Source organism: bacterium, from assembly GCA_016703265.1.
Classification (GTDB): domain Bacteria; phylum Krumholzibacteriota; class Krumholzibacteriia; order LZORAL124-64-63; family LZORAL124-64-63; genus CAINDZ01.
The window spans coordinates 57672-115342 of sequence record JADJCK010000012.1 but is presented as its reverse complement, the minus strand read 5'-3'; the positions used below and the strand labels follow the sequence as shown (position 1 = coordinate 115342).

Below are 57671 nucleotides of genomic sequence, written 5' to 3'. Positions count from 1 at the left end.
CAAGGCCAGTTCCGCCGCCTGGTCGGGCAATCCGACTGCCAGGAGGCTGTCCACCCGCGCCAGGGCCTCACGTGCCGCCGGCGGCGGCGCCGAACCCATTGCGGAACCGGCACATAGGATCACCACGGCCACGCCCAACAGGAGTGGCATTGACCGCGATCGGCCGTGATGGTAAAATAGAGCCGACATCTGCAAATCCAGGGGCGTCAGGCGCCCAGGCCATATGTTGCCACCACCCGTGCGCGGAGCGGAACTTGTCGCCCTTGTCGCCCCCACCGGGATTGCTTCCCGTCTGTCCGCCGCGCCGGCAGCGCCTGCTGTCTGCTGTCGCGTGCCGCCCGCTCGGGCTTGCCCTGCTCCTGCTGCTGGCGGTGGCGGGACCGGCCACCGCCCTCGTGCGTTTCGACTTCGAGCAGAAGTACTTCCGGCATCCGGGCCGGCAGGTCTGGGATTTCAGTATCATTCGACCCGACTCGGTCTACCACATTTTTTACCATACGATCCACGAGACCACGCCTTCGGCCACGGCTGCAGACACCATCTGGCATGCGACGAGCCCCGATCTCCGGCACTGGGAACTGAAGGGTCCGGTGCTCGTCACCGCCGGCGCCGCCGGCTGGGAACAGGGCGCGCTCTGGGCACCCTCGGTGACGCGCGATGAAGCGCAGGATCGCTGGGTCATGCTCTACACCGGCAGCGACGCTGCCATGAACCAGCAGATCGGGCTGGCCGTCTCGACGGACCTCGACAACTGGACGCGCCTGGGCAGCGGCCCGGTGATCTCGCCGGACACGACGGCCTACATCTGGAGCGCGAGCTCAACCTGGAGTGATTTCCGCGACCCGTTCCTCTACCGCGAGAACGACCGGTGGCATGTGCTGGTCACCGCCAAGCAGCTGCTCGCGGGCGTGCCGACCGGCGTGCTCTACCACGGCACGTCGGACGACCTGCTCACCTGGACGGATGAGAGTCCCCTGTTCATCAACGACGGGACGCAGCCGGGCCGCGTGCTCGAGAGCCCGCAGTACCGCGTCTTCGGCGATTGGCACCACCTGCTGTTCGGCGAGTTCAACGCGACGGGCGTGACCATCGTCTCGGCGCAGGACCCGGCCGACTGGACGATGGTCGGCAAGCGCCTGCTCGACCAGGGGTACGCGCCCCAGTTGGACACCTTCGATGCGGGCATCCACGTCTATTCGCGCCTGGCTGCCTATCAACTGCCGCTGGGCGCCGGGCTGGGCTACGTCGTGCGGCTCGACACGCTGCGAACGGCTGCGGACGGCTCGCTGCCGACGGTCTGGTTCCCCCATCCCCTAGATGCCGACTGGCCCGTGCGGTCGGGTGCAGCCACGCTCGGGAACCCGACATTCGGCGACAACTCGCTCTATCGCGGCGAGGCCAGCAGCGGCCTGGTCGGCACGGGCTTCTTCGGCAGTCGCGAATACTACCCGGGGCCGTTGTCGGGCCGCGGAGCGCCCGGTGCGATGCTCGGCGATTCCATCACCGGCAGCCTGCAGACCCGTCCATTCGTGGTGACCGGTCATCGCATGACACTGCTGGTGGGTGGAGGCGTCTTCCCGGCCACCTGTTACGTCGCCCTCGTCGACGCGAACGACGGCACGATCCTGCACTGTGAAACCGGCCACGGCTCCGTCACGATGAGCCCCCGCGAGTGGGACCTCTCCGCTGATCGCGGGCGCCTGTGCCGCATCGTCATCGTCGACTCCGAAACCTCGGTCGGCGGGTACATCAACGTGGACGAGATCATCGAACTCGATGCCGGCGTGGCTGCGGCGCCGACGCCCGCGCGCGCGCACCTCGGGTCGCTGGCCATCGCCCCCAATCCGGCCAACCCCTCGGCGCGCGTCTCCTTCCGCCTGGAGCGTCCCGGCAGCGTGACCGTCGCCGTCTACGATGTGCGCGGCCGGCGCCTCTGGCAGCACGGTCCGGTGGCCCTGCCGGCCGGCGAAACGGCTGTGACCTGGCCCGGCGTGGACGACGCGGGGCAGCCCGCACCTTCGGGCACCTACCTGGTCAGGGTGAGCGACGGCGCCGGGACCGTGGCCGGGGGCCGCCTCACGCTGGTGAAGTAGGCGCGGGACGTCGGCGGCGGAAAACGCTCAACGCCAGCCGCCGGCGGCCGATCAGCCCTACATGGAAACCGCACCCTCACGAACCTTCGTCGCCGACCTCGTCAGCCGGGTCGGCAGCCTGCCGTCGGTTGCCGCCCAGGTGGTCAGCCTGGCTTCGGACCCGAAGTGCGACATCGGGTCGCTGGCACGTGTCATCATGAGCGACAACGCCATGTCGCTGCGCTTCCTGGCCCTCGCCAACAGCGCCGCGGTCTCGCACGGTCGCGAGACGCGCGACCTGCGCGCGGCGTTGGTGAAACTGGGCCTGCGGCGCGTGCGCAACGTGGCACTCTTGATGGGCATGCACGACATGGTGCCCAGCGGCGACTCGCGCCAGTGGCTCGACACCAGCAACTTCTGGCGATTCAACCTGGCCACTGCCAGCTGCGCCCAGGGACTGGCCTGGCTGCGCGGCTCACGACAGCACGAGGACGCCTGGCTGGCCGGCATCCTGCACGCCATCGGACTCGCGGCCATGGCCCAGCGCGCCAGTCCCGAGATGGCCCGCGCCGCCGAACTCGCGCAAGAGTCGGGCATGACCCTGGCCGACGCCGAGATGCGCGTCTTCGACTTCCACCACGGCGAGGTCGGCGGCCGCCTCCTGCGTGAGTGGCACCTGCCGACACTGTTCGCCGATTCGGTGGAGTTCCTGCCCGAGGACTTCTCGCCCGGCGAGTTGCCGGTCGAGACGGCCGAGATGATCGCCTTGCTGCGCGAGGCGGTCCTGACCGTGCGCGCGATCGGATTTGGCGACAACGGCGACGGCGACGAGCCCTGCCGCCCCGAGGACCTGGCCGAGCGACTGGGCCTGCCGGAACCGGCGATGCAGGCCCTGGCCGACAAGGTCGATCGCGAAGTGCAGGAGATCTCGAAGCTGATCGGGCTCGATGTCCCGGCCGACCTGTTCGCGGCGACACTGGCCAAGTCGCAGGAAGAGGTCGCGCGCGTCGGCCTGGAAGGCCTGGACGAGACGCTGGCCCGCGAGGACCTGGAGCAGCAGCTCAATGCGGCGCGCGAGATCCAGCAGCGACTGCTGCCGCGCAGCCTGCCTGAAGTGCCCGGCTACCGCCTGGCGGCGACGAACGTGCCTTCCCTGCATGTCAGCGGCGACACCTACGACTGCCTGCACCTGAGCGACGGATCGCTTGCCGTGACCATCGCCGACGTCTCGGGCAAGGGCATGCCCGCCGCGCTGCTGACCGGCACGTTGCAGGCGAGCCTTCGGGCACTGGCACGCGTCACCAACGATCCCGGGCAACTGCTCGAGGCCGCCAACGACGCCCTCTTCGAGAGCACCGACCCCGAGCGGTTCGCCACCCTGTTCATGGCGGTCCTGAATCCGGACGGGTCCGGACTGCGCTATGCCAGCGCCGGGCACAACCCGCCCCTGCTGCTGCGGGCCGACGGCACCGTGCAATGGCTCAAGCCCGCCGGCACCCCGTTGGGGATGATTCCCGAGATGACCTACCCGGTGTTCCCCGTGCGCCTGGACGCCGGAGACCTGCTGGTGGCCTACACCGACGGCGTCACCGAGGCGATGGCCCCGGACGGCACCGAATTCACCGAAGCTGGCCTCGAGACCGCGGTGCGGGACGCGGCCGCCGGCGGCCCGCAAGCGGTGATCGACGGCCTGCTGGCAGCCATCGCCGTCCACATCAACCAACCGGGCGATGAATCGGCGGCCGGCCGCCTGCTGGGCGCCGCAGCGGCGCAGACCGGCCTGGCCGCCGCCAGCGACGACATCACGCTCTTCGTCCTGGCGCGGGATGCCTGACCCGGGACGGTTTGACCGCCATCCCTGTCGCGCCTACTTTGGGGGGACGGTTGAGCCCTGCCACCCTCGTCCCGGGATACCCCATGAGTACGACCCGCATGGCGCATACAACCCACATGGCCCCCGACGGTCGACGCACGGACTACCCGCTCGGCCAGGAGATCGCCCATGCCGTCACGCACGGGGCCGGGGCCCTGCTCGGCGTGGTGGCCCTGGTGCTGCTGGTCTGGCGCGGTGCGCAGGCCCATGATCCCTGGCGCATCGTGGCGGGAGCCGTCTACGGAACCAGCCTGATCCTGCTGTTCAGCGCCTCCTCGATGTACCACGCGCTGCGGCCCGGCCGCGCCAAGCAGGTGTTCCAGGCCCTGGACCACGCCGCGATCTACTTCCTGATCGCCGGGACCTATACCCCCTTTGCGCTCGTGACGCTGCGCGGCCCCTGGGGCTGGTCGTTGCTGGGTATCGTCTGGGCCCTTGCTGCCGGCGGAATCGTCTTCGAGGTCCTTGTGCGGCGACGCTTTCTCCGGCGCCTGTCGCTGGTCCTGTACCTGGCGCTCGGCTGGCTAGCGTTGATCGTCGCCGTGCCCCTGGTGCGTCACCTGCCGGCGCCGGGGCCGCTCCTGCTGCTGATCGGCGGGGTCTTCTACAGCGGCGGCGCCGGGTTCTACGCCGCCCGCGGGCTGGCCTGGAACCACGCCATCTGGCACCTTTTCGTGCTGGCGGCGGCAGCCTTCCACTTCTTCTGCGTCTACATCTGCGTCATGGGCTGACCGGCCGTCCCGGCGGCCTCCCCGGTCCCGAAAAAGCCTGCCATTGTGGGCGTCGAACACAGGTTGTGCTATACTTTTGGGAGCCCCGGCCCCGCGGCCGGCGGGGCGGCGGGCGTGTCCATGCCCGGAACCGGCCAGTCACCGACCCGGCGAACAGGATCCGACATGACCAGCGAACCCAACGATTTCCAGGAATCCACCTCCCAGCCCGACCCGCAGCTCGCCTCAGAGACGCCGACGCCGGAAGTGCCCGGCAGCCCGGTCGTACTACCGGCAGATGACGAACCTTCCACCGAGTTCGCGGCCCTGCTGGCCAGCGAGGGCGCCGCCGCCCCGTCCGAGCCCAGGGCTGGCGACAAGGTGTCCGGCACCATCGTCATGATCACAGATGCGGAGGCGATGATCGATTGCGGCGGCCGCAGCGAGGTGCCGATGTCGATCGAGGAACTGCGTGACGACAAGGGCGAACTGGTCCACAAGGTCGGCGACCACATCGACGGGCACCTGGCCAAGGGCAAGGACGGCGACCTGAAGTTCACGCTCGCGATCAACCTGCGCGAAGCCGGGAAGCGGGCGCTGGCTGATGCCTTCGCCAGCGGCACGCCGGTCGAGGGCAAGGTCGGCGAGACGAACAAGGGCGGCTTCTCGATCAGCCTGTCGGGTGTGCGCGCGTTCTGCCCGTTCAGCCAGATCGACCTGCGGCGCGCCGACGACCCGAGCATTTTCGTGGGCAAGTCCTACAAGTTCAAGATCGTCGAACTGTCGGAGGACGGGCGCAACGTCGTCGTCTCGCGCCGCGCCTTCCTGCAGGAACACCGCGACACCGAGGCCACGCGCACCCGCCAGGCGCTGTCGCTGGGCGATGTGCGCGACGGCACGGTGACACGGCTGGTCCCGTTCGGCGCCTTCATCGATATCGGCGGCATCGAGGGCCTGGTGCACATCTCGCAGATCTCGCACCAGCGCGTGGCCAATCCGGCCGATGTGCTGCGCGAAGGCGAGACCGTGAAGGTGAAGGTGCTCGAGATCCAGAACCTGGGCGGCGGGCGCAACGAGCGCATCAGCCTGTCGATCAAGGCCCTGGCCAGCGACCCCTGGCCGTCGACGGCCGGTTCGCTCGCCGCCGGCAGCGACGTGACCGGCAAGGTCACGCGCCTGGTCGACTTCGGCGTGTTCGTGGAACTGCAGCCGGGCATCGAGGGACTGATCCACATCTCCGAGCTGGCGAACCGGCGTATCGTCCACCCGCGCGAGGTCGTGAACGAGGACGAGGAGATCACGGTGCGCGTGCTGGATATCGACCTGAGCCGGCGGCGCATTTCGCTGTCGCGCAAGCAGGCCAGCGACTACGACGGCGAGTAGCCCGGACCCGGCCGTCCCCGCAATCATGAAGGCCGCTGCCCTCGCAGGCAGCGGCCTTTTCCTTGCCCGGTGCCATCCCTGCCTGCAGCTTCCGGCAGTCGGCTCAGTCAGGCGACGGGGCTGGCACGCAGCCTGATCACCGCGTCGGCGACAACGGTGGCGGCGAACACGGCGTCCTCTTCGGCATGGTCGCGCGCAAAGCACAGCCGCATGCTGGCAGCAGCCAGGTCCGGCGGCACGCCCAGGGCAGCCAACACGGTCGATGGCGCCGCGCTGCCTGCCGCACAGGCCGAACCCGCCGAGACGGCCAGTTGCGGCATCGCCATCAGCAGCTTGCCCGGCGGCACGCCCGCGAACCCGAGGTTCAGGCTGCCCGGGAGGCGCTGCACGGGATCGCCGTGCAGGTGGACACCGTCGAGGCGCTCCCGAAGCGAGGCGAGAAACTGCGCTGCCAGGGCACGGAGCCGGACGGCATCATCATCCAGGCGCTGCGCCGCCAGGCGGCAGGCCTCACCGAATCCGGCGATGCCGGCCACGTCCGGCGTACCGGGGCGCAGGCCCCGCTCCTGGCCGCCCCCCAGTTGCACGGGCTCGATCGCGACGCGCGGGCCGCGACGGCGCAGGTACAGCGCACCCACGCCCTTCGGCCCGTGCAGCTTGTGCGCCGAGACCGCCAGCATGCCGATGCCGTCTCGCGTCACGTCGACCGGGATGCGCCCCACGGCCTGGGCGCCGTCGCACAGGAACGGCACTCCCCGCTCGCGACAGGCTTCACCGATCCGCGCCACCGGCTGCACCGTGCCGATCTCGTTCTGCGCCGCCAGGCAGCAGACCAGCCGCGTGTCGTTCGCCATCGCTGCGGCCACATCATCGGGATCGATGACGCCCGAGGCATCCACCGGCACGCGTGAGATGCGCCAGCCCGCAGCCTCGAGCCTGGCCAGCGGCGCGGACACCGCCGCGTGCTCGAAAGGGCTGGTCACGATGTGCCCTGGACCGGGCCACGCTGCCGCGAGCCCGAGCACGGCCAGGTTGTCGGCTTCGGTGGCGTTGGCCGTGAAGATGATCTCGCCGGGCGCAGCCTGGATGAGGGCCGCGACCTGCTCGCGTGCCAGCTCGACTACCTTGGCTGCAGCCCAGCCGTAGGCATGCGACGCGGCCGGGTTGCCGAAATGGTCGCGGGCCACGCGCTGCATGACTTCGAGCACCGCCGGATCGGGCGCCGTCGACGCGTGGTTGTCCAGGTAAAGCAGCTTGCGCACGGGCATGGTTTCCCTACCTGGCACGGCCCGCACGGGCTGCGCTCCGCTCAGCGGCTGAGTTCGAGCATGCGCTCGATCGGCGTGCGCGCCCGATCGGCCAGCGCTGCGTCCAGCGTGATCTCCGGCGTGCCGTCGCGCAGGCAACGATACAGTTTCTCCAGGGTGTTCTTCTTCATGTACGGGCACTCGTTGCAACTGCACGATTCGTCGGCGCCGGGCACGGGGATCAGTTCCTTGCCGGGATTCTCGCGCTGCATCCGGTGCAGGATGCCGGGCTCGGTGACGACGATGACCTGCCGGGCCGGCGTCCGCCGTGCGAATTCGAGGATGCCCGTCGTGCTGCCGATGTAGTCGGCGTGCTGGAGCACCGCCGGCGGGCACTCGGGGTGCGCCGCGACCACCGCGTCCGGGTGCGCCACCTTGAGTTCGACCAGGCGTCGCTCGCTGAAGGTCTCGTGGACCTCGCACGAGCCCGGCCAGAGCACCAGGTCGCGGCCCAACTGCCTGGCCACCCAATCCCCGAGGAAGCGGTCCGGCGCAAACACCAGCGGCTGGTCGGGCGGGAACGAGGCGACGATCTTCAGCGCATTGCTGCTCGTGCAGATCACGTCGCTGAGGGCCTTCGTGGCGGCGGAGCAGTTGATGTAGCTGATCACCTTGTGGCCCGGGTGGCGCCCGATGAACGCCGCAAAGGCATCGGCAGGGCACCCGTCCGCCAGGCTGCAGCCGGCGTCGAGGTCGGGCAGCAGCACGGTCTTCTGCGGGCAGAGCAGCTTGGCCGTCTCGGCCATGAAGTGCACGCCGGCGAAGACGATCACCTCGGCGTCGGTGGCGGCCGCGGCCTGGCTCAGGCCGAGGCTGTCGCCCACGTAGTCGGCGACATCCTGGATCTCGGGCTCCTGGTAGTAGTGGGCCAGGATGACCGCCCGGCGTTCCTGCCGCAGGCGATCGATTTCCCTGTGGAGGTCGGTCCCCGCCGGACCGCCGCCGGGACTGGGCTGCATCACGCGGGCTCCTTGCCGGCCCGGGCCGGTTGGACCCGGGACACCCCGCCAATCTTGCCCCGACAGGGCCTTTCGGCAAGGCCGTGGTCCAGCCCGGTCCGGCCGCAAGAGGGGTTGGGTGTGGACTTTCCGGGGCCGGACACGTAATATTCACCAGTTGGCATGACGGCCACGGCCACGTGGCGGGCATGGCGATCCCCACGCCGCAAGGGCACTGCCGAGACGGCACCGGGGACGCGGCGGCCGGCCGTTCCGTTCTCCCCACCAGTTGAACGTGAGGAAGACCAAGGAATGAACAGTTTCGGTTCCCCCCTCGCGGGCGCCAGGGGTCCGGTCCGTACATCGGCCCGGGTCGCTCGCCTTGCCTTGTGCCTGCTGGCCGCCATGTTCCTGCTCAACGCCTGTTCCGACGACGCCTCCGATCCGCCGTTCACGCCCGCACCCACGCCCGAAGCGCAGGATTGGCTCTTCGATGTGCAGGGCACGGCCGCCAACAACGTCTACGAGTGCGGCGCCAAGGGCGCGATGTTCCACTGGAACGGGACCGCCTGGTCCGCCGTCGACATGAGTACCCGCGATCCCGTGGTGCGCATCTGGAAAGAGGATGGCGGCAGCACGCTCTACGCCGTCGGGCACAAGGGCCACATCTGGCGCAACACCGGCGGCACCTGGTCGGGCATGACCAGCGGGACCAGCAAGAACCTCTACGGCATCGGCGCCCTCAACGGTGTCGTGCACGCCGTCGGTCAGGACGGCACCATCTGCCGCCTGTCGGGCTCGACCTGGTCCACCGTGGCGGGAAGCATGTTCCAGCTGAACGAAGTGGGCGTGCCCGTGGACACGCTCCTCGTGGCTGAGGACCTCGCTTCCCTGGTGACGGTCAACCACTACTTCCTGGGCGGCGCCTACATCGACCCCAACTACGTCGGTCCGCGCACGGGCATCCTCGGTACGCGGGGCATGGTCCTGGCCACCAACACCGACGCCGCGCTGAACGGCGAGTGGGTTTTGCGCCCGCTCAGCGGCGAGCAGATCGTGCCCCACGAATGGGTGCTCGCCACGACTTCGGATCCGGCCATCCTGAGCCGCAACTACCTCGGCACTTCCGAGGGCTGGCTGTTCCGCCTGACCCGCGACGACGACGGCAAGAATGTCTGGTCGAAGTTCTATCCCGAACTCACGGACAATCCCGGCGCCGGCATCAACGACCTGTGGGTCGATGCGACCGACAACGTGTACCTCGTCACCGACGAGGGACAACTGGTTTTCCAGACCGCGGACTACGACTTCAGCACCGAGACCGGTCGTCGCGTTGTCCTGTACGATGGCATCGACCGGCTGACCGGCATCTGGGGTTCGGGCCCCGGCGACCTCTGGTTCGTCGGTTACCGTGAAGAGACCATCTTCCATGCCGTCCACGACCAGGGCACGGACGACTGCACCGTGACCACGACGACCGTTGACTTCCCCGCCAAGTCCGGCGGGTCGCTGGGCATGACCGACCACCTCGGTCGCCCGCTGAACTGAGGCTCCCCGCGGCGGGGCGGCCACTGCCGCCCCGCCGTTCTTCTCCCCGACCCCGCCGGCCCCTGCGGCGCTGCAATGGTCCCTCGCTGACGATCCTGGAGGTTTTCCCATGTCGCATCCGTCAAGCCGCCGGTTGGCCGGCGCTGCCCTCGTCCTCGTCCTGGCCGCCTGCCTGGCCGCCACCGGGGCCCTGGCCCAGTACAAGCCCGACCCCTCGGCGCCGCGCGCCGACATCCCCAAGTCCTCGCAGTGGAACGCCGCGCACATTTTCGCGGACGAGGCCGCCTGGGAGGCCGAGATGGCCGCCATCGGCGCCGACATCCCCAAGCTCGAGGCGTTCAAGGGCCGGTTGGGCGAATCGGCAGCGACGATGCTCGACGCCCAGAACGCCACCTTCGAGACGATGAAGCGCCTGTACAAGCTGTATGTGTACGCCCAGGTGCTGTACGACGTGAACCAGGGCGATGCCCACAGCCGCCAGATGCAGGGCCGGGTCGCAGCGATCATGCCGGCGTTCGGCGAGGCCACGTCGTGGATGCAGCCGGAACTGCTCGAGATCGACCCTGCGGTCATCCGCAACTTCATGGCCGAGGACAAGGAACTGGCCGTCTACGACTACTACTTCGAGGAACTGTGGAGGCAGAAGGCCAACACGTTGAGCAGCCCCGAGGAGCGCCTCATGGCGCTGACCGGCAACATGCGCTCCACGCCGGGCGATGCGCACGAGTCGCTGCTGGGCGTCGACATGAAGTTCCCGGACATCACCAATGCCAAGGGCGAGAAGATCCCGGTGACGGTCAGCGGATGGTCGGCCCTGCGCTCGAGCGAGGACGAGACGGTGCGCGGCCAGGCGCGCGACGCCTTCTTCGGCACGCTGCGCGGTTACGAGAACACGTTCTCCGTGCTGCTGGACGGGGCCGTGAAGTCGCACATCATGACCAAGGACGCGCGGAACTACGAGACCTGCCTCGACGCCGCGCTGTCACCCGACAACATCAGCCCCAATGCGTACCGCATGCTCATCTCCACGGTCCGCGAGAGCCTGCCGCGCACCATGCACAAGTACGTGGACCTGCGCCGCAAGGTGCTGGGCACGCCGGGGCCGCTCACCTTCCCCAACCTGTACAATGCGATGATCGAGGGCGTCGAGCCCGAGTACACCTACGATGAGGCGCGCAAGATCATCGTCGAGGGCCTCAAGCCGCTGGGCAAGGAGTACACCACCCTGCTGGCCGAGGGCATGGATCCGAAGAACGGCTGGATCGACGTCTACCCGAACGAGGACAAGCGCAGCGGCGCCTACAGCAACGGCGTCCTTGCGAAGGACATCCATCCGTACGTGCTGCACAACTTCGACAACTCGCTGGACGCCGTCAGCACGACGGCGCACGAGATGGGCCACGCCCTGCACTCGGTCTTCTCGAGCCGTCACCAGCCGCCCGTGTACGCCGGCTACACCACGTTCCTGGCCGAGGTTGCCTCGACCTGCAACGAGGCGCTGCTGACCAACCACCTGTTGGCCGAAGCAGACGATGTCGACGTCAAGCTGATGCTGCTCAACCAGCGCCTGGAGTCGATCCGGCAGACGATCTTCCGCCAGACGCTGTTCGCCGACTTCGAACTGCGCTTCCACGAGCACGCCGAGAAGGGCAACCCGCTGACCGCCGAGTATCTCAATACGACCTACGGCGACATGATCAAGGAGTACTACGGCCCCAACTACGAGTTGGGCAAGGACGACCAGTGCGAGTGGATGTTCATCCCCCACTTCTACTACAACTTCTACGTCTTCACCTATGCCACGGGCCTGACCAGCGGCCTGGCCCTGGCTGACGAGATCAGCGCCCGCGGCGACAAGCCGGCGCAGCGCTACATCGACAACATGCTGAAGGCCGGTTCGAGCGCGCCGCCGATCGATATCCTGCGGAACGCGGGCGTCGACCTCGAGACCCCGGCGCCGATCGTCGCGGCAATGGACATGTTCGAACGGACGGTGGACGAGTTCGATCGTCTCTGGACGCAGAAGTACGGCAAGAAGTAGTCGCGATCCCGCGATGTGAAATGCCAGCGCCGGGCCCGGAAGGGCCCGGCGCTTTTTCAACTGCACACGACGGCAGGCCTACGCCAGGAGGTTGAGGACCGTGCCAGGGACCAGGCTGGCGTGGACCCGCGCCGCCTGGGGCGGCGACGCCAGGGCGTCCTGGCGCACCCGCTCGGCGGCGACCTTCGCAAGGTCCGCCGGGCCGGCGCCCGTCGGTGCGCCCTGGGGCAGCATCGGAGAGGCCGCGAGGTTGTTGGGCTGGACCGCCGTCGGGTCCGCATAGGTCGGCGACTCGGGCGCTGCCGCCTGCGGCAGCCACTGGTCGGTCGACGAGTCACCGACCGGTGCACGGGGCGCCGGCACCGCCGGGGCCGCCGTCGGCTCCAGGTCGGGTCGCGGGTGTGGGGCTTCCTGCCGGATGGGTGCCGGCGCGGCAGTGGGCAGTGCGCCCGGGATGTGCAGGCTCATGGTGGCCGTCCCTGTGGGCTGTGCGGGGGCCGCCGGCCGTGGTCGCGGCACGGGCGGATTCCGCCGGATACCACGCTATCGGCATGTCCCAATCGGAACTTGAGCCCCGGGAGCGAAATAAATGCTCTCCCAAGTATGTAATGACAAAAAAAACGCCGGAACCGGGTTCCGGCGTGATTGTGGTGGGCCGCCCGGGACTCGAACCCGGTACAACCTCCTTAAAAGGGAGGTGCTCTACCTGATGAGCTAGCGGCCCACGCTGAGGTGGCCGGTCAATATGGGAGTCCTGCCGCCCGGAGTCAAAACAGCCCCGCGAAGCGCCCGGGCTCAGCCGGAGACGCCTTCCGGGGTCCAGATCATCTGCGTGCGGTCGCGGCCGACGCTGACCCCGACGATGGGAACGCCGAGCACCTGCTGCAGGAAATCGAGGTAGCGCCTGGCGGCCTCGGGCAACTCCCCGATCGAACGGCATCCGTTCAGGGGCTGGCGCCAGCCGGGGAATTCCCGGTACACGGGCCGGCAGCGCGGCAGGGCTTCACCCAGCGTCGGGTAGAGATCGACCGTGGCGCCGTCGAGTTCGTAGGCCACGGCGACGGGCACCACCTCGGCAGTATCCAGGACGTCGAGCTTCGTGATGATGACACCGTTCATGCCGTTGATCTCCACGGAGAAACGCGCCGCCACCGCATCGAACCAGCCGCAACGCCGGGCACGCCCGGTCGTGGCGCCGAACTCGCCGCCGGCCTCGCGCAGGCGGTCGCCGGGCTCGCCAAGAAGCTCGGTCGGGAACGGTCCGTTGCCCACCCGCGTGCAATAGGCCTTGAAGATGCCCTGGATGTCCCCAGCGCCCCCGGCGGCAGGCCTGTACCCGTGAGCGCACCGCCAACCGTCGTGTTGCTGCTGGTCACGTAGGGGAACGTACCGTGGTCCACGTCGAGCATGGTGCCCTGGGCGCCTTCGAACAGGGCCGACTCGCGCCCCGCGCGCACGCCCGCAAGCAGGTGGTGGGCGTCCACGATCATCGGCGCCAGCAACTGGGCCAGGACCACCAGCTCCTCGGCCAGGACCCGCGCCGGCATGGGCTCGGCCTGGTAGGTGTTGCTGAGCACCTCGTTGGCCGAGAGGATCTTCTCGATGACCTTGCGCTCGAGCCGTTCGGCCGGCAGCAGCAGGTCACCCATGCGCAGCCCGGTGCGCTGGACCTTGTCGAGATAGGCCGGGCCGATGCCGCGGCCCGTGGTGCCGATGCCGTGGCGCCCCAGCTTGGCCTCGCGAAGCTCGTCCATCCGCATGTGGTACGGCATGAGCAGCGCCGCGCCGGCCGCGACGAAGAGCCGGTCGCGGATGTGGAACCCGCGCTCCTCCAGCCCGATCATCTCGTCGCGAAGGGCCCAGGGATCGACGACCATGCCGCCGCCCAGGAGGCAGCGCACGCCGTCATGCAGGATCCCCGACGGGATCAGGTGCAGCACATGCTTGTCCGGGCCGATGTGGATGGTGTGGCCGGCGTTGGCGCCGCCCTGGTATCGCAGCACCCAGTCGACGTCGCGGCTCAGGGCATCAACGATCTTGCCCTTGCCCTCGTCGCCCCACTGCCCGCCGATAATCACGCGATTGCGCACGGCCGACTCCCCGTTGCGGGCCCCCGGGGCCCAAAAAAACGCCCGATCATCACACCGGATGTCGAGCGGTACCTGACCGCATCATCGCCGATCGGTCAATTGCCGTCAAACATCGCCTTCAAGGTACCCCAGAGTCGCTCGTCGACCAGGGGACCGGAGCCGCACTCGTCGGCTACGCCGGGGTTGCCGGCCTGTGAGGTGACATTCCCGTCCGCAGACCCGTCACCGTCACTGTCGCCGACCTCGACGCCGTTGAGGCAGCCGTCGCCGTCGGAATCAAGCATCGCCAGGTTCGAATCCCAGACGCGTCCGTTGGCCCGAAAGTCGCTCCCGAACACGTTCAGGGCGGCACTGCCGGCCGTCGGGGCCCCGGTGGTGTGGCAGGCGAGGCACAGGTTGGGCGTGATCACGGGCAGGCGCGACATGTCGAGGTTGGTGGCCCGGGCGCCACCGGCGCACGCCGCGACCAGGACAACCGCCAGGGCGGTCGCCGCCAGTCCTCCGGACTGTGTCCTCGGTCGCATGCACCTCACCATCCGCGATGATGGTTCCACCCGGAAAGCGGGCCGCCGCACGGCGCCCCGCCGCACCCATTATACCGCCCGCGAAATGCCATCGTCAAATTCAGGGCTCGACGTTTGCCGCCAGGAGGGCCTCGACCCAGGCCAGCATTTCGTCGCGCCCCTTCCCCTTTTCGGCCGAAGTGGGGATGAACGGCGTGTCCGGGGCCGATCCCAGGACCTCGATCAGCTCCCGGTAGCGGCCCGCCAGCTTCGTGGCCCCCAGCTTGTCGATCTTGGTGGCGGCAATGGCGCAGGGGTGGCCCGCCTCGCGGATCCAGCCGGCGACCTCCTGGTCGTCGGCGGTCGGGCGATGGCGGACGTCCAGCAGCTGGAAGACGGCCATGGGCCGGTCATCGGCGGCCAGGTAGGTCTGGAACAGGCGCCGCCAGACCTCGCGCTGGGAACGGCTTACCTTGGCGAAGCCGTAGCCCGGCAGGTCGACCAGGTAGTAGCGCCCATCCACGATGAAGTAGTTGAGCAGCCGGGTCTTGCCCGGCTTGCCGCTGGTGCGGGCCAGGTCGCGCCGATTCAGGAAGTGATTGATCAACGAGGACTTGCCGCAATTGGAACGCCCCATGAAGGCGAACTCCGGCAGCACCACTTCCGGGCGGCCGCGCAGGTCGGGTGTGCTGGTCACGAACTCGACGTGCACCGGGCCCTCCGCCGTTCAGTTGGGACGCGCCGGCGACTTGCCCTTGCGGCCCGTCCGCCCTCGGGCGCTGCGCCCGGAAGTCGCGCGCTTGCCGCCGTCCACCAGGGCCAGCGGCAGCACTTCATCCATGGTCTCGACCAGGTGGACGGTCAGGTCGCGCCGGATTTCCGGCGCCAGTTCCTGGAAGTCCTTCTCGTTTTCCTTCGGAATGATCAGGTGCCGGCACCCGGCCCGGATCGCCGCCACGGCCTTTTCGGGCAGGCCGCCGATGGGCAGCACCTTCCCTCGCAGCGTGACCTCGCCGGTCATGGCGACGTCGGCGCGCACAGGCACGCCCCGCAGCAGCGAGACGATGGCCGTGGCCATGGCGATGCCCGCGCTGGGACCGTCCTTCGGCACCGCGCCCTCGGGCACGTGCAGGTGGATCTGGTTCTTCTTGAACCACTCCCCGGACATCTCGCGGCACAATCCGCGCGCATAGCTCAGCGCCGTCTCCGCCGACTCCTTCATCACGTCCTTGAGGTTGCCCGTGATGGTGATCTTGCCGGCGCCGGGGACCGAGTTGACCTCGACCTCGAGGATCTCGCCGCCGACCGTGGTCCAGGCCAGCCCGACGACGACGCCGATCTCCGGCTGCCGCTCCATGACCCGGCGACGGTACTTGGGAATGCCCAGGTACTTTTCGAGGTTGGCCGCCGTCACCGCAGCCGGCCACTTGCCGGTCTCGGCGTGGTGCCGCGCCACCTTGCGGCAGATGCCCGCGATCTCGCGTTCAAGGCTGCGCACCCCTGCCTCGCGCGTGTACCCGTCGATGATCGCCTGGAACGCCGTGTTCTTGAAGCCGCCCGGCCAGCGCCCCACGCCGTTGCGCTTCATCTGTCGCGGCGCCAGGAACCGCTCGGCGATGGTCCGCTTCTCGTGCTCGAGATAACCCGGCAGGCGGATGATCTCCATGCGGTCCTCGAGCGCCGGCGGGATCGAGTGCAGGCTGTTGGCTGTGGTGATGAACATCACCTGGCTGAGGTCGAACTCGACCTCGAGATAGTGGTCGCTGAACGTCGAATTCTGTTCGGGGTCCAGCACCTCGAGCAGGGCGGCCGCCGGGTCTCCCCGGAAGTCGGCGCCCATTTTGTCAATTTCGTCGAGCAGGAACACCGGGTTGCGCGTGCCCGCCTTGCGCAGCGACTCGATGATGCGCCCCGGCTTGCTGCCGATGTAGGTGCGCCGGTGGCCGCGGATTTCCGACTCGTCGCGCACGCCGCCGAGGCTGATGCGCACGAACTTCTTGCCCATGCTCTCGGCGATGCTGCGGCCGAGGCTGGTCTTGCCCACGCCGGGAGGCCCGACCAGGCAGAGAATGGTGCCCTGCGGCCGCCGCGTGAGCTTGTAGACAGCCAGGAACTCGACGATGCGCTCCTTGACCTTCTCCAGGCCGTAGTGGTCGGCATCCAGGCGCGCCTGCACATGCGCGGGATCGACGCGGTCGCGCGACTTCTTCTTCCAGGGCAGCGCCAGCAGCGTGTCCAGGTAGTTGCGCACCACGGTCGCCTCGGGACTCATGACCGACATCCGCTCGAGGCGCGTCACCTCGCGGCGCGCCACCTCCAGCGCCTCGGGGCTCAGGTCGCTGGCCTCGATGCGCGCGGAGTAGTCCTCGATCTCGGAGTCCTCGTCGGATGTGTAGCCCAGCTCCTTGCGGATGGCGCGCAGCTGCTCGTTCAGGTAGAACTCGCGCTGGTTGCGCTGCACGGCGGACTGGACCTCGCCGTCGATGCGCTGCTCGATCTCAAGGATATCCAGTTCACCGGCCAGGATCTGGTTGATGCGCGCCAACCGCTTGGCCAGCGCCGGCTCCTCGAGCAATTCCTGCTTCAACGGCACCTTGCCGAGGATGTAGGCGCTGATCGAGTCGCCCATGCGCCCGATCTCGTCGAGGTTCAGGACCGACAGCACACTTCGTCCGGCAGCCGCTTGTTCAGGCGCACGTATTCCTTGAACCGGTCCTTGATGGAGCGGCTGAGCGCCTCGATCTCGGGGCCCTCGGCCACTTCCTCCTTCATCGGGGCGACCGCCGCCTCCAGGAAGCCGTCGGCCTGCGTCACGTTGTCCAGGCGCACGCGCGCGGCGCCCTCGACGAGGATCTTCAGGGTCTCGTCCGGGGTGCGGATGATCTGCAGCACACGGATGACGGTACCGACGGTATAGAGATCGTCGCCGGCCGGTTCCTCGGTGTCCGGTTCACGCTGCGCCGCGACGCACAGGCGCTTGTCGCGTTCCATCGCCGCCTCGACGGCGGCGACCGAGGCGGCGCGGCCCACCAGCAGGGGCGTGACCATGTAAGGGAAGACGACGACGTCGCGCAGGGGCAGCAGCGGCATGCGCGCGGGCAGTGCCGGCGCCTCGGGGACAGCGGCGCGTTCGGGCGGAGTCGGGCTCATCATGCTCCTTGGCACGGTGGGAGTGCGCGGGCTGCCGGCGATGGTGACGACCGCGCCGGGATCGCTCCGGCCGCGGCCGGGCGACCCCGGCGGGGCCGACGCACGCTCGGGATCAGGCTTCCTTGATGTCCAGTGGCGGCTCGCCGAGCACCATTTCCGGTTCGGTCTGCTTCTCGACCGACTCGCGGGTGATGACGACCTGCCGCACATCGTCCAGCGACGGCACCTCGTACATGGTGCCGCGCATGATGCGTTCGAGGATCGAGCGGAGACCGCGGGCGCCCGTCTTGCGCTTGATCGCCAGGTCGGCGATCGCCTCAAGGGCTGCGGGCTCGAAGACCAGCTCGACGTCCTCCATCTCGAGGAGCTTGCGGTACTGCTTGGTCAGCGCGTTGCGCGGCTCGGACAGCACGCGGATCATCGCTTCGCGGTCCAGTTCCTTCAGGCTGGTCACCACCGGCAGGCGGCCGATCAGCTCGGGAATCAGTCCGTACTGCATGAGGTCCTGCGGCTCGACCAGCGAGAAGAACTCCTCGCGCTCCTCGCGCACCGTGTATTCCTCGGTACGCGCGAAGCCCAGCGTGTTGCGACCGACCCGGCGCTCGATGATCTTCTCGAGCCCCTGGAAGGCGCCGCCGCAGATGAACAGGATGTTGCGCGTGTTCACCTCGAGGTACTTCTGCTGCGGATGCTTGCGCCCACCCTGCGGCGGCACGTTGGCCACCGTACCTTCGAGGATCTTGAGCAGCGCCTGCTGCACGCCTTCGCCCGAAACATCGCGAGTGATCGAGGGGTTGCCGCTCTTGCGGCCGATCTTGTCGATCTCGTCCACGTAGACGATACCCTGCTCGGCCGCCGCGATGTTGTAGTCGGCCGCCTGGAAGCAGCCGCACAAGGATGTTCTCCACATCCTCGCCGACATAGCCGGCCTCGGTCAGTGCCGTGGCATCGGCGATCGCGAACGGCACGTTCAGGTAGCGCGCCAGCGTCTGCGCCAGCAGCGTCTTGCCCGTGCCGGTATTGCCGAGCATCAGGATGTTGCTCTTGTCGATCTCGACGCCGTCGCCCGTGACCTTCTGGTGGATCCGCTTGTAGTGGTTATAGACGGCCACCGACAGGCTGACCTTCGCCTCGTCCTGCCCGATCACGTACAGGTCGAGGTACTCGCGGATCTCGCGGGGCTTCGGGAACTTCGGCGGCGCCAGGGCCGCCTCGTCGAGCATCTCGCCCTCGAGGATGTCGTTGCAGAGCTTGATGCATTCGCTGCAGATGTAGACACTCGACGGCCCAGCGACGAGTTTCGCCACTTCGTCCTGCCCGCGAGCGCAGAATGAGCACTTTATCATCTGCGGACTGCCGTTCTGCCGACGTTTCATCACTGCTCCCCGACCGCGTCCCGCGGGCCCGAACGGCCCTACTTCTTCTTCGCCTTGTCCGTCTCGATTTCGCTGCGGCTCTCGATGACCTTGTCGACGATCCCGTAAGCGCAGGCCTCGTCGGCGGACATGAAGAAGTCTCGGTCACTGTCGGCGGCTATCTTCTCGAGCGACTGGCCGGTATGCTTGGCGAGGATGCCGTAGAGCTTGTCCCGGATGCTCAGGATCTCCCGGGTGTAGATCTCGATCATGCTCGCCTGGCCCTGGCTGCCGCCCAGAGGCTGATGGATCATCACCCGCGAGTTCTTCAGCGCCGACCGTTTGCCGTCCTTGCCGGCCGCCAGGAGCACGGCGCCCATGCTGGCCGCCTGCCCCATGCAGATGGTAACCACATCATTTGTAATGTATTGCATCGTATCGTAGATGGCAAGACCAGCGGTCACGCTGCCGCCGGGACTGTTGATGTAAAGATAGATATCCCGTTCAGGATCCTCAGCTTGCAGAAAGAGCATCTGGGCGATGACCAGATTGGCGATGTTGTCATCGACCGGAAAGCCGAGGAAAATGATGCGGTCCTTGAGGAGCCGCGAATAGATGTCATAGGCGCGCTCGCCATGACTGGTTTGATCAACGACCACGGGAACCAGCATCACTACTCCGTTTCGATCAGGAGACCGTTTCACTCAGGACATCCGTGTCCGCGGGCACATCCTGGACCGCCGCGCGCGACAGCAGGAAATCGTACGTACGCCGCTCGAGAAGGTCGTATTCGATCCGTTCCCGCTCGTCGCCACTGTCGACGAATTCACGGTACCGGTCAACCTCGAAACCGTTTTCGGCGGCAATCTCGGCGATCCGTTCATCGACCGCCTCCTTGTCCGCCTTGATCTCTTCCTGCCGCCGGACGGCTTCGAGCAGGAGCATGCCCCGCAGCGCGCGTTCGGCGTGCGGACGCCCCTCCTCGCGGTAGGTCGCGTCCTCCTGCTCGGTGTTGGCGCGTCCAACCCGCAGGTTGCGCTGGTGCAGCTCGGCCAGCCCCGACTCGAGGTACTTGTCGACCATGGACTGCGGCAGGGGAACCTCGTGCCGCTTCAGGAGTTCCGCCTGGAGCTGGACATCCAGCTCCTGGGCGACGCGGCGGGCCGCCTCCTTCTCCAGGTCCTTGCGGATGTCCGCGCGCAGTCCGGCCACGTCCTGGACCGGGCCGCAGCTGGCGGCGAACGCGTCGTCGAGCTCCGCCAGCTTCTTCTGGGCCACCGACTTGATCAGGCAGCGAAACTTGACCGAACGCCCCTGCAGCTGCGGGTTCGGATGGTCGGCCGGGTAGGCAACCTCGACGATGCGTTCGTTGCCGGCGGCACAGCCGTCGAGGCGCTCGTTGAACGCCGGGAGATTGTTCTCGGCGCCCAGCACGAAGCGCTGGTCGGCAATCAGGCGGGCCTCGTCGAAGTTGCCGGCGTCATCGCCGGGCAGCAGGTCAAGCGTGACCTGGTCGCCGTTGCGCGCCTCGCGCTCGACGGTCTCCCAGCCGGCCCGCGCCTCGCGCAGCCGCTCGATCACCCGCTCGACATCCTCGTCGGACACCGACACCTGCCGCCGCTTCACGGGCAGCCCGGACAGGTCGTTCAGCTTGATCTCGGGCCGCACCTCGACCACGAGGTCGAACTTCAGGGGGCCCTCCTCCTTGAACTCGAGGTTTTCCAGCGCCGGATCGTTCACCGGCGCAAGCTTGTGCTCGAGGATGGCATTGATCCAGGCCTTCGGCACCAGCGCCTCGACGGCCTCGACGCGGATCATCTCGCCCAGTTCCCGCTCGAGAACCGCCTTCGGCGTGTGTCCCTTGCGGAAGCCCGGGCGATGGTGTGTCCGGGCGGCCTTCTTGAGCCGGTCGGCGTATTCGCGCTCGTAGAGGGAGCGGGCGACCTCGGCGCGGATGACGCGACGGCAGGGCTCAGGCGACTCGACGGTCGTGACGATGGGCCGATCGGCGCCGGTCTGGTTCTCGGACATGGCCTTGATCCTTGCGTGTGGAATGTGAAAACGGCCCGGCGCTGGAAGGCCCCGGGCGCGGCGCGCAGTGCTGGGAAACGGGCCCCGGAGGGCCTGCCTGGTGCGCCCCGAAGGGTCCTGGTGCGCCCCGAAGGGTCCTGGTGCGCCCCGGAGGGTCCTGGTGCGAGAGGGGGGGCTCGAACCCCCACGGGTTTCCCCACAGGAACCTAAATCCTGCGTGTCTGCCAGTTCCGCCACTCTCGCTTGGAAACCGATTGGGCGCCGGCAATCCGGTGCTCACAAACCCATCAGGCGATTCCGGGGAACGGGCCCCGCGGCGGCGCGGGCCGCGCGAATATAGCCCCGGCCCCAAAAGGGGTCAAGGGAGCCCCCGCCCCCTACTGGAGCCGCCGGTAGATGGTGCGGGCCGCAATGCCGAGGATCCTGGCGGCCATTTCCTTGTCCCCGCCGGTGCTTTCGAGCGTGGCCTGGATCAGCTCCATCTCGGCATCGCGCAGCGTGCAGCCCACGGGGATGACCACCTGCTCAAGGCGCGCCCGGCCGGCCACCACGTTGGGCGGCAGGGCGTCGACGTCGACCTGCGACTGGCGTGAGAGCACGACCGCCCGCTCGACGGCGTTCTCGAGTTCGCGCACGTTGCCGGGCCAGCCGTAGCGCCCGAGCACCTCCAGCGCCGCCGGCGTGAAGCCCGACAGCTGCTTGCTGTTCTTGGCGTTGTAGCGGGCAAGGAAGAAGTCCGCGAGCAGCGTCACGTCATCGCCGCGCCGCCGCAGGGGCGGCAGTTCCAGGTTGATCACGTTCAACCGGTAGAAAAGGTCCTCACGGAAGCGCCCGGCCTCCACGAGGGCGGGCAGGTCGGAATTGGTGGCGGCGATGATCCTCACGTCGACCACCACCGGCTCGCCGCCGCCGAGCCGCTCCAGCGTGCCTTCCTGGAGCACACGCAGCAGCTTCACCTGCGTGGTGGGGCTCATCTCCCCCACTTCGTCCAGGAACAGCGTGCCGCGGTCGGCCAGCTCGAAGCGTCCCTTGCGGCGCGCCACGGCGCCGGTGAAGGCGCCCTTCTCGTAGCCGAACAGCTCTGCTTCCAGCAGCGTTTCGGGCAGCGCGGCGCAGCTGACGGTGACCATGTTGCGCCGGGCGCGATCGCTCCAGCGGTGGATGGCCGAGGCGAACACCTCCTTGCCCGTGCCGCTCTCCCCGGTGATCAGGATCGTCGCGCTGCTCGGGGCCGCCTGCTGCGCCGTGGCGATGGCCCGTCGCATGGGTTCGCTGCGACCGATGATGTCCGCAGTGCCCTGGATCTCGTCCAGCTTGCGCCGCAGCTGCCGGTTCTCCATCAGCAGGTTCTGCTTCTCGAGCGCCTTGCGCACCACCTTCAGCGTGGTGGACGTCGAGAAGGGCTTCTCGATGAAGTCGTAAGCGCCGGATTTCATGGCATCGACAGCCGTTTCGATCGAACCGTGCCCGGTGATGATGACGAACTCGGTGGACGGCGAGATGATCTGCGCCGCCTTGAGCAGGTCGAGGCCGCCCATGCGGGGCATCTGCAGGTCGGACAGCACGAGATGAATCTCCTGCCGCCGCAGGACCTGCAGCGCTTCCTCGCCGTTGCCCGCCGTCACGACCGCATAGCCGTTGCGCCCGAGCAGCTTGCTGAGCGCGCGGCAGAGTTCCGGCTCGTCGTCGACGATGAGGATGGTGGCGCCCGCCATCTCGTCGGGAGACGGACCGGCTCCCGTGGGCGCGCTGGGGTCGCTCTGCGTCATGGAACTCCCGGGGGGACGGACCGGCGCGGCTGTCGGACACAGCCGCGCACTGCCTCACATCTAGTCCATGAATGCGCCCGGTGTCAACGGCGGCGGGCCGCAGGCCGGGTTCAGGCAGGCAGCCCGCCCGGCCAGACGCGCCCGAAAACGCCCCGCTCCCGGGCCGAAGCCAGCAGCGACTCGCGGAAATCGGGGTGCGCGATGCCGATCAGGGCCTCGGCGCGCTCGCGCAGGCTGCGTCCGAGCATGGGCGCCGCGCCGTACTCGGTGACGACGACATGCACGTCCGCTCGCGTGATCACCACGCCGGCGCCGTGGGCCAGGAAGGGCACGATGCGCGACCGCGTGCCGTCGGAAGTCGTCGACGGCAGCGCGATGATCGGCAGGCCGCCCTCGGCCAGGGCCGCACCACGCATGAAGTCGGCCTGGCCGCCGAACCCGCTGTGGATACGCTCGCCGATCGAGTCGGAACAGACCTGGCCGGTCAGGTCGACCTCGATGGCGCTGTTGACCGCTGTCATGCCCACATTGCGGGCGATCGTGGCCGGGTGGTTGACGTAGTCGGTGGGATGGAACTCGAACAGCGCATTGTCGTGCGCGAAATCGTAGGTCTTCCGCGTGCCCATGATGAAACCGGCGACGACCTTGCCCGGGTGCAGCGTCTTGCGCTCGCCCGTCACGACGCCGCTCTGCACCAGGCCGGGCAGCGCCTCGGTGATCATCTCGGTGTGCACGCCAAGGTCGCGGCGGTCGCCCAGGAACTCGAGCACCGCGTTGGGAATCGCGCCGAGGCCCAGCTGCAGGCAGGCACCATCCTGGATCAGCCCCGCCACGTGCCGACCGACGGCGCGCTCGAGTTCCGTCGGCGGCTCGGGATGGAATTCGTCCAGGTCGCGTTCCACCTCGACGAAGGCCTCGATTTTGGAGACGTGGATGAAGCTGTCGCCCAGCGTGCGGGGCATGCGGCGGTTCACTTCCACCACGATGTTGCGCGCGCACAGCGCCGCCGGCTTCGTGACCCCGACCTCGATGCCGAAGGAGCAGAAGCCGTGCTCGTCGGGCGGGCTCACCTGGATCAGCGCCCAATCCAGCGGGATGACGCCGCGACGGAACAGGCGCGGCATCTCGTGCAGGTGGATGGGGATGTAGTCGGCACGCCCTTCGTTGACCGCTTCGCGCGTGTTCGCCGCCACGAAGCAGTCGCGCAGGCGGAAGCTCTCTTCCATGCCCGGGGCGATGTACGGCGCCTCGCCCATGGTCAGGTGATGGATGATGTCGACGCCGCGGAGCTCGTCGTGCCTCGCCGCCAGGGCGCTGATGAGCCCGTGGGGCGCCGCGCAGCCCGAGCCGAGGTAGACCTTCTCGCCCGAGGCGATGGCGCCCACCGCTTCCTCGGGGGTGCGCAGGCGTTCGCGATAGCGCGCCATCCAGCTCATGAGGTGCCCCCCGGCAGGAGGTCGGCCACGGGTGTCCACGCGCAGCCGTGCGCTGCGGCCAGGCCCGGCTGGGTCACCAGCCCTTCCATGACGTTCACGCCGCGCGCGAGCGACGGGTCGGCGGCCAGGGCCGCGTGCGGGCCACGGGCCGCGATGGCCGCCAGGTACGGCAGGATGGCGCCGCCCAGCGCGTAGCTGGACGACCGTGCCACGAGGCTGGGCAGGTTCGGCACGCAGAAGTGCGTCACACCGTCCACCACGTAGGTCGGATCGGACAGGCGGGTGGGCCGGCTGGTGGCGAAGCAGCCGCCCTGGTCGACCGAGATGTCGATCACCAGGCTCTTCTCGCGCAGCAATCCCACCATCTCCCGCGTGACCAGGTGCGGTGTCCGGGCGCCCGGGATGAGCACGGCGCCGACCACCACGTCGGCATACGACAGCGCCTTGCGCAGCGTCGCCTCGCTGGCGAGGAACGTCGTGACCTGGCCGGGGAACGTCCAGTCGAGCTCCGTGATGCGTGCGAAATCGCTGTCCAGCAACGTGACCCGCGCACCGGCGCCGATGCACGCGCGCACGGCATTGCGTCCGACCGTACCCGCACCGATGACCACCACTTCGGCCGGCGGCACCGCGGGCGCGCCGCCCAGCAGGATACCGAGGCCGCCGTGATCGGTCTGCAGGTAGCGGGCCGCGATCTGCGGCACCATGCGGCCGGCGATCTGGCTCAGCGGCCGCAGCACCGGCAGGTTCCCGTTCTCCTCCTGGATCGTCACGAAGTCCAGCGCCAGGCAGCGGCGTTCGACCAGCAGGTCGATGAGTCCGCGCTCGGCCGCGGCCAGGTTCATCACCGAGGCCAGGATCTGGCCTTCACGCACAAAGGGGTACTCGTCGGGCTGCGGCTTGCCGACCTTGACGACCATGTCGGCGCGGCCCCAGATCTCCTCGGCGCTGTGCGCAATGCGCGCGCCGGCCTGTTCGTACTGCTCGTCCGTGAAGCCGGCGCCGAGCCCGGCCCGCACCTCGACGTGCACTTCGTGGCCACGCGCGGTCAACTCGGCCGCAGCACGCGGCGGCAGCGCCACGCGGTGTTCGTCGGCCACACGCGAACGCGGAATCCCGATGATCATGCCTGGCTCCCTGGCTTCGCTAGCGGGCGTTCTTCACGAATTCGTAGCCGCGCCCGAACGCGTCGATGTTCATGTCCACGAGGCTGCGCTTCTTGATGGCCGCCCGCAGCGTGTCCTCGCAGAACTCGCGCGGGAAGCAACCGGTGGCGGCAACCAGCGCACCGAGGACCACCACGTTGGCGATCTTCGCGGTGCCGACCTCGTCGGCGATCCCGGTGGCCGGGATCAGCACCGGCCGCAGGCGCTTCGCGTCGGGGCGACCCTCGACGATCGTCGTGTCGACGATGATGGTGCCGCCGTCAACCACTTCGCCGGCAAAGGCGTCGAGCGAAGGCTGGTTCATGACCACCAGCACGTTCGGCTTGTCCACCAGCGGCGTGCCGATGCGGCCGCGGCACACGTTCACCGAGCAGTTGGCGGTGCCGCCGCGCATCTCGGGGCCGTAGGCCGGGAACCAGCTCACGTGCTGGCCCGCGCGCATGCCGATCTGCGACAGCAGCAGGCCGAGCGTAAGGATGCCCTGGCCGCCGAAGCCGGCGAACTTGCAGTGCAGGTCGTGCTCGAGCGCCACGGGGGCGGACTCGCCGAGCGTGCTCTTCAGGCGGTCAAGGTACTCGTTCACGCGAGCCGGCTCGTACGGATCGCAGCGACGGTTCCACGAGCCCTCGTCGCGGCTCTCGCTCTCGTCCTTGTAGACGCCGAGCGGGAACACCTTGAGCATGTCCTCGATCAGCCAGTCGCGGGCGTGCACGGGATCCATTTTCCAGCCGGTGGGGCAGGCCGACACGATCTCGACGAAGCTGTAGCCCTTGCCCTCGGCCTGGATCTTGAGTGCCTTCCGGATGGCCTTGCGCGCCTTCATGATGTGCTTGCTGTCGCCGATCGCCACGCGCTCGATGTAGGTCGGCGCGGGGAGTGTGGCGAGCATCTCGGCCATGCGGATCGGGTTGCCGTGCAGGGTCTCGATGCGCCCCTGCGGCGTCGTCGTCGAGCGCTGGCCCAGCATCGTCGTCGGGGCCATCTGGCCGCCGGTCATGCCGTAGATGGCGTTGTTGACGAAGAACACGCAGATGTTCTCGCCGCGGTTGGCGGCGTGGATCGTCTCGGCCGTGCCGATCGCCGCCAGGTCGCCGTCGCCCTGGTACGAGATCACGATCGAGTCGGGATTCGTGCGCTTGACGGCCGTGGCAACGGCGGGCGCACGACCGTGCGCGGCCTGGAAGTTGCCGCAGTTGAAGTAGTAGTAGCCGAACACCGAGCAACCGACCGGCGACACGAACACCGACCGCCCGATCAGGCCCATGTCCTCGAGGGCCTCGGCGATCATCTTGTGCACGTTGCCGTGGCCGCAGCCCGGGCAGTAGTGCGTGGCGTCCTTGGCCGGGCCGCTCTTGCGCTCGAAGCTCGGGAAGAATCCCGCGGATTTCTCGTAGGTCTTCATCAGCGGGCTCCTCCACTCATGACGCGCCGGAACTCGGCAAGCAGTTCGTCGCCGCCGGGCACCATGCCGCCGCAGCGCCCGTAGAAGTGCACCGGCCGGCGGCCCTCGACGGCCAGCCGGACATCCTCGACCATCTGACCCGTCGAAAGTTCGACCGCCAGAAACGCCTTCGCGGTTCCGCACAGGTCGATGATCGCCTGGGTCGGGAACGGCCACACCGTGATGGGCCGCAGCAGGCCCACCTTGAGGCCCTCGGCCCGCGCCTGGTCCACCGCCGAGTAGACGATGCGGCTGACCACGCCGTAGGCGACGACGACCAGGTCGGCGTCATCGACCTTGTACTTCTCGAAGAGCACCTCGTCGGCCTCGATGCGCTTGTACTTCGCGTCGAGCTTGAGGTTGTGCTCCTCGAGCTTCTCCGGTTCGAGCGTGATGCTGCTGACCAGGTTGCCCGCCGTGTCCGGCGTGCCCGTCACGGCCCACGACGAATGATCCCACCGGGCCGCCTTCGCTGTCGGGATCTCCACCACTTCCATCATCTGGCCAGTGATGCCGTCGGCCATGATGCAGGCGGGATTGCGGTACTTGTCGGCCAGGTCGAAGGCGAGCATCGTGAGGTCGCACATCTCCTGCGCGCCGTTCGGCGCGAGCGTGATGAGCCGGTAATTGCCGTGACCGCCGCCCTTCGTGATCTGGAAGTAGTCGGCCTGCTCGGGCGCGATGTTGCCCAGCCCGGGGCCGCCGCGCACGATGTTGACCACGACGCAGGGCAGTTCAGCGCCCGCGCAGTATGAGAGGCCTTCCTGCTTCAGGCTGAAGCCGGGGCTCGACGAAGCGGTCATGGTGCGCACGCCCATGCCGGCCGAACCGTAGACCATGTTCATGGCCGCCACTTCGCTCTCGGCCTGGATGAAGACGCCGCCGAGCGCGGGGAAGTGCAGGGCGGCGGCGTGGGCGATTTCGCTGGCGGGGGTGATCGGGTAGCCGTAGTACGCACGGCACCCGGCGGCGAGCGCGCCGACGACGATGGCGTCGTTCCCCTTCATGAATTGTCTGGCCATGATTCCTCGTTTCGTGCGTGCGGTCCGTTCCTTCGTCCGTCGCGCACCGGTGCGCGCCGGCGCAGCATCCTACGGTTTGTGCACGCGGATGGCGCCCGGCTCCGGGCACGCGTAGAAGCACAGCCCGCAGCCGGTGCAGTCGGCACCGGTGTAGAAAGCGGGGTGATAGCTGGCGCTGTTGAGCTTCTCGCTGATCGCGATGACACTCTTCGGGCAGACAGCCAGGCACAACTGGCAGCCTTTGCAAAGCTCGCCGTTGACCTCCATGAAGGGGACGTCGAGCGCCGTGTTCTCGTTCATGGGAAAGCCACCTCATCGTCGCGGGTTGCGGAGGCGTCGAGGTCGTTGCGGGCAAAGATAATGCGGGGCTGTGGGCGACCAAGGGAATTGTTCCCCGCGCGGCGCGCGTTTCCTGACCCTTACGGTCCGGATTGACGCGCGCGGCCGTGCAGACACGCGACCGCGCCCCGGTCGTGCCTCTCAGCGATCGGTGAACACCGCCGGCCGCTTCTCGAGGAAGGCGCGGCAACCCTCGTGGCCGTCGTCCGAGGCGGCCACCATCCCGAACAACCCCGCTTCCAGGCGCAGGCCCGCCGCCTGGTCGGTGGCCAGCCCGCCGTCGACGGCTTCGAGCGCGCAGCGCAAGGTGAGCGAGGAACGGGCTGCGATCTCGCGCGCCACCGCGGCCACGGCTTCCGCCAGCTCGGCCGACGGCACCACGCGATCGACCAGGCCGATCGCCAGGGCCTCCGCGGCCGTCACCATGTTGCCCCGCAAAATCATCTCGAGCGCGCGACCGCGCCCGACCAGCCTCGGCAGGCGCTGCGTGCCGCCATAGCCGGGAATCAACCCCAGCCCTGTCTCGGGCAGGCCCAGCTTCGCGGTGTCGGCAGCCCAGCGAAAGCTGCAGGCCAGCGCCAGTTCGCAGCCGCCGCCCAGGGCAAAGCCGTTGACCGCCGCGATCACCGGCTTGCCCAGGTGCTCGATGCGGTCCATCAGGGCCTGGCCCCGCCGCGACAGTGCCTGCCCGGGCGCTGCGGCCAGTGTGGCCAGCTCGCCGATGTCGGCCCCGGCCACGAAGGCCTTGGGCCCGGCCCCGGTCACGACCACGACGCGCGCGGCGGGGTCGGTCGCCAGGGCGGCGAAGCAGGCATCCAGTTCCCGGATCGTCCGGGCGTCCAGGGCGTTCAGCTTTTCGGGGCGGTTGATGGTCACGGTGGCCACGCCGGCAGCCACCTCGCAAAGGATGTTCTCGGTGGTCATGGTATCGGCCCCATCCGGTCTGGAAGTCCTGGGTTGGTTGCGGGCAGCCACGTGCGGTTGCCGGCCCGACTATACGCCGCAGGCGGCGCCTGCGTCCACCGGCAGCCCGGGTGAACGAAGTGGCGGCAGCCCACCGCGATCGGGAATGGTCACGTAATTGTCGCAATGACAAGGGATATCAAATTCGCCGGCGTCCGCGAGGTCCCCGGCGGACCTCGACGTCTCCGGCCGTTGGATACGCGATCGCAAAACCGCCCGCTCTGATGGCAGGAAAAAAGCTCACATTCGGCTTTTTTTTGGCTGGACACTCCCCTGGACCGGTGGTATCGTCCGCAGCAGTCACCGTATGGAACGTCATCCGGCGCCCACGAGATGACCACGCCATGAACCGAGTTCGGTGGGGGCTTCCGGTAGGACTATAACGGATTTCCGATTCGGACAGGCGGCCAGCGGGCCGTCAGGACGACAACCGGGGGATCACGATGAGGAAATTTGCTCTCGCTCTTGTCGCAGTCAGTCTCGTGACGGCCGGCGTGGCTTTCGCGTGCGGCACGTCGATTCACGACCTTCAGGTCAACTCGCCGGCAGGCGTCGGTTCGTTGAAGACGCCGTGCGGCGTGGTCATCACCGCGGTGCGCCCCGACGGGATCTACGTCTCGCAGGCTCCGCACGGCGCCTGGGATGCGATCTTCGTTTACTGGCCCGGTCACACGTACTTCGGCGGCGCCGTGGCTGCGCCGGGCGACGTCGTGGACATCTGCGGCGAATTCAAGGAAGTCTGCGGCCTGTCGACGATCGACATCCCGGCTGCCGGCATCTACGGTTCCGTCATCAAGACGGGCACCGCGCCGATCCCGGCCGTGAACTACGTGACGGCCGCCGCTCTCGCGGCATCGCCTGAGCAGTGGGAAAGCGTCACGATCATGATCACCGACGGCATGTCTGTCCCGGCCGGCTACAGCCTGGGTTCCGGCATGTGGAACGTCGAGGCCCTCGACGGCACGACCGTGGTCTTCGACGACTTCTGGTACAACTTCGGCAGCGTGATGGAAGGCCAGTGCTACAACAACGCCACCGGCATCCTGCACGACGCCTGCGGTTCGTTCCTCTTCGAGCCGTTCCTCAACGGCATCCCCGTCGTCAACTGCTCGGTCGGCATCGAGCCGGTCAGCATGGGCTCGATCAAGGCGCGGTACCGGTAGTCCGGGGCCGCTCCAGCGAGGCGATGATGAGGCACAGGGGCGGTCCTTCGGGACCGCCCCTCGTCTTTTGGTGGCTTTTGCCCGCTCCCCGGATCGGTACAGCCGGACCTTTCGGGCCCTGCCCACCCCCTTGGGCCCCTTGCCCGCCGGGGCCAGGGCCGGCAAGTGGTCGTGAACACGCATTATAATGATGACGCAGGTCGCGATTGGATCTATCTTCTAGGGGTCCCGGCAGGCACCGTCAGGTGCCGGCCCCGCCACGCCAGCGGTCCCAAGACAGGATTCCCATGCCCGGCTTGCCGACATCCCTGCTCCTGGCCGTCACCGGCCTGCTTGGTGCGGGCTGCGGCGCAGCCGTGTTCCTGCTGGTGCGCGAGAAGCGCCAGGCGCAGCACATGGCACTGCGGGTCCAGCGTCGGAACGCCGAAATCGGACGCCTTCGCCAGCAGCTGCTGGACGCACGGCGCTTCGAGGTCGTCGGCATCCTGTCCGGCGGCATCGTCAACAACCCGAATAATCTCCTGTCGGCCATGCTGGGCAGTGCGCGGCTCGCGAATCACGAAGCCGGGCTGCCGATGCCCGCGCGCCAGGAACTGGACCGGCTCCTGAAGGCCGGCCACCAGGCTGCCGACCTCGTGCGCGAACTCGGTGACTTCTACCGCGACGCCGACCAGGCGCGCCGGCCCCAGGAGTTGCTGCCGGTGGTGCGCGACACGGTGAAGCTCCTGCAGGATATCGTGCCGTCGACGATCGACGTACGCGCGGAGTTGCGGCAGTGCGGGCCGGTGCTCGCCACGCGCGCCGGCGTGCAGCAGGCGATCATGAGTCTCGGCAGCGGCGCCGTGCAGGCGCTGGGCGCACCCGGCGGTCGCCTGACGATCCGCCTGGGTGAGCGCCGCCTCGAGCAGTCGCGCGCGGCCAGGCCGGTCGACCTCGCCGTCGGGTCCTATGCCTGCCTGAGCCTGGAGATCACGCCGGCCGAGCGCGCCTTGAACGAATTGCTCCCCGAAGCGGAGTTGACGACGCTGAGCCAGCAACTGGGCGACCAGGGCGGCCTCACCGTGACCGTGGCCGGACCCGGTGGCACCCAGACCTGCGAGTTGTGGTTCCCCCTGATCGCCTGGCGCGTGGCCACCGACCACGAGACGGCGATCACGAAACTGCCGCGCCCGGTGGTCGTCCCCAGCGAGCCGGAGCCGGTCGAGGTCGAAGCGCCGGCCAGCGCCGGTCCCCCGCGCGCCACGATCCTGCTCGTCGACGACGAGGAGATGGTGGCCCAGGTCCTGGCGCGAGGCCTGCGCCGGCTCGGCTATCGCGTGGTGACCCACCTGGACAGCCGCACGGCGTTGGCGGATTTCACGCAGACGCCCGAACTGTTCGACATCGTGATCACCGACCAGATCATGCCGCAGATGTCGGGCGTTCGCCTGGCCCAGAAGATCCATGAAGTGCGGCCCGATATCCCGGTCGCGCTCTGCACCGGTTTCCGCGACAGCTTCAACGAACAGCAGGCGCGTGAAGCCGGCGTGGCCGACTTCATCCTCAAGCCTACCAGCCATCGCGCCCTGGCCGCGGTCGTCGACCGGCACGTGCTCAAGCGCATGGAAGGCCGCGGCTGACCGGTCGTCCGTCCCACTGCGCGCCGACGCCATCACCGCCAGGACCACCGCGCCATTCCGACTATCTCGCATCAATGCGATCTGCTATCCTGACGGCCGCCAGAGCCACCCGGAAACCGGACGGACTCCAGAGGAACCGCCATGCCGCATTCGTTCGAGGAAAAGCTCGCCCGCCTGCACGCCCTGCGCCGCCAGACCCTGGAGGGCGGCGGTGCCGACAAGATCGCGAAGATCCATGCCAGCGGCCGCCTGACCGCCCGCGAGCGCATCCACCTGCTGCTCGACGAAGGCAGCTTCCAGGAGACGGGCGTCTTCGTGCGCCACCGCAGCCACGAGATGGGCATGGACCGTGCGCGCCCGGTCGGTGACGGAATGGTCACCGGCGTCGGGAACATCGACGGTCGGCAGGTCTACGTGTTCGCGCAGGACTTCACGGTCTTCGGCGGCTCGATGAGCGAATCCAATGCCCTGAAGATCTGTCGGCTGATGGACCAGGCGCTGGAAAACGGCTGCCCGGTGATCGGGCTGAACGACAGCGGCGGCGCCCGCATCCAGGAAGGCGTGCGCTCACTGGCTGGCTATGCGGAGATTTTCTGGCGCAACACCATGGCCTCGGGCGTCGTCCCCCAGATCTCCGCCATCCTCGGCCCCTGTGCCGGCGGCGCCGTGTACTCGCCCGCCATCACCGACTTCACGCTGATGGTGGACAAGACCAGCTACATGTTCGTGACCGGCCCCAACGTCATCAAGATGGTGACGAACGAGGATGTGACCTTCGAGGAGCTCGGCGGCGCGGCCACGCACTCGACGAAGAGCGGCGTCTGCCACTTCATGGCGACATCCGATGCCGACTGCCTGTTGATGACCCGGCGCCTGCTCAGTTTCCTGCCCCAGAACAACCTCGAGGACCCGCCGCGCGTCGTTCCCGGCGACGCGCCCGATCGTCGCGAGGAGAAGCTGAATTCGATCGTGCCCGACGACAGCCGCAAGCCGTACGACATGCTCGACGTGATCCGCCTAGTCGTGGACGACGGCGACTTCATGGAAGTGCAGGCACGCCACGCGCAGAACCTCATCTGCGGGTTCGCGCGGCTGGACGGGCAGCCGGTGGGCATCGTCGCCAACCAGCCGAAGTTCCAGGCCGGGGTGCTGGACATCAATGCCAGCCTCAAGGGCGCGCGGTTCGTGCGAACCTGCGACTGCTTCAACGTGCCGCTTGTCGTCTTCGAGGACGTGCCCGGGTTCCTGCCCGGCACCGAGCAGGAGTTCGGGGGAATCATCAAGCACGGCGCCAAGCTGCTCTTCGCCTTCTGCGAGGCCACGGTGCCCAAGCTCACCGTGATCACGCGCAAGGCCTACGGCGGCGCCTACGACGTCATGAACAGCAAGCACATCCGCGCCGACTACAACGTTGCCTGGCCTGGCGCCGAACTGGCCGTGATGGGACCGGAGGGCGCGGTCAACATCCTCCACCGGCAGACGCTGGCCGAAAGTGACGATCCCGTGCAGGAGCGCCGCCGCCTGGTCGACGAGTACAACGAGACCTACGCCAACCCGTTCATTGCCGCGGGCCTCGGCTACCTGGACGACGTGATCGAGCCGGCCGACACGCGTCGCCACCTGGTGGCCGCGTTGAACAGCCTGCGGAACAAGAAGCAGACCCTGCCGCCCAAGAAGCACGGCAACATCCCGCTGTAGGAGCGTCGCGTGACCACGAACCGCACCAAGGAACCATTCGGCATGCGCCACTTCGACAAGGTACTGGTGGCCAATCGCGGCGAGATCGCCGTGCGCGTCATCCAGGGCCTGCGCGAACTGGGGATCGCGACGGTGGCCGTGCACTCGGATCCCGACCGCACCGCACTGCACGCGCTGCTGGCCGACGAGGCCGTGGCCATCGGGCCCGCCCCTGCCGGCGAGAGTTACCTTGTGGGCGCGCGTCTCATCGAGGCCGCGCGCAAGACCGGCGCCGGCGCCATCCACCCGGGCTACGGGTTCCTGTCGGAGAATGCCGCGTTCTGCCGCGCGGTCGAAGCCGCCGGCCTGGTGTTCATCGGCCCCACCGCCGCCTCCATGGAGGTGATGGGAGACAAGCTCGCATCGCGCCGCAGGATGATGCAGAGCGGCGTCCCCGTGGTACCGGGCACCGAGGACGCGGTGCGCGATCCGGCCGTCGCGATCAGTTGTGCCGGGAAGATCGGGTACCCCGTGCTGCTGAAGGCCTCGGCCGGCGGCGGCGGCAAGGGCATGCGCGTGGTGCGTTCGGCCGGCGACATGGCCGCGGCATTGCGGCAAACCATGGGCGAGGCAGGGCAGTCGTTCGGCAACGACGCCATCTTCGTCGAGAAGTACATCGAGGACCCCAAGCACATCGAGGTGCAGGTGCTCGGTGACGGCCTCGGCGGCGCCATCCACCTGTTCGAGCGCGAGTGCTCGGTGCAGCGCCGCCACCAGAAGGTGATCGAGGAGAGCCCCTCCCCTTCGCTCACGCCCGAGCTTCGCGCCCGCATCTGCGACGCGGCGGTGCAGACAGCCCGCGCGGTCGACTATCGCGGCGCCGGCACCGTCGAGTTCATCCTCGCGCCGGGCGGCGAGTTCTACTTCCTCGAGATGAACACCCGCCTGCAGGTGGAACACCCGATCACGGAGATGGTCACGGGCATCGACCTCGTGCACGCCCAGGTTCGCATTGCCCGGGGCGAGGGCATCGGCCTGCGGCAGGAAGATCTGCACCAGCGCGGCTGGGCCCTGGAGTTCCGCGTCTGCGCCGAGGACCCGGCTCGGAACTTCGCGCCGAGCATCGGGCGCATCGAAGTGATGACCGTGCCGTTGGGGCCGGGCGTGCGCCTCGATACGGGCGTCTACGAAGGCTTCGAGGTGCCCATCCACTACGACCCCCTGCTGGCGAAGCTGATCGTCTGGGGCGAGGACCGGCCGCGGGCCATCGCGCGCGCGCAGCGCGTGCTGCGCGAGTTCACGCTGCATGGTCCCACGCACAACCTGCCGTTCCACCAGTGGGCCCTGCAGCAGCCGTCGTTCCGCGACGGCAGCTACACCACGCACTTCGTCGAGGCCACTTTCGACCCGGCAACCTGGCTGCCGCCGTTGTCCGCGGCGGATCGTGAGGCGCTGGTGGCGGCGGCCACCCTGGTTGAGAGCAGCCGTCGCGCAGCGCCGGCCGGCGGCGACGACGAGGCGGCAGCCGGCAGCAACTGGCGCCGTGCGGCACGACGCACCATGACCGGCAACCGCTGACCCGGACGAAAGGACCTCCGGCCGTGCTGATGCGGAAGAACTACATCGTGGAAGTGGACGGGCAGCAGCACACCGCGCAGCTGGCTTCCGACGGGCATCGCGCCGAGCTGGCCATCGACGGCGGCGAACCGGCGCCGGCCTCGTCCGTGCCGGTGCTGGGCGGGCGCGCGGTGGCGGTGACGGTCGGCGGCCATCGCCGCCTGGTCCACCTGTCGGTCGCTGACGCCCGCGGCAGCCTGAAGGCGACCCTCGACGGCCGCCCCGTGCCCCTGGTGGTCCTGGACGAGCTGCGCGCGCACGCCCGGCAAGCGCTGGGCGCCGCTGCCGGCAGCGGCACCCTGGCGGCCGACATCCCCGGGCTGGTCGTGGACATCCGGGTGGAGCCCGGCCAGGCGGTGCAGCGCGGCGAGCCGCTGATCGTGGTCGAAGCCATGAAGATGCAGAACGAGCTGACGGCCGGGATCAGCGGAAAGGTCGCGAAAGTGGCCGTCCGCGTCGGCCAGACGGTGAACCCGGGCGACGTCCTGGTGGTGATCGAGGCGGATCCGGGCGACTGACCCGCCCGCCGCCGTCGTTGTCCCGCGCCCATTGCCCCGGGGTGTGTAACCCTGGCCCCTGGCGGCCGTCTTAGGCCCCAAGATGAGACACTCAACCTTCACAGACCTGCTTGGCAGCCACCGGGACCGGGTTTACACCCAGGCCCTGTACAGCCTGCGTGACGCCCGCGACGCCGAGGACGTGACCCAGGAGGCCTTCCTGCGCCTGTGGCGCCAGGGCGGCGAGGTGCCGGCCGAGCGGGTGGCGCCGTGGCTGGCGCACGTGACGCGCAACCTCTGCATCGACCTGTGCCGGCGCCGGGCGGCGTCGCGGCGGCATTTCGGCGTTCCCGACCCGGATGCGCTCGAAGGCCTGGCTGCGGACACAGGCGCCGACGAGGATCCCCTGCGGAACCTGGACCTGGACGACCGCCAGCGGCAACTGGTCGATGCCCTGCAGACGCTGCCTGCCGAAACACGTGACGTCATGCTGATGCACTATTTCGAGGGCCGGAAACTGGCCGACATCGCCGCCACGCTCGGCAAGTCGGTCAGCGCGGTCAAGGTACAGGTCCATCGCGCGCGGCACAGCCTGCGCCTGGCCCTGGGTGACGCCGAGGCTGCTGCCCGGCAAGGGGGACTGGCATGAGGATCAACTGCGTCAACTGCGGGCCCGAACTGGCCGCCTGGGCCGCCGGCGAACTGGAGAGCGACATGCGCGAGGCGGTGGCCGCCCACCTGGCCGATTGCCCGGCCTGCCGTGCCGAACTCGATCGCGAACTCGCCCTGCGGGCCGCCCTGGCGCACCTGCCGGCCGCCGCCTGCCCGGATGCCGTGAGCCGGCGCGTGCTGGACGTCATCGCCGCCGAGCAGTCCGGGATCCGCCGTCGGCGCCAGCGCCTGGTCGCGGGCGTGACCCTCGCCGCCGCCACCGTGGCGGTGGCCCTGGTCCTGCGCCCGGGAACGACCCCGACGCCGCAGGCGCCGATCGCGCAGGTGGCCGTTCCGCAGGAGCGTGCGGCAGCACCGGCGCCGCTCGACCCTGCCGCATACGCCGCCGCCGTGGCTGCGTCCGGCTACACCCCCGAACAGGTGGCGGCAGCGCGGCGCGACCTGATCCAGACCGTCGCCCTGGCCGCGCGCGTCATCGACCGGACCGGTCGCGGAGCGATTTCCGATGTGTTCAGCGAACAGCTGCCCGCCGCGGTGACGGGCTCGCTGCGTTTGTCGAACGATCCCACCCGAGGAGGATGACCATGAAGGCGAGACTGCTGACTCTCTCCCTGTCCTTGTCGCTGTGCGCACTGCTGGCCCTGCCGGCATTGGCCCAGGACATCACGAAGCTGCCCGGGTACGTGGACCTGGACTGGATCCGCATTCCCGACGGCGCCGCCGAGATCCAGGATATCGTGCTGGATCCCGTGCTGGCCGGCCTGGCCGCCGGCGGCGGCGGTGTCGAGGACGCGGCCCTCAACCAGGCGCTGGCCATGGTCAAGTCGGTGCGCGTGAAGTCCTTCTCGCTGGCCGAAGGCCAGGACGAATCCACGGTCGCCACCGATGTCAAGAAGCTGCAGGAGCGCCTGACCAAGGACCACTGGCAGCGGCTCATCTACATGAAGGACGGCGAGGAGACCGTGACCGTGAGCACGCTCCATCGCGGCGAGGACATGGTCGGCCTGATGCTGCTGACCTACGAACCGGGCGACAGCGCCACGTTCGTCAACGTGGTCGGCGACCTGGACCTCACGACGCTGCTGCGCCTGGCCACCCAGATGCACGGCGACGAACTGGGCGGCATGCTCAAGGGCATCGAAGGCGGGCACGCCGGGCATGAAGGGCACGGCGGGCAAGACAAGCCCGAAGGCAACGAATGATCACCGACTAGACAAGTGACGAACGACCAGTGACGAACGACCAGTGACGAACGACCAGTGACGAACGACAAATGACGACGCCGCGCTCCCTCGGGGATCGCGGCGTCGCTCTTCATGCCGTGTCGCAATGTGCGCTCAGGCCAGGTTCTCCGGGTTGAGGCCCTCCAGTTCGGGCACCACGAAGCGGCCGTCCTTGCGGACCAGGCGGTCGTCGAACCGGATCTCGCCCCCGCCCCACTCCGGCGCCTGCATCATGACGATGTCCCAGTGCAGCGCCGACTTGTTCCCGTTGTCGGACTTCGCGTACGCGTTGCCCGGGGTCAGGTGGAAGCTGCCGCTGATCTTCTCGTCGAACAGCGTGTCGAGCATGGGCGTGGTGATGTACGGGTTGACGCCCAGCGCAAACTCGCCGAAATAGCGGGCGCCGTCGTCGGTGTCGAGAGCGCGCAGCATCTTCGACTGGTCGCCGTCGCACGTTGCCTCCATGATGCGCCCGTCCTTCACCTCGAAGCGGATGTTCGACAGTACCGAGCCACCCTGCCGCGTCTTCGTGTTGTACTGGATATGTCCGTTGACCGGAGTCGCGCACCGGCGCGATGTAGACCCTCGCCGTCGGGGATGTTGCGGCCGCCGTCGCACTTCACCGCCGGCAGTCCCTTGATGCTGAAGCGCAGGTCGGTGCCCGGCCCCGTGATGTGCACGCGGTCGGTCCGCTCCAGCAGTGCGTGCAGCGGGTCCATCGCGCGACTCATGCGTGCGTAGTCCAGCGTACACACCTTGTAGTAGAAATCGGCGAAATCCTCGGTCGAACGCTCGGCCGCCTGCGCCATGGCCGGGTTCGGGTAGCGCAGCACGCACCACTTCTTGTTCAGCCGCACCGGAATGTGCACCTGCCCCCAATAGGCCTGGTCGTGCCAGCGCTGGCGGTCGGAATCGACATCGGCAAGATCGAACGGGTTGGTGCTGCCGCGCACGCCGATGTAGGCGTCGACCGACTCCATGATCGTGCGGTGGAACGCGCCCCAGTCCTGGAACTGCTTCTCGCTGGCGTTGCGGATGAAGCCGCGACTGACGGTCTCGTCGTTGTAGTACCAGAAGGGCACGCCGCCGTGCTCGGTGGCCACGCGCACCAGTTCACGGCCCAGTTCAAGGGCGTCGAGGCCCTTGATCTCGATGTAGATCTTCTCGCCCGGCTGCAGCTTGACGCTGTAGGTGATCAGCTGCTCGGCCAGTTTCGTATTGCGCGGGTCCATGCTTTCCTCCCGGGGTTGGTCGTACCATTTTAGCCGAGAAGGGGCCGCGGCCCCAGCGCAAAGGCAAGGCCAGCGGGACGGGCGGCCGTGACGGCCGCCGCGGGCCCGGGGCCGGGAAGAGGCAGGAAGATGACCCACGATCAGCAAGGCATCCTGGCCGGGCTGCCGGCCGGGACGGCCGGGCATGTCGACCACATCGGCATCGCCGTGCCGGACCTCGAACAGGCGCTGGTGCTCTACCGCGACCTGCTGGGCCTGGAACTGGAGCGTATCGAGGAGGTGCCGCAGGAGAACGTCCGCGTGGCCTTCCTGAAGCTGGACCGCCAGGGCGGGCCCGGCCACCTGGAACTGCTGGCCCCCATGTCCGAGGCCGGCGCGATCGCCGCCTTCATCGCCAAGCGGGGTCCCGGGCTGCACCATGTGGCGGTGGCCGCGGTGGACGTCCCGGCGGTGCTCGAGCGGTGCCGGGCAGCCGGCCTGGCGCTGATCGACCAGGAGCCCCGTTGCGGGGCCGGCGGCAAGCAGATCGCCTTCGTGCACCCGCGCGGGACCGGCGGCGTCCTGCTGGAGATCTGCGGACCGGGCCCCGCCTGAGCCTGACGGGGCCCCCGGATACGCCTCAGGAGCCCCGGGCCGCCGCCGGCACGGACTGGGGGGTTCCCGGGGCCCTTGCAGCCCGTCAGCGGGCCTGGAAGACGCCCACGTCGCGCCACGAGGCCTTGCCGGTCACCGGGGTGGTGTCGGGCGTGCCGGTCGGGTTGAGCCAGGCGGGCACGTAGCCCGCGCCGAACATGCTGTCGTACTGGTTGGCCGAATCGGAGCCTACATACAGGGCCTGGGTGCCCGCTTCCGGGCAGCCGACCAGGGTTCCGCACGATCTCAGCGCTGTCCCGTCGAGCCCGAAACGCACGTTCGTCGGACGACCCTGGAACAGCACCTTCCAGCGCACCAGCAACGTGCGGCCGCCGCTGATCCGCAGCCCGGGGTGGAAACCGACCGCTATATTGCCGGGCGCCGGCCCCACGTTGAGTGCCTTGGCATCGGGGAATTCCTGCCCGATGATGCTCGCCTCGGCGCCCGTGATCCGGAGCGTGAGTTCGGCGCCGCCCAGCCGGAGGAAGGCGTCGCCATTGCGCGCCACAGCGTCGACGTCGGTCAGCCAGGCGGCGACATCGACGATGGTCACGCCGCCGTCCGGCTCACCGGTCGTTGCCGTCTCGACCAGGCTGTCGCCGGCCGCGAACGAGAAGCGGACCAGCCCGTTCTCGCCGCACCAGACCGACGCCGCCGCCGGCCCGGCCCCGGCCGCCAGGACGGCGACCAGGACGGCCACCACCCGACCGCCGCCAGCCCCAGGCGGTCCGCTGCCGCCCGCATCCGTCCCTTGCCTGCTGCCTTCATGGCTTCCCGTCCTTTCCCGCGCCGGCGTTCAGCTGCCGGTGCTCACGTAATTGCGCACGCCCCGCCTCCACAGCAGGGCCGCTCCCCCGAAGACCACCACGCCCACCAGCGGCGTCGCCATGGCCACCTTCGCCAGTCCGGGCCCGCCCACGAACCACGCTGCCGGATAGAACGCCACCCAGGCGAACGGCAGCACGAACGTCAGGAAGATCCGCACCGGCAGACTGTAGATCGTCAGCGGATAGCGGCTGAACCGGATCAGGTTATAGACCGGCGGCGCCAGCCCCATCTTGTCCTCGAACCAGAAACTGACCGCCGTGATGCCCAGGAACACGCCCAGGTAGACCAGGGCCGCACCCGGCGCCAGCACCAGCAGCGCCAAGACGTCTGTAACCCCGAAATCGAGCCCGAGTTTCACCCCGGCGTGGATCATCACCGCCAGCCCGAGCAGGATCTCGTTCAGCCCCGACACGTTGAACGACTCGAAGATCACCTGCGCCAGGCTGCCCACCGGCCGCAGCAGCACCCGGTCGAAACGGCCGCCGATCAGGTACTCGTCGGCGAAGCCGTACAGATTGACGCTCACCAGGTTGAACAGCCCCAGCGGCACCAGGCTGAACCCGTAGATGAACAGCACCTGCGGGTAGCTCCACCCGTCGAGCGCACTGACCTTCCCGAAGAGCACGCTCAGCACCGCGAGCTGGATCAGCAGGCTGAACCCGACGGCGAGCGTATCGATGAAGAAGTCCATGCGGTAGGCCAGCCGCATCTTCAGGAACTGCACGAAATAGGCGCCGAAGATACGCGCCTGCCAGGCCAGCTGCGCGGGGCGCGTGCGGGTGTTGCCGGTCTCGAAGCGCGTTGTCGCCTCCATCTCAGCCTCCCTGCACGGTGACGTGGCGCGTGGCCACGCGCCAGACCAGCCGCGCGGTGATGGTGAGCACCACGGCCCAGCCCACCTGCAGCAGCAGCCCCTGCGCCAGGTCCGGGCCCTGGCGCTTGCCGAGGTAGATCATCACCGGCACGTAGCTGATGGCCTGGAACGGCAGCCAGGCCACCGCGACCTGGAACCAGCCGGGGAAGAACGTGAAGGGCACCACCACGCCGGTCAGGAAATCCATGCCGACCATCTGCGCCCTCAGGACGCCCTGGATGTTCTTCATGGCGAAGGCCAGGCAGCCGACGAGGAAGCCCAACTGGCTGTAGATCACGAGCGAAAGCGCGAAGCTCACGAACGTCCAGCCGAGCGCGGCGACGCTTGCCGGCGCCCCCACCCCGAACAGGGGCACCACCACGAGCATGATCGGGATCGTGAACATGATCAGGCGGAAGCCGGCCTCGCCCACCGCCTCGAACATCATCACCGACTGGAGATGGAAGGGCTTGATGAGGTGCATGGCGATCTCGCCCTCGGTCACCATGCGTGCCAGGTCGCGCGAGATGTTGTTGAAGTACAGGCTGCGCCCGATCCAGCTGATGGCCACGTACGTCACCATCTCGCGCACGTCGAGCCCGCCGATCGAGGCCGGCAGTCCCTCGGCGGCGCGACCGGCGTACAGTGCCAGGTACAGGTAGTAGTGCCCGGCAACGAAGATCGTGTAGCTGACGACACCCGTGTAGTAGCGCAGCCGGTAGGCCAGGAACTTGAGGAACGCCAGCCGCACGAAGTAGCCGTACAGGCCGACCGAACCCGCCGGCGTGCGTCGCCAGGGCTGCAGCCGCGCCGCCCCGGCGTCCTGGAGCACGCCGTTCATTCCGCGCTCCCGACAGCGGCCTGGCGGTAGATCTCGCGCACGACGTCCTCGATCGGCTGCTCGGCCAGGTGCAGGTCCTGCACCGGCCGGTCGTTGACCACGAGCCGGATCACCTCGGCCGCTCGCACCTCGACCCGGTTGAAGCGGGCCACGTGGCGCAGGCCGCCGTCGGTCTCCCAGGTCACCGGCAGGCCCGCCGTGGCGGCAGCCAGTTCGGCAGCGGCGGCAGGCTCGCGCAGCTCGACGGTCAGGCGCACGCTCTGCCCCACGCGCCGGCGCAGCTCGGCCAGTTCGCCGTCGAAGTGGACCTTTCCCTGGTCGATGATGATGACCCGCCGGCACAGTTGCTCGATGTCGCCCAGGTCGTGCGTGGTGAGGATGACGGTGACGCCCTCGCGCTCCTGGATGCCGCGCAGGAAACCGCGGATGTTCTCCTTGGCCACGACATCGAGGCCGATGGTCGGCTCGTCGAGGAAGAGCACGCGCGGACGGTGCAGCAGCGCCGCCGCGAGGTCGCAGCGCATGCGCTGGCCCAGCGACAGCTTGCGCACCGGCTGGCTGAGCAGCTTGCCCGTCTCCAGCAGGTCGTCGAAGAGCTTCATCTGGCGGTCGTAGGTGGCGTCGTCCACCTCGTAGATCTTCTTCAGCAGCCGGAACGACTCGACCACCGCCAGGTCCCACCACAACTGCGTGCGCTGCCCGAAGACCACGCCGATGTGCCGCGTGTACTGCTGTCGCTGGCGCCACGGCACCATGCCGCCCACGTCCACCTCGCCGCCCGACGGCGTCAGGATGCCGGTGAGCATCTTGATGGTGGTCGACTTGCCGGCGCCGTTGGCGCCGATATAGCCGACCATCTCGCCGGGCTCGATCGTGAACGAGACGTTGTCGACGGCGCGCAGCAGGCGGCGACGGGGACGCAACAGGTCCTGCAGCCCGCCCCGTACGCCCTCGCGCCGGTCGACCAGGCGGTAGTCCTTGCACAGGCCCTGCACGCGGATCAGCGGATCCATCAGGCCTCGCCGTTTCCGTCGTCGACCGGGGCGGCCTGCAGGCCGGCCACCAGGTCGCGCACTTCACGGTCGGTCTTCTCCAGCTTCTCGCGGCAGACCTGGATCAGCTCGACGGCCCGTGCCACCTCGGCGCCGAGGCGGTCGATGTCCACGGTGTCCTCCTCGAGTCCGGCGAGGATCTCCTCGACTTCGCCGACGGCCTCACCGAAAGAGAGACTTCTGGCCGGGGCGCGCTTGGGGCTTGGCTTTCTGTCCGCCAACTCTGACTCCACTTCCCTTGGTTTGTCCGCCGCCGTCCGCCTCGACGCCGGCGACCGTGCTGGCAATGACGCCGTCGCTGAACCGGGTCAGCATCGTGTCGCCGGGCGCAGCCTCGGCGGCGCGCGTCAGGATGCGGCCGTCGGCCGCGGTGGTGATCGTGTAGCCGCGGGCCAGCAGTCGTGCCGGGTCGAGCAGGCGCGCCTGCGTCGCCAGCGCGGTCAACCTCAGATCGCCGGCGGCCAGCATACGCCGGGTCTCGCGCTCCAGTCGCGCCCCGTGCACGGACTGGTCGCGGCGCGCGGCCAGCAGGCGGCTGGCGGTTCCGGCCGCCAGGCGCGCCGGCGCCGCCGCCAGGCGGTCGCGACGGCGGCCGACGCACGCGACCGCCGCCAGGGCCACGCGGGCGCGGCGATCGGCCAGGCGCGAACCGGCCTCGGCCAGGCGCCCGGAAACGGCGCCCTGCAGCCGCGCGGCGCCGTGGTGCACACGCAGGTGGCCGTGGCGCAGCGCCGCGCGTGTGGCGCGCTCGAGGCGCGCCGGATCGGGAACGCGTACGCGTGCCTGGCGCACCTGCAGTGTGGCGAGGCGCGCCAGTTCGCGGGCCGCATGGTCCACGCGCGCTGCGGCCTCGCCCACGCGATCGACCAGGAACGACGCCGCGGCCGTCGGCGTCTTGCACGACACGTGCGCCACCTCGTCGGCGATGGAGCGGTCGATCTCATGCCCGATGGCCGTGATCACCGGCACCGGGCAGCTCGCGATGGCGATCGCGAGGTCGCGCTGGTCGAACCAGCTCAGGTCGGCGCGCGAGCCGCCGCCGCGCGTGATCACGATCACGTCCACCGACTCGGACTGCAGGTGCCTCAGCGCGGCTATCACCTCGGCCTCGAGCTGCTCGCCCTGCATGCGCGCGCCGCGCGCCACGACCCGGAAGGCCCACGGACTGGCCTCGAGGCCGGTCAGGAAGTCGCGCTCGGCGGCGCTGCCGCGGGCCGTGACCAGGCCGACGCGCAGCGGCAGCTCGGGCAGCGGCAACGATGCGTTTGCCCGCAGCAGGCCGGCCTGCTCGAGGAAGGCCAATGTCTGCCGACGGCGCGCCTCGAGCCGCCCCAGCGAGAACGTCGGGTCCACCCCGACGATCTTCAGCGTCAGCTTGCCGAACTTCGGGTAGAAGTCGACGCGGCACTCCAGGCAGACTTCCAGCTGGTTGGCCAGCTGCAGGTCGCGGTCGGTGCCGTCCAGGAAGCGACCCAGCCCGAATTTCTGCCGGTCCCAGCCCATCAGGGAAACGGCCACTGCATATTCGGCGGCACCGCTGCGGCCGGTTTCATGCAGCTCGAAATAAACGTGCTGTCGCGTGGCGGCGTCGTGCGGCAGGCGTTGCACCTCGCCGCGCACCCAGACCGTGCGCGGGAACGCCTGCTGCAGGGCCACGGCGATCTGCTCGTTCAGCTCGCGCACCGTCAGCACGGGACGGGCAGTAACAGAGCCGGCGGCTTCTTCGCTCAAGACCTCACCTCGTGCCAGCGCGGGCCCAGGAACAGGACCAGCATCCCGACCGCGTACAGGGCGAACCACGTAACCAGGGCCCAGGTGGCGCCCAGCAGGTCGCCCCCCAGGGCAATGCCGAACAGCCAGGCCAGAGGCGGCATCAGCCCGAGGCCGGCCGCGACGTCGACGATCATCACGGCGCGCGTGCGCCCGGCCCCCCGCAGGGCGCCCGCCAGGGTCAGTCCCGTCGCGCTGACGAGCTGGGCCGCGCCCACCAGGCGCAGCGCGGGCGTCCCGGCGCGCACCAGTGCCACATCGGGCGTGAACAGGCGCAGGAGAGGCGCGGGCATCAGCACGAACAGCGCCCCGCAGGCGCCCATGATCAGCATGGCCAGTCCCATGCCCGTCCAGGCGGCGCGGCGTGCGGTGTGCATGTCGCCGGCGCCCAGGGCCTGGCCCACCATCGTCTGCACCGCCGCGCCCACGCCGAGCCCCGGCATGAAGCTCACCGAAGCCAGCCGCAGGACCACGGCGCCGACAGCCAGCGTGGCGGTGGAGATGCCGCCCAGAATAACGTAAAACGCCATCAGGGCCACTACGACGCCCAAGGTCTGCACCGCGGGCGGCCAGGCCATGGCCAGGAACGGGCGCACGAGTTCATGGTGGAAATTGCCGCGCGCCAGCAGGCGGAAGCGGTGACGCACGCGGGGCCTGAGGTACACCGCCAGCAAGGCCACGGCCGCAACCCCGGTGCTCAGCGAGCTGGCGATGGCAGCTCCCGCCACGCCCAGCGCCGGCAGCCCCGCCTGGCCGTAGATCAGCAGCCAGTTCAGGGCGACGTTCAGCACGTTCATGCCCACGCCGACCACCATGCCCACGCGCGTCCAGCCGATGCCGTCGCCCATCGCCTTGAACTGGAAAAAAACCAGCAGCGGCACCAGCCCGACGCTGCGCCAGTACAGGTAGGTGGCGCCAAGGCGATCGACTTCGGGATCGCGCGTGACCAGGCGCATCAGCCCTTCCGGCCAGCGCATCCCGAGCCAGGTGGCGGCGGCGCCCAGCACCACGACCACGACCAGTGCGGTGGTCAGCACCGAGCCCACCTGGTCATCCTGGCCCGCGCCGACCCGACGGGCGGTGAAGGTCTGGCAGGCCACGTCGACGGCCTTGAGCGTCATCGCCAGGGCCGAGAAGATGAGCGTGGCCAGGCCGAGCGCCGCCAGCGGCGGCCCGCCCAGGCGCCCGACCATCAGCGTGTCGACCAGGCCCATCAGGGTCTGCGCGAACTGGGTGAGCACGAGCGGCACCGCCAGGGCGGTGATCGTCGCCGCGAGGCGACGGCCCGACGTGGAGCCTCCGGCACGCCCGGGCGGCAGGTCTCCCGCCGGAAGCCCCGATCGCGTCAGTCGACAAGGATCTGCAACGCCCGGGCGATCAGGCGGGCGCCGAACCCGGTGGCGCCCCGGGGACAGGTGGCCGTCGCGCGCGCGGTCCAGGCCACGCCGGCGATGTCGAGGTGCGCCCACGGCGTCTCGTCGTCGACGAAATGCGACAGGAATGCCGCCGCGGTCAGGGCGCCGGCATCGCGCCCGTCGCCGAGGTTCTTCAGGTCGCTCAGGGTGCCGGCCATCTCCTCGCGATGTTCGTCGACCACGGGCAGCTGCCAGACGCGCTCGAACGTCTCGCCGCCGGCCTGGCTCAGCGTGTCCATCAGATCGGCGCTGTTGCCCATCAGGCCCGCGAAGTGGTTGCCGAGAGCGACCACGCAGGCACCGGTGAGCGTTGCTGCGTCGATGATGTGGTCGGGCTTGCCGCGCGCCGCGTACCAAAGCGCGTCGGCGAGGATGAGGCGGCCTTCGGCGTCGGTGTTGAGGATCTCCACCGTCTTGCCGCTGGCCATGGTGACGATGTCCGAGGGGCGCGCCGCGCGGCCGTCGGGCATGTTCTCGGCCGTGGGGATGATCACCGTCAGGTCGAGCGGAAGGCGCAGGCGCGCGGCGATCAGCGCGGCGCCGAGCACGGCCGCGGCGCCACCCATGTCGGTCTTCATCAGTTCCATGCCGGCGGCCGGCTTCAGCGAGATGCCGCCGGTGTCGAAGGTGATGCCCTTGCCGACCAGCGCCACCCTGGGCAGCGGCGACTTCCGCCGGCCCGGCAGGCGCCAGTGCAGTTCGATCAGCTGCGGCGGATTGGCGCTGCCCTGGCCCACGCCCAGCAGGCCGCCCATGCGCAACTGGCGCAGGCGGGCCGGCCCGAGCACGCGGCAGGTGAGGCCTTCGCGCCGCGCCACGGCGCGCGCGCGGCCGGCCAGCGCCAGGGGCGTCAGCAGGTTCGGCGGCTGGTTCACCAGTTCGCGTGCCAGGAGACACCCGGCGGCGTACGCCGTGGCTTCGGCAAGGCCGGCCTGCAGGGCACGGTGTCGACCGCGTGCCGCCGCCAGCGTCATTCGGGCGGGCATGGGCGCCGGGGCCGCGCGACCCTTGCCGCTCTTGAGCACGCCCACCGGCGAGAGCGCCAGTTCGGCGCCCTCGGCCCAGCAGCGCGCCAGCGCGATGTCGTCGAATGCCAGGGCGCCGGCAGCCGGCAGTACCACGTGCACCCGGGCCGCCTTCATTTCCGCAGCGCGTGCCGCGGCGCGGCCTGCGGCGCGGCGCACGGTCTCGAGCCCGACTTTCGCCGCCGGCCCCAGGCCCACCAGCAGTGCCCAGCCACTGTCGCCGCGGGGTAGCAGCAGGAGCGACTCGGCCTTGGCCGTGAAGCCCGTTGCCGCGAGCGATGCCGGTCCCCCGGGACCCCGCGCCGGGCGCCGGCCCTTCCGGCCCGCCATGGTCGCGACCGCCAGCCCTCCATGGCGCGCGAGGGCTGCGCCGAGGGGCTCGAAATCAGGCGCCTCGTCGACCTGGAAGACGGGGACCACGACAAGATCGGTTACGGCCGTGGCGGCGGCAGGTTCAGTAACGGCAAAACGCATGCAGGGCTCCTTCGGGGAATACAGGGTGGCCGGAAGCCGGCGCCGCCGGGGCGCCAGCCGGCCGGCGGCCGTATCGTATCACGGGGTTTCCGGACTGCCAACCGCACGCAGCTCACGGGGTTTTGGACCTTGAGCCGGACAGGTAGTGTCGGTAGACTCCGGGCGGGGCAACCCGGGCCGGGTATCGCCCCCGAAGTCTGCGTGCACACGCAACGAACAACCGCCGCCGGCGTACTCCAAGGATCGGCGCCCGCCCCCGGGCGCCCGGCGCACGGACCCCGCCCCGGCGAAGGGAAGGCACAGTGGACCCGCGCGACCAGGACGAAGACGGCGGCTTTGCCGGCAGCGGCTACGGCGGCTATGGCGACCGTACGGGCCCGGGCGCCTTCAACGGCGGCGGTTTCGGCAACGGCCCGCACGAAAAGGGCCCCGAAGGCCTGCGGCTCTGCCCCTGGGAACGACGCGCCGAGTTCGGTTTCCTCAATGCGCTCTACCTGACCACGCGTGAGGCACTGGCCGGCCCGGGCCGCTTCTTCGATCGCATGCCCACGCGCGTGGGACTGACCCAGCCGTTTCTCTATGCGCTGATCCTGGGCGTGACGGGGGCGTTCCTCGGCTGGATCTGGTCCCTGTCCGGGAGCTCGCTGCAGTCACTCGTGAGCGACAATCTCAGTCACTTCTTCCGCGGGCCGTGGGGGGCGTTCCTGGCCTTCGTCGGCAGCCCCATCTCCATCACCGTCGACGTGTTCCTGCGGGCCGGCCTGATGCACCTGATGCTGATGCTCCTGGGCGGCAACCAGCTCGGGTTCGAGGCGACGTTCCGCGTGGCGACCTACGGCAAGGCTGCCAGCGTGATCGCGCTGTTGCCTTTCTGCGGCGGCATTGTCGCGTTGATCTGGGAGCTGGCCATCGACATCATCGGCCTGTACCGGATCCACGGCACCGATCCCTGGCGGGCGATGGTGGCGGTCCTGGGGCCTGCTCTGATCTGCATTTCGAGCTTCGGCGCCGCGCTGGCGCTGGTCATCGTCGGGATGGGACTGAATTGACGAAGCCCTGGCGACTGGTGGCCGAGCGCTCGCCGTTCCCGCGGCTGCTCGTATTCCCGCTGCTGACGATGGCGGCGATGTTCGTCACACTGGCCCGTGTGAACGCCGACCTGCTCATGCGCAGTGCCCATTGTGCGCTCCGCGACGGCCTGAAGATCCCGTGCCCTACCTGTGGCGGGACGCTGGCGGCCATTCGACTCTCCGAGGGGCGGCCGCTGGCCGCGCTGGCGGCCAATCCCCTGCTGACGCTGGTCGCGGTGGGTGGCCTTGCCTGGTCGCTCTACGCAGTGGTCGCCACGTTCAGGCCCAGCTGGCGGCGTTCGCTCCAACTGGACCCGGCGGGCGTCCGGGCCCTCCGCTGGGCCATCGTCGTGCTGCTCGTGGCGAACTGGGCCTATGAGATCCTCGCCCGCTAGGGGCCGTCGGCGGCGGCGGCCATCACGCTTGGCAACGACCCGGCCGGCGGTTAACGTGGGCCGACCCCCCACCCTGGAAAGGTGTCACCGATGACCGACAATGCCGCAGCCGGTTCGGGCCGGACCTGGCGATTCTCCCGCCCCTTCTGGATTGCCAACGGCGTCGAGCTGCTCGAGCGCGGAGCCTGGTACGGCGTGTTCATCGCCATCACGCTCTATCTTTCGCGCATCCTCGGCTTCACCGATATCCAGGCCGGCGTCATCTCGGGACTCTTCTCGGCCGGGCTCTACCTGCTGCCTCCGTTCAGCGGGGCGCTGGCCGACCGCATGGGCTTTCGCAAGGCGCTGCTGCTCGCGTTCGGCCTGCTGACCGTCGGCTACGGGCTCATGTGGGTGCTCCCGGTCATGCTGCAGAATGCAGGCCTCGCCACCTACGGGCAGAAGGTGACGTTCACGGGCCTGGAACAGACTTCCTACAAGTGGCTGTTCATCCCGGTGATGCTGATCATCATGGTGGGCGGGTCGTTCATCAAGTCAGTGATCACCGGCACGGTGGCCACCGAGACCAACGCGATCAACCGCGCCCGCGGATATTCGATCTTCTACGCGATGGTCAACATCGGTTCGTTCAGCGGCAAGACCATCGTCAAGCCCCTGCGCGACAGCATGGGCGACCAGGGCCTGGTGACCCTGAACCTGTTCTCCGCCGGCGCCACGCTGCTGGCCTTCCTTGCCGTGTTCGCCTTCTACAAGGGTGCGGCGGCGCCCGGCGCGGGCAAGACCATGGCTGAGATCTGGCGTTCGCTGGTTGCCGTCTGCAGCCGCGGGCGGCTGCTCATCCTGATCTGCATCGTCACCGGCTTCTGGCTGGTGCAGGGCCAGCTCTACGCCACCATGCCCAAGTACGTGCTTCGGATGGCCGGCGAGGGCGCCGCGTTTTCGTGGTACGCCAACGTCAACCCGGCGGTGGTCGTGCTCTCGGTGGCCCTGGTCACGCAGTTGATGCGTCGCTTCAGCGCCTTGACCTCGATGACCGTCGGCATGTTCATCATGCCCATCTCGGCATTCTGCATGGCGGCGGGCAACATGATCGGCGCCGACCACATCATGGGCATGCACCCGGTCGCGTTCATGATGGTGGTCGGCATCGCCTTCCAGGGCTTTGCCGAGAGCTTCATCTCGCCCCGGTTCCTCGAGTACTTCTCCCTGCAGGCGCCGAAGGGCGAAGAGGGCCTGTACCTCGGGTTCAGCCACCTGCACTCGTTCCTCTCGTACATCATCGGCTTCGCGATGAGCGGCTTCATGCTGGACCGCTGGTGCCCGGAGCCGACCAAGCTGTCCGAGGCCGTGCAGGCGCAGCGGCTCGCGGCGATCGAAGGCACGGCGCCGCTTCCGGAGGCGTACGCGCACGCGCACTATATCTGGTATGTGTTCGTGGCCATCGCGATCGTCTCGGCCCTGGCGCTGATCATCTTCGGACAGGTGACCCGTCGGCGCGACGCTCGCCTTGCCGCTCGCGGCTGAGCCTGCTTCTTCGGGGACGGCCACGACCGTGGCCGTCCCGCCCGATCCCGCCTAGCGTGTGTCTTTTCCCGTCCCCGGTCTCCGGCACGCGCGAGGTTCATCATGCGATCAATGAAATTGCCCGTTCGACAACAGTGCGGGGCGCTGCGCACCGGCGCAGTCCGGCCTGGGCGCCGGTTGCCGGCGACTGCCCTGGTGGCGCTGGCCTGGCTGGCTCTATGCGCCGCGTCGGTCCAGGCGCAGGTGGGCCTGCTCCCAGTGCTCACGGGGCTCGACCAGCCGGTGCGCCTGGTGGCCCCGCCGGGCGATCCGCGGCTGTTCGTGGTCGAGAAGCCGGGGCGCATCCGGGTCTTCGCTGCTGATGGCACCGACCGCGGCATCTTCCTGAACCTGGCCGGCAGCATCTCGAGCGGCGGCGAACGCGGGCTGCTCGGGCTCGCCTTCGCCCCCGACTACGCGAGCAGCGGCCGCCTCTATGTCGACTACACGGACGCGGCCGGCAACACGCGCCTGGTGCGTTACGTCGTGAGCGCCAATCCGGACCGGGCCGATGCCGCCAGCGCCGACACGCTGTTGACGGTGGGCCAGCCCTTCAGCAACCACAACGGGGGTCATCTCGAGTTCGGCCTCGACGGCATGCTCTACTTCGGCCTCGGGGACGGCGGCAGCGGCGGCGATCCGGGCAACCGCGCGCAGGACGGCGCCACGCTGCTGGGCAAGCTGCTGCGGCTCGATGTCTCGGGGCCGGGCTATGTGCCGGCGGCAGGCAATCCGTTCATCGGCAGCGCGCCCCTCGACGAGATCTGGGCACTCGGCCTGCGCAATCCGTGGTGCTTCACGTTCGACACTGCAACAGGCGACCTCTATATCGCCGATGTGGGCCAGAATGTGTGGGAGGAGATCGATGTCGTGGCGGCGGGCGCCGCCGGCGTCAACTACGGGTGGCGGCGCATGGAAGGCAACGTCTGCTACAACCCGGCCACGAACTGCAACACCGGCTCGCTCACGCTGCCGGTCCACCAGTACGAGCACGGCGGCGACCCGTTCCGCTGCTCGGTTTCGGGCGGCTACGTCTATCGCGGCGCCGCCATCCCGTCGCTGCAGGGCACCTACCTGTTCGCGGACTACTGCAGTCGCCAGATCTGGGGACTGCGCTGGACGGCTGCCGGCGGGCTGGCCTCGGTCACGGAATTGACCACCGCGCTCACCCCGGCCGGCGGCTATACATCGATCTCTTCGTTCGGCAGGGATGCCGCCGGCGAGCTCTATGTCCTCGACCATGGCGGCGGGAACATCTACCGCATCGTGCCGACGACCAGCGGGACCGGACCGGTTCCCGGGCTGCGGCCGCGACTCGGCCAGAACCTGCCCAACCCGTTCAATCCGCAGACGCGGATCCCGTTCTTTGTACCGGTGGCCGGGGTGGTCACCTTGTCCGTGCATGACGTCGCCGGGCACTGCGTGCGCACGCTGGTGCGCGGCATCCTTGATGCCGGCGACCATGCCGCCACGTGGGACGGCCGCGGGGACGATGCCAAGGCGCTGCCCAGTGGCGTCTACCTGGCCCGCCTGGAGGCGTCGGGCGGGTCGAGCGCCAGGAAACTGGTCCTGGCCCGCTGAGACTGTGCCTCCGGCCGGACATCGTACCGCATCAAGCGTCTACTGCCCGGCCAGCAGCTTCCTCGCGATCACCAGGCGCTGGATCTCGCTGGTACCTTCGTAGATGCGCGTGACGCGGACATCGCGGTAGTAGCGCTCGACATCGTATTCCTTGCAGAATCCGTAACCGCCGTGGATCTGAACGGCGGCATCGGCGGCGCGGCCCGCCGCCTCGCTTGCCATCAATTTCGCCATGGCCGCCTCGCGCGTGTGCGGGCGGCCGTTGTCCTTCAGCCAGGCGGCGTGGTACGACAACAGGCGCGCCGCTTCCAGTTCCGTGCCCATGTCGGCGATCTTGTGGGCGATGACCGGCTGCGAGGCCAGGGACTGCCCGAACTGCTCGCGCACCTTGGCGTAGGCGATGGACGCGTCGAGGCAGGCCTGGCCGATGCCCAGGGCCTGGAACGCGATGCCGATGCGGCCGCCGTCCAGCGCCGTCAGCGCCACACGCAGGCCGGCGCCTTCCTCTCCCAGCCGGTGCGAAGCCGGCACCCGCGCGTCGTCCAGGGCGATGACCGCCGTGTCGGACGCACGCAGGCCCATCTTGTCTTCCTTCTTCGCCACGGAAAGCCCGGGAGTGTCGCGTTCGACCAGGAATGCGTGCGTTCCCTTGTTTCCGTGCGTGCCCGGCTCGCGGGCGAGGATCACGTAGAAGGCGGCGCGCGCGCCGTTCGTGACGAACGACTTGGCTCCGTTCAGCACGTAGTGGTCCCCGTCGCGGCGGGCCGTCGCGGCCAGCGCAGAGGCGTCGGACCCGGCGCCGGCCTCGGTCACGCAGAACGCGGCGATCTCGCCGGCGGCCATGCGCGGCAGGAACTGCCGCTTCACTTCGTCGGTGCCGAACAGCGCCACCGGGTAGGAACCCACGCTGTTGTGCACCGTCAGCATGACACTGACGCCCGCACTGGCCTTCGAGAGTTCCTCGACGACCAGCCCGTAGGTCAGCGTGTCGACGCCGAGGCCGCCGTAGGCTTCGGGAAAGGTCAGGCCGAAGAAGCCCGCTTCGCGCAGGGCTGCCAGCAGCGTCTCGGGCATGTCGCCCTCGACATCCATGCGATGCGCGATGGGCGCGATGTGCTGGCGCGTGAAGTCGCGCACCATGTCGCGGAACATCGTCTGGTTCTCGCTGAGCTCGAAATCCATCTGTCACTCCCGGTGTGTCGACTTCGGCGGCGGCCCGCAGCCGTCCCCTTCCCTTCCCTTGGCCCAGACCCTACCAGGCCGTGGACCAGCGCGTCCCCAGCCCCGGCCCCAGCAGCACGGCGTTCACCAGCAGCCGTTCGCTGTCCCGCATCCAGCGCCGCCAGGCCGGCGGACCGGCGAACAGGATGACCTGCCCGCGCCCGACGTTCTCGCGCGTCGCGTAGGCGGTGCGTGCCAACCGCGCCGCGCCTTCCGGCCACAGCAGGCCGCCCAGGTGCAACTGGTCGATATCCGCGAACCGCGCCGCCACCGTCGCCGGGGGCGCAGCCAGCAGCGCGTCGTCGGCCCCGAACCAGACGGTGATCTCGCTGTCCAGCCCGAAGCCCAGCCACTCCTCGGGGTCCACCTGGGCGCGCAGCAACGCCCCCTGCGGCATGAACCGGCGCAGGCGTTCGTCGGCCCGTGCGCGGTCTTCCGCCTCCGGACCCTTGCGACCTGCCGCCAGCGCATCCTGCAGCCACTCGTCCATGCGCTTCGGCACGCCGCCCAGGGCCGTGCCCTGATCCACGCCCGCCGCGAACGGCGCGGCGCCCGGGCCCAGCAGCGGCGCCACGTCATAGGGCGAGGCGCGCCTGCCGGTCGGGTCGGGCGCCGGGGCCGCCATCTCGGGGCCGGGCTTCGGCGTCGCCGCCACCCGCAGGCCGGTGGCCGCCGTACGCCCGGCCTGCTCGACCATCGCGGCGGGAATGGACCACACCGGCGAGGGATGCAGTTCGAGAGCCTGCTCCCGGAACCGGCTGGCCGTCAAGGTCAGCGTCGAGTCGGCCAGCAGGCGCGCCCCGCCGTCGAGGCCGATCGCGGTGCCGCCGGCCTCGATCCACTGCCGCAGGCGCTGCAGGCCGCCCTGGCCCAGCACCTGTCGGTACATGCCGACGCCGCCCATCACCGGCGGGAAGACCAGCACGTTGTAGCGCGACAGGTCGACGCGCGCGAACCGGCCGGCATCGAGGCTGCTGAAGCGCAAGCCCAGTTCCTGGTCGAACAGGTGCCAGACGTGGCCGTAGTCGTCGGACGCGATCGGCATGCCGGCCAGCACGCCGACGCGCGGCGCGACCAGCACGTCGAATTCGGAGCCGCCCAGGTCGGGCCCCGCCTCCACGCGCGAGGTGCCGACGGCCTGCATCGGCGCCCGGTTCACGAGCTTCGCCAGCACCGCGTCGAGGTCCGGCAGGTTGCCCTCGCGCCGGATCACCAGCGCGCCGGCGGCATAGCTGCGACCCTCGATGGTGAACGGCTTGCGGGCGGCGCGCACCGTCACGCCCGACTGCAGCAGTTCGGCCAGCACGCGGCTGTTCTCGTCGGGGTCGCCGTCGATGATGAGTGAGACCCAGTTGCCGGCCGGCGCGCCTGCCGGTGTCGGCATCACCGCATCTTCCGCCGTCCACGGCCGCCAGTCGCCGGCAGGCACGCTGCCGGTCCAGGCGGCCGGCACGCCGCGCAGCAGCGGCAGCGACCAGGCGGTGGTGTCGTAGAGCCGGCTGCCCTTCTCCTTCTCCAGGTACTCGCGCTCGTCGCGGAAGAAGGCCGCGTCCATGGGCACGTGCGGGTCCAGCACGGCGCGCGCCAGCAGGCCGGCGGGCTGGTCCAGTCGCACGAGCAGCGAGCCGGGCGGCAGTTCGCGCGCGTCACGCTGTCCGGTGCGCGCGTCGGTGGCCGTCGCCTTGATGGTCTTTTCACCGTCCAGCACCTGCACCTCGATGCCCTGTGCAGCGAGGATCATCGCCAGTTCGGGCAGGCGGCCGGGGTGGCGCGCGTCGGGCGTGAAGATCCAGGCACGTTGCGCGCCTTGCCGTCCCAGCGCGACCGCTTCGGCGCGCGCGGCGCGGTGGTCGGCCAGGATCTCCAGCTTGCGCGAGCGCAACGACTCGAGATTCGCCAGCGTGGAAATGACCTGGTGCTCGACGGCCTGCGCGAACGTGCGTTCGGTGCCGTCGTGCTTGCGAACCAGGGTGCCGGTCGTGCGCGACATCTCGTAGAGGATGCCGATGCCGCCGTGGTAGGCCGCCCACGACGAGCCGTAGCCGGGGAAGAACTCCTCGTTCCACTCGCCCGAGAAGTAGGGATAGCCCCGCACGTCGAGCGCGTGCGCCTGCTCGTCCGAGAACGCCCGCTCCCACTTCTTCACGGTCAGCGGCCGGAGCGGATTGAACGGATGACGCGCCGGCGGGAACAGGTAGCTCGAGTCCGAGCCCATCTCGTGGCTGTCGACGAGCAGCTGCGGCAGCCAGGCAGCCACTTCGCGCGCCCGCGCGCTCTCGGGCAGGCGCATCGGGATCCAGTCACGGTTCAGGTCGAACAGGTAGTGGTTGCCGCGCCCCCAGGGCCAGACGCCGGTGTGCGAGAGGTCGTCCTGGTCGGGATTGGCCGACTGGTGCGCGAACGAGCCCACCTGCGCCAGGTAGCGGGCGCGGCCGTCCGGGTTCTCGCAGGGGTCGATGAGGATGACGAGGTCGCGGCGCAGCGCCTCGGCCCTGGCGTCAGTGCCCGCAACGAGCCACCAGGCCAGCGCGCAGGCGGCGTCGGTGCTGCTGAGTTCGTCGCCGTGGATGCCGTAGGCCAGCATCGCCACGGCCTTGGCGTCGGCTGCCGGGACCGCTGGCGCATCCGCGCGCGAATCCAGGCGCGCCACGTGCCCGCGCCGGAAGTCCTCCAGCCGTTCGATGGTCGCCGGGTCGGAAACCGCGAGCAGCACCAGCGGGCGCCCTTCGAACGTGCGGCCGAACTCCATCAGCTTCGCCCGCGGCGAGGCGTCATCGAGCGCCTTGAACCAGGCCAGCACCTCGTCCGGGCGCAGGGGCCGTTCGGCCGGCTCGACGCCGGTGACCTCGCGCAACGTGGGCACGGCCGGGTCGAAGACGGCGCCGGCGAACAGCGCTGCCGGGTCGAGTGCCGCCAACCCGCTGTTGAGCGGCGTGGCCACCGGCGCAGCAGCGGGCGCGGCCCAGGCCGCCACCGGCATCAGGACCAGGGCGAGCATCGACAGCAGCCGCAAGGGCCGCACAAGACGGGGTCGGAACGGGGACATGCCGGACTCCTGCGGGTTGGGCGCGGGCGGGGAGCGTCGGGTGCCCCCGCGGACACGGGGCTGCATGCCCCGGGCAGACGGCGAGGGCGACCGGGCGGCCGCCCTCGCTCCTGGATCCTACTTCTTGAGCTCGAGCGACGAGATCACCATGCGCTGCGCCTCGCTGGTGCCCTCGTAGATCTCGGTGATCTTCGCATCGCGGAAGTGACGCTCGACCGGGTACTCCTTCGAGTAGCCGTTGCCGCCGAAGATCTGCACCGCTTCGTTGGTGATGAAGTGGCTGGCCTCGCTGGCGAACAGCTTGGCCATCGCCGACTCCTCGCTGTAGCGCCCCCCCTGGTCCTTGGCCCAGGCCGCGCGATAGGTCAGCAGCCGCGCCGCCTCCAGCCGCGTGGCCATGTCGGCGATCTTCCACTGGATGGCCTGGAAGTCGCAGATGGGCCGGCCGAACTGCTCGCGCTGCTTCGAATAGGCCCGCGACGCCTCGTAGGCCGCCGCCGAAATGCCCAGCGCCTGGCTGGCGATGCCGATGCGCCCGCCGTCGAGCGTGCTCATCGCGATGCGGAAGCCCGACTCGGGCGGTCCCAGCACCTGGTCGTCCGGGACGATCACGTTGTCGAAGGCCAGCTGCGCCGTATCGGAGGCGCGAATACCCATCTTCTCTTCCTTGCGGATGACTGAGAAGCCGGGGCTGGTCGTCTCGACGATGAAGGCGCGGATGCCCTTGTGCTTCTGGGCCGCGTCGGTCTGCGCGAAGACGATCAGGATGTCGGCGTTGGCGCCGTTGGTGATGAAGTTCTTCATCCCGTTCAGCACCCAGTGGTCGCCGTCCTTTTTGGCCACGGTGCGCTGTGCGGCGGCGTCGGTGCCCGCTCCCGGCTCGCTCAGGCAGTAGGCGCCCAGCTTCTGGCCCGCGGCCAGGGGCTTCAGGAAGCGCTGCTTCTGGTCCTCGTTGCCGTACGTTTCCAGCGGCCAGCACACCAGGCTGTTGTTGACCGACATGATCACGCCGCAGGAGGCGCAGCCGCGGCTGACCTCCTCCATCGCCGCCACGTAGCAGACCGTGT

The 57671-nt window shown here is 69.2% G+C and carries 45 protein-coding genes, 2 tRNA genes and 4 pseudogenes (2 of these 51 cut by a window edge); 19 read left to right on the top strand and 32 right to left on the bottom strand.

The annotated features are described in order from the left end of the window. Positions 1–150, bottom strand: the 5' end (the start) of a protein-coding gene (locus tag IPG61_18690) for a tetratricopeptide repeat protein (GenBank protein MBK6736054.1). The gene continues 885 nt to the left of window position 1, outside the view; 150 of the gene's 1035 nt are visible here — the first part of the coding sequence; its start codon is at positions 148–150; its stop codon lies off the left edge, out of view. A gap of 104 nt (positions 151–254) precedes the next feature. Here IPG61_18690 and IPG61_18685 point away from each other — a divergent pair, with 104 nt between their 5' ends. The 4 genes from IPG61_18685 to IPG61_18670 all read left to right on the top strand — a co-directional run bounded on the left by IPG61_18685 (position 255) and on the right by IPG61_18670 (position 6038). Continuing rightward, entirely contained in the window at positions 255–2093 is a 1839-nt protein-coding gene (locus IPG61_18685; GenBank protein MBK6736053.1) for a family 43 glycosylhydrolase, read from the top strand. A gap of 61 nt (positions 2094–2154) precedes the next feature. Continuing rightward, complete coding sequence (locus tag IPG61_18680; protein ID MBK6736052.1) at positions 2155–3906, top strand: SpoIIE family protein phosphatase; 1752 nt, start codon at positions 2155–2157, stop codon at positions 3904–3906. Between the two features lie 116 nt (positions 3907–4022). After that, positions 4023–4676 carry a hemolysin III family protein gene (locus tag IPG61_18675; protein MBK6736051.1) on the top strand — a complete coding sequence of 218 codons (654 nt, stop codon included), beginning with the start codon at positions 4023–4025 and terminating at the stop codon, positions 4674–4676. A 165-nt stretch (positions 4677–4841) separates the two neighbouring features. Further along, positions 4842–6038: a S1 RNA-binding domain-containing protein gene (locus IPG61_18670; protein MBK6736050.1), complete on the top strand. Its 1197-nt coding sequence runs from the start codon at positions 4842–4844 to the stop codon at positions 6036–6038. Positions 6039–6145: 107 nt separating this feature from the next. On the opposite strand, the gene IPG61_18665 is transcribed toward IPG61_18670, so the two are convergent. Together IPG61_18665 and nadA are read right to left on the bottom strand one after the other, a co-directional pair. Continuing rightward, on the bottom strand, positions 6146–7300 hold the full coding sequence (locus IPG61_18665; protein MBK6736049.1) for a cysteine desulfurase: 1155 nt from the start codon (positions 7298–7300) through the stop codon (positions 6146–6148). 47 nt (positions 7301–7347) lie between these two features. Then, positions 7348–8304, bottom strand: a complete 957-nt coding sequence (gene nadA, locus IPG61_18660; GenBank protein MBK6736048.1) for a quinolinate synthase NadA — start codon at positions 8302–8304, stop codon at positions 7348–7350. A gap of 384 nt (positions 8305–8688) precedes the next feature. Between nadA and IPG61_18655 the strand changes: the two genes are divergently transcribed. After that, a complete protein-coding gene (locus tag IPG61_18655) occupies positions 8689–9831 on the top strand; it encodes a hypothetical protein (GenBank protein ID MBK6736047.1) in 1143 nt (380 codons plus the stop codon). A gap of 109 nt (positions 9832–9940) precedes the next feature. After that, the gene (gene pepF / locus IPG61_18650) at positions 9941–11872 is read left to right on the top strand and encodes an oligoendopeptidase F (GenBank protein MBK6736046.1); all 1932 of its coding nucleotides are present in this window, start codon (positions 9941–9943) and stop codon (positions 11870–11872) included. Positions 11873–11950: 78 nt separating this feature from the next. On the opposite strand, the gene IPG61_18645 is transcribed toward pepF, so the two are convergent. The 17 genes and pseudogenes from IPG61_18645 to IPG61_18565 form a co-directional block, all read right to left on the bottom strand. Further along, positions 11951–12340, bottom strand: coding sequence for a hypothetical protein (locus IPG61_18645; GenBank protein ID MBK6736045.1), 390 nt, complete (start codon positions 12338–12340; stop codon positions 11951–11953). 180 nt (positions 12341–12520) lie between these two features. Continuing rightward, positions 12521–12596: transfer RNA gene (locus IPG61_18640), tRNA-Lys, on the bottom strand. A 71-nt stretch (positions 12597–12667) separates the two neighbouring features. Beyond that, positions 12668–13962: pseudogene (locus IPG61_18635) on the bottom strand (adenylosuccinate synthase). 95 nt (positions 13963–14057) lie between these two features. Further along, a complete protein-coding gene (locus IPG61_18630) occupies positions 14058–14486 on the bottom strand; it encodes a hypothetical protein (GenBank protein MBK6736044.1) in 429 nt (142 codons plus the stop codon). 100 nt (positions 14487–14586) lie between these two features. Further along, positions 14587–15177, bottom strand: a complete 591-nt coding sequence (locus tag IPG61_18625; GenBank protein ID MBK6736043.1) for a YihA family ribosome biogenesis GTP-binding protein — start codon at positions 15175–15177, stop codon at positions 14587–14589. Between the two features lie 15 nt (positions 15178–15192). Beyond that, a pseudogene (gene lon, locus IPG61_18620) lies at positions 15193–17555 on the bottom strand (endopeptidase La). A 172-nt stretch (positions 17556–17727) separates the two neighbouring features. Continuing rightward, positions 17728–18991: pseudogene (gene clpX / locus IPG61_18615) on the bottom strand (ATP-dependent Clp protease ATP-binding subunit ClpX). 38 nt (positions 18992–19029) lie between these two features. Beyond that, the gene (gene clpP / locus IPG61_18610) at positions 19030–19641 is read right to left on the bottom strand and encodes an ATP-dependent Clp endopeptidase proteolytic subunit ClpP (protein ID MBK6736042.1); all 612 of its coding nucleotides are present in this window, start codon (positions 19639–19641) and stop codon (positions 19030–19032) included. Positions 19642–19657: 16 nt separating this feature from the next. Beyond that, positions 19658–21001: a trigger factor gene (gene tig, locus IPG61_18605; protein MBK6736041.1), complete on the bottom strand. Its 1344-nt coding sequence runs from the start codon at positions 20999–21001 to the stop codon at positions 19658–19660. 158 nt (positions 21002–21159) lie between these two features. Next, positions 21160–21244, bottom strand: a tRNA-Leu gene (locus IPG61_18600). A 134-nt stretch (positions 21245–21378) separates the two neighbouring features. After that, positions 21379–22716 carry a sigma-54-dependent Fis family transcriptional regulator gene (locus IPG61_18595; GenBank protein ID MBK6736040.1) on the bottom strand — a complete coding sequence of 446 codons (1338 nt, stop codon included), beginning with the start codon at positions 22714–22716 and terminating at the stop codon, positions 21379–21381. A gap of 164 nt (positions 22717–22880) precedes the next feature. Next, complete coding sequence (locus tag IPG61_18590; protein MBK6736039.1) at positions 22881–24197, bottom strand: acetyl-CoA hydrolase/transferase family protein; 1317 nt, start codon at positions 24195–24197, stop codon at positions 22881–22883. A 5-nt stretch (positions 24198–24202) separates the two neighbouring features. Next, complete coding sequence (locus tag IPG61_18585; protein MBK6736038.1) at positions 24203–25333, bottom strand: alanine dehydrogenase; 1131 nt, start codon at positions 25331–25333, stop codon at positions 24203–24205. Between the two features lie 19 nt (positions 25334–25352). Further along, entirely contained in the window at positions 25353–26774 is a 1422-nt protein-coding gene (locus IPG61_18580; GenBank protein MBK6736037.1) for a 2-oxoacid:acceptor oxidoreductase family protein, read from the bottom strand. Further along, a complete protein-coding gene (locus IPG61_18575) occupies positions 26774–27835 on the bottom strand; it encodes a 3-methyl-2-oxobutanoate dehydrogenase subunit VorB (protein MBK6736036.1) in 1062 nt (353 codons plus the stop codon). Before IPG61_18575 ends, IPG61_18580 begins: the two co-directional genes overlap by 1 nt. A gap of 69 nt (positions 27836–27904) precedes the next feature. After that, the gene (locus IPG61_18570) at positions 27905–28135 is read right to left on the bottom strand and encodes a 4Fe-4S dicluster domain-containing protein (GenBank protein MBK6736035.1); all 231 of its coding nucleotides are present in this window, start codon (positions 28133–28135) and stop codon (positions 27905–27907) included. A 180-nt stretch (positions 28136–28315) separates the two neighbouring features. Further along, positions 28316–29098 (bottom strand): enoyl-CoA hydratase/isomerase family protein, encoded by a 783-nt coding sequence (locus IPG61_18565; protein MBK6736034.1) that lies wholly within the window; start codon positions 29096–29098, stop codon positions 28316–28318. 482 nt (positions 29099–29580) lie between these two features. On the opposite strand from IPG61_18565, the gene IPG61_18560 reads away from it, so the two are divergent. From IPG61_18560 to IPG61_18525, 8 genes are all read left to right on the top strand, one after another. Continuing rightward, positions 29581–30300, top strand: a complete 720-nt coding sequence (locus IPG61_18560) for a hypothetical protein (GenBank protein ID MBK6736033.1) — start codon at positions 29581–29583, stop codon at positions 30298–30300. A gap of 287 nt (positions 30301–30587) precedes the next feature. After that, positions 30588–31919 (top strand): response regulator, encoded by a 1332-nt coding sequence (locus tag IPG61_18555; protein ID MBK6736032.1) that lies wholly within the window; start codon positions 30588–30590, stop codon positions 31917–31919. 141 nt (positions 31920–32060) lie between these two features. After that, the gene (locus IPG61_18550) at positions 32061–33617 is read left to right on the top strand and encodes an acyl-CoA carboxylase subunit beta (protein ID MBK6736031.1); all 1557 of its coding nucleotides are present in this window, start codon (positions 32061–32063) and stop codon (positions 33615–33617) included. 42 nt (positions 33618–33659) lie between these two features. Next, positions 33660–35174 (top strand): acetyl-CoA carboxylase biotin carboxylase subunit, encoded by a 1515-nt coding sequence (locus IPG61_18545; protein MBK6736030.1) that lies wholly within the window; start codon positions 33660–33662, stop codon positions 35172–35174. A 23-nt stretch (positions 35175–35197) separates the two neighbouring features. After that, a complete protein-coding gene (locus IPG61_18540; protein ID MBK6736029.1) occupies positions 35198–35731 on the top strand; it encodes a biotin/lipoyl-binding protein in 534 nt (177 codons plus the stop codon). A gap of 82 nt (positions 35732–35813) precedes the next feature. Further along, positions 35814–36359: a sigma-70 family RNA polymerase sigma factor gene (locus tag IPG61_18535; protein MBK6736028.1), complete on the top strand. Its 546-nt coding sequence runs from the start codon at positions 35814–35816 to the stop codon at positions 36357–36359. Further along, positions 36356–36964 (top strand): zf-HC2 domain-containing protein, encoded by a 609-nt coding sequence (locus IPG61_18530; GenBank protein MBK6736027.1) that lies wholly within the window; start codon positions 36356–36358, stop codon positions 36962–36964. The genes IPG61_18535 and IPG61_18530 overlap by 4 nt, the downstream gene beginning before the upstream one ends. Before the next feature lie 2 nt (positions 36965–36966). Further along, on the top strand, positions 36967–37584 hold the full coding sequence (locus IPG61_18525) for a DUF4252 domain-containing protein (GenBank protein ID MBK6736026.1): 618 nt from the start codon (positions 36967–36969) through the stop codon (positions 37582–37584). A 135-nt stretch (positions 37585–37719) separates the two neighbouring features. On the opposite strand, the pseudogene IPG61_18520 reads toward IPG61_18525, so the two are convergent. Beyond that, positions 37720–38837 (bottom strand): annotated as a pseudogene (locus IPG61_18520) (aminopeptidase). A 129-nt stretch (positions 38838–38966) separates the two neighbouring features. Between IPG61_18520 and mce the strand changes: the two are divergent. Further along, on the top strand, positions 38967–39431 hold the full coding sequence (gene mce, locus IPG61_18515) for a methylmalonyl-CoA epimerase (GenBank protein MBK6736025.1): 465 nt from the start codon (positions 38967–38969) through the stop codon (positions 39429–39431). A gap of 85 nt (positions 39432–39516) precedes the next feature. Here the strand turns inward: mce and IPG61_18510 are convergent, their stop codons facing one another. The 8 genes from IPG61_18510 to IPG61_18475 form a co-directional block, all read right to left on the bottom strand. After that, entirely contained in the window at positions 39517–40170 is a 654-nt protein-coding gene (locus tag IPG61_18510; GenBank protein MBK6736024.1) for a hypothetical protein, read from the bottom strand. A gap of 96 nt (positions 40171–40266) precedes the next feature. After that, entirely contained in the window at positions 40267–41112 is an 846-nt protein-coding gene (locus IPG61_18505; protein ID MBK6736023.1) for an ABC-2 family transporter protein, read from the bottom strand. 1 nt (position 41113) lies between these two features. Beyond that, the gene (locus IPG61_18500; GenBank protein MBK6736022.1) at positions 41114–41992 is read right to left on the bottom strand and encodes an ABC-2 family transporter protein; all 879 of its coding nucleotides are present in this window, start codon (positions 41990–41992) and stop codon (positions 41114–41116) included. Beyond that, positions 41989–43005, bottom strand: a complete 1017-nt coding sequence (locus IPG61_18495; protein ID MBK6736021.1) for an ATP-binding cassette domain-containing protein — start codon at positions 43003–43005, stop codon at positions 41989–41991. The genes IPG61_18500 and IPG61_18495 overlap by 4 nt, the downstream gene beginning before the upstream one ends. Next, on the bottom strand, positions 43005–43265 hold the full coding sequence (gene xseB / locus IPG61_18490; protein ID MBK6736020.1) for an exodeoxyribonuclease VII small subunit: 261 nt from the start codon (positions 43263–43265) through the stop codon (positions 43005–43007). The genes IPG61_18495 and xseB overlap by 1 nt, the downstream gene beginning before the upstream one ends. Further along, a complete protein-coding gene (gene xseA / locus IPG61_18485; protein ID MBK6736019.1) occupies positions 43207–44775 on the bottom strand; it encodes an exodeoxyribonuclease VII large subunit in 1569 nt (522 codons plus the stop codon). Before xseA ends, xseB begins: the two co-directional genes overlap by 59 nt. Next, the gene (locus IPG61_18480) at positions 44772–46055 is read right to left on the bottom strand and encodes an MATE family efflux transporter (GenBank protein MBK6736018.1); all 1284 of its coding nucleotides are present in this window, start codon (positions 46053–46055) and stop codon (positions 44772–44774) included. The genes xseA and IPG61_18480 overlap by 4 nt, the downstream gene beginning before the upstream one ends. 104 nt (positions 46056–46159) lie before the next feature. Further along, positions 46160–47728, bottom strand: coding sequence for a leucyl aminopeptidase (locus tag IPG61_18475; protein ID MBK6736017.1), 1569 nt, complete (start codon positions 47726–47728; stop codon positions 46160–46162). Positions 47729–48030: 302 nt separating this feature from the next. On the opposite strand from IPG61_18475, the gene IPG61_18470 reads away from it, so the two are divergent. From IPG61_18470 to IPG61_18455, 4 genes are all read left to right on the top strand, one after another. Continuing rightward, positions 48031–48777, top strand: coding sequence for a YIP1 family protein (locus tag IPG61_18470; protein MBK6736016.1), 747 nt, complete (start codon positions 48031–48033; stop codon positions 48775–48777). Further along, a complete protein-coding gene (locus tag IPG61_18465) occupies positions 48774–49193 on the top strand; it encodes a DUF2752 domain-containing protein (protein MBK6736015.1) in 420 nt (139 codons plus the stop codon). Before IPG61_18470 ends, IPG61_18465 begins: the two co-directional genes overlap by 4 nt. Before the next feature lie 90 nt (positions 49194–49283). Beyond that, positions 49284–50717 (top strand): MFS transporter, encoded by a 1434-nt coding sequence (locus tag IPG61_18460; GenBank protein MBK6736014.1) that lies wholly within the window; start codon positions 49284–49286, stop codon positions 50715–50717. A 102-nt stretch (positions 50718–50819) separates the two neighbouring features. Then, positions 50820–52337, top strand: a complete 1518-nt coding sequence (locus IPG61_18455; GenBank protein MBK6736013.1) for a PQQ-dependent sugar dehydrogenase — start codon at positions 50820–50822, stop codon at positions 52335–52337. 39 nt (positions 52338–52376) lie between these two features. On the opposite strand, the gene IPG61_18450 is transcribed toward IPG61_18455, so the two are convergent. From IPG61_18450 to IPG61_18440, 3 genes are all read right to left on the bottom strand, one after another. Continuing rightward, the gene (locus IPG61_18450; GenBank protein ID MBK6736012.1) at positions 52377–53519 is read right to left on the bottom strand and encodes an acyl-CoA dehydrogenase family protein; all 1143 of its coding nucleotides are present in this window, start codon (positions 53517–53519) and stop codon (positions 52377–52379) included. Between the two features lie 70 nt (positions 53520–53589). Further along, positions 53590–56604 (bottom strand): hypothetical protein, encoded by a 3015-nt coding sequence (locus tag IPG61_18445; GenBank protein MBK6736011.1) that lies wholly within the window; start codon positions 56602–56604, stop codon positions 53590–53592. A gap of 117 nt (positions 56605–56721) precedes the next feature. Next, positions 56722–57671: the 3' portion of an acyl-CoA dehydrogenase gene (locus IPG61_18440; GenBank protein ID MBK6736010.1), read on the bottom strand. 193 nt of this gene lie beyond the right edge of the window; only the last 950 of its 1143 coding nucleotides appear in the window; its start codon lies off the right edge, out of view; it ends in the stop codon at positions 56722–56724.

Excerpts from the sequence above, each read along its gene's own strand:
- IPG61_18680 (MBK6736052.1), top strand. The coding sequence starts at position 2,155 with ATGGAAACCGCACCCTCACGAACCTTCGTCGCCGACCTCGTCAGCCGG.
- IPG61_18675 (MBK6736051.1), top strand. The coding sequence starts at position 4,023 with ATGGCCCCCGACGGTCGACGCACGGACTACCCGCTCGGCCAGGAGATC.
- IPG61_18670 (MBK6736050.1), top strand. The coding sequence starts at position 4,842 with ATGACCAGCGAACCCAACGATTTCCAGGAATCCACCTCCCAGCCCGAC.
- nadA (MBK6736048.1), bottom strand. The coding sequence starts at position 8,304 with ATGCAGCCCAGTCCCGGCGGCGGTCCGGCGGGGACCGACCTCCACAGG.
- IPG61_18655 (MBK6736047.1), top strand. The coding sequence starts at position 8,689 with ATGTTCCTGCTCAACGCCTGTTCCGACGACGCCTCCGATCCGCCGTTC.
- pepF (MBK6736046.1), top strand. The coding sequence starts at position 9,941 with ATGTCGCATCCGTCAAGCCGCCGGTTGGCCGGCGCTGCCCTCGTCCTC.
- IPG61_18645 (MBK6736045.1), bottom strand. The coding sequence starts at position 12,340 with ATGAGCCTGCACATCCCGGGCGCACTGCCCACTGCCGCGCCGGCACCC.
- IPG61_18630 (MBK6736044.1), bottom strand. The coding sequence starts at position 14,486 with ATGCGACCGAGGACACAGTCCGGAGGACTGGCGGCGACCGCCCTGGCG.
- clpP (MBK6736042.1), bottom strand. The coding sequence starts at position 19,641 with ATGCTGGTTCCCGTGGTCGTTGATCAAACCAGTCATGGCGAGCGCGCC.
- tig (MBK6736041.1), bottom strand. The coding sequence starts at position 21,001 with ATGTCCGAGAACCAGACCGGCGCCGATCGGCCCATCGTCACGACCGTC.
- IPG61_18595 (MBK6736040.1), bottom strand. The coding sequence starts at position 22,716 with ATGGCGGGCGCCACCATCCTCATCGTCGACGACGAGCCGGAACTCTGC.
- IPG61_18590 (MBK6736039.1), bottom strand. The coding sequence starts at position 24,197 with ATGGCGCGCTATCGCGAACGCCTGCGCACCCCCGAGGAAGCGGTGGGC.
- IPG61_18585 (MBK6736038.1), bottom strand. The coding sequence starts at position 25,333 with ATGATCATCGGGATTCCGCGTTCGCGTGTGGCCGACGAACACCGCGTG.
- IPG61_18580 (MBK6736037.1), bottom strand. The coding sequence starts at position 26,774 with ATGAAGACCTACGAGAAATCCGCGGGATTCTTCCCGAGCTTCGAGCGC.
- IPG61_18575 (MBK6736036.1), bottom strand. The coding sequence starts at position 27,835 with ATGGCCAGACAATTCATGAAGGGGAACGACGCCATCGTCGTCGGCGCG.
- IPG61_18570 (MBK6736035.1), bottom strand. The coding sequence starts at position 28,135 with ATGAACGAGAACACGGCGCTCGACGTCCCCTTCATGGAGGTCAACGGC.
- IPG61_18565 (MBK6736034.1), bottom strand. The coding sequence starts at position 29,098 with ATGACCACCGAGAACATCCTTTGCGAGGTGGCTGCCGGCGTGGCCACC.
- IPG61_18560 (MBK6736033.1), top strand. The coding sequence starts at position 29,581 with ATGAGGAAATTTGCTCTCGCTCTTGTCGCAGTCAGTCTCGTGACGGCC.
- IPG61_18555 (MBK6736032.1), top strand. The coding sequence starts at position 30,588 with ATGCCCGGCTTGCCGACATCCCTGCTCCTGGCCGTCACCGGCCTGCTT.
- IPG61_18550 (MBK6736031.1), top strand. The coding sequence starts at position 32,061 with ATGCCGCATTCGTTCGAGGAAAAGCTCGCCCGCCTGCACGCCCTGCGC.
- IPG61_18545 (MBK6736030.1), top strand. The coding sequence starts at position 33,660 with ATGCGCCACTTCGACAAGGTACTGGTGGCCAATCGCGGCGAGATCGCC.
- IPG61_18535 (MBK6736028.1), top strand. The coding sequence starts at position 35,814 with ATGAGACACTCAACCTTCACAGACCTGCTTGGCAGCCACCGGGACCGG.
- IPG61_18530 (MBK6736027.1), top strand. The coding sequence starts at position 36,356 with ATGAGGATCAACTGCGTCAACTGCGGGCCCGAACTGGCCGCCTGGGCC.
- IPG61_18525 (MBK6736026.1), top strand. The coding sequence starts at position 36,967 with ATGAAGGCGAGACTGCTGACTCTCTCCCTGTCCTTGTCGCTGTGCGCA.
- mce (MBK6736025.1), top strand. The coding sequence starts at position 38,967 with ATGACCCACGATCAGCAAGGCATCCTGGCCGGGCTGCCGGCCGGGACG.
- IPG61_18505 (MBK6736023.1), bottom strand. The coding sequence starts at position 41,112 with ATGGAGGCGACAACGCGCTTCGAGACCGGCAACACCCGCACGCGCCCC.
- IPG61_18500 (MBK6736022.1), bottom strand. The coding sequence starts at position 41,992 with ATGAACGGCGTGCTCCAGGACGCCGGGGCGGCGCGGCTGCAGCCCTGG.
- IPG61_18495 (MBK6736021.1), bottom strand. The coding sequence starts at position 43,005 with ATGGATCCGCTGATCCGCGTGCAGGGCCTGTGCAAGGACTACCGCCTG.
- IPG61_18475 (MBK6736017.1), bottom strand. The coding sequence starts at position 47,728 with ATGCGTTTTGCCGTTACTGAACCTGCCGCCGCCACGGCCGTAACCGAT.
- IPG61_18460 (MBK6736014.1), top strand. The coding sequence starts at position 49,284 with ATGACCGACAATGCCGCAGCCGGTTCGGGCCGGACCTGGCGATTCTCC.
- IPG61_18455 (MBK6736013.1), top strand. The coding sequence starts at position 50,820 with ATGCGATCAATGAAATTGCCCGTTCGACAACAGTGCGGGGCGCTGCGC.
- IPG61_18450 (MBK6736012.1), bottom strand. The coding sequence starts at position 53,519 with ATGGATTTCGAGCTCAGCGAGAACCAGACGATGTTCCGCGACATGGTG.
- IPG61_18445 (MBK6736011.1), bottom strand. The coding sequence starts at position 56,604 with ATGTCCCCGTTCCGACCCCGTCTTGTGCGGCCCTTGCGGCTGCTGTCG.